The sequence below is a fragment of the Paraflavitalea speifideaquila genome (assembly GCF_032395985.1).
Taxonomy (GTDB): Bacteria; Bacteroidota; Bacteroidia; order Chitinophagales; family Chitinophagaceae; genus Paraflavitalea; species Paraflavitalea speifideaquila.
This window is the reverse complement of sequence record NZ_CP135920.1, coordinates 169,965-225,737: the sequence shown is the minus strand read 5'-3', so window position 1 is coordinate 225,737 and position 55,773 is coordinate 169,965. Positions and strand designations below refer to the sequence as shown.

General features: G+C 45.2%; 72 protein-coding genes, 2 tRNA genes and 6 pseudogenes (1 of these 80 cut by a window edge). 37 read left to right on the top strand and 43 right to left on the bottom strand.

What is annotated here, in order from left to right:
• Window positions 1-28: 28 nt before the first annotated feature.
• The 11 genes and pseudogenes from RS881_RS58895 (at window position 29) to RS881_RS01550 (ending at window position 5,815) form a co-directional block, all read left to right on the top strand.
• Window positions 29-282: pseudogene (locus tag RS881_RS58895) on the top strand (FecR family protein).
• A 29-nt stretch (window positions 283-311) separates the two neighbouring features.
• Window positions 312-737 (top strand): FecR domain-containing protein, encoded by a 426-nt coding sequence (locus RS881_RS01590; RefSeq protein WP_315819476.1) that lies wholly within the window; start codon window positions 312-314, stop codon window positions 735-737.
• Between the two features lie 304 nt (window positions 738-1,041).
• On the top strand, window positions 1,042-1,887 hold the full coding sequence (locus tag RS881_RS01585; protein WP_315819475.1) for an STN domain-containing protein: 846 nt from the start codon (window positions 1,042-1,044) through the stop codon (window positions 1,885-1,887).
• On the top strand, window positions 1,884-1,982 hold the full coding sequence (locus RS881_RS58890; protein ID WP_350340077.1) for a hypothetical protein: 99 nt from the start codon (window positions 1,884-1,886) through the stop codon (window positions 1,980-1,982). The genes RS881_RS01585 and RS881_RS58890 overlap by 4 nt, the downstream gene beginning before the upstream one ends.
• A 61-nt stretch (window positions 1,983-2,043) precedes the next feature.
• The gene (locus tag RS881_RS01580; protein ID WP_315819474.1) at window positions 2,044-2,250 is read left to right on the top strand and encodes a hypothetical protein; all 207 of its coding nucleotides are present in this window, start codon (window positions 2,044-2,046) and stop codon (window positions 2,248-2,250) included.
• Window positions 2,247-3,095, top strand: a complete 849-nt coding sequence (locus tag RS881_RS01575) for a SusC/RagA family TonB-linked outer membrane protein (RefSeq protein WP_315819473.1) — start codon at window positions 2,247-2,249, stop codon at window positions 3,093-3,095. Before RS881_RS01580 ends, RS881_RS01575 begins: the two co-directional genes overlap by 4 nt.
• Window positions 3,092-3,850 (top strand): SusC/RagA family TonB-linked outer membrane protein, encoded by a 759-nt coding sequence (locus tag RS881_RS01570; RefSeq protein ID WP_315819472.1) that lies wholly within the window; start codon window positions 3,092-3,094, stop codon window positions 3,848-3,850. The genes RS881_RS01575 and RS881_RS01570 overlap by 4 nt, the downstream gene beginning before the upstream one ends.
• Before the next feature lie 11 nt (window positions 3,851-3,861).
• Window positions 3,862-4,278 carry a hypothetical protein gene (locus RS881_RS01565; RefSeq protein WP_315819471.1) on the top strand — a complete coding sequence of 139 codons (417 nt, stop codon included), beginning with the start codon at window positions 3,862-3,864 and terminating at the stop codon, window positions 4,276-4,278.
• Between the two features lie 47 nt (window positions 4,279-4,325).
• Entirely contained in the window at window positions 4,326-4,604 is a 279-nt protein-coding gene (locus RS881_RS01560) for a hypothetical protein (RefSeq protein ID WP_315819470.1), read from the top strand.
• Window positions 4,556-5,410 (top strand): RagB/SusD family nutrient uptake outer membrane protein, encoded by an 855-nt coding sequence (locus tag RS881_RS01555; RefSeq protein ID WP_315819469.1) that lies wholly within the window; start codon window positions 4,556-4,558, stop codon window positions 5,408-5,410. Before RS881_RS01560 ends, RS881_RS01555 begins: the two co-directional genes overlap by 49 nt.
• Window positions 5,411-5,521: 111 nt before the next feature.
• The gene (locus RS881_RS01550) at window positions 5,522-5,815 is read left to right on the top strand and encodes a RagB/SusD family nutrient uptake outer membrane protein (RefSeq protein ID WP_315819468.1); all 294 of its coding nucleotides are present in this window, start codon (window positions 5,522-5,524) and stop codon (window positions 5,813-5,815) included.
• 3 nt (window positions 5,816-5,818) lie between these two features.
• Here RS881_RS01550 and RS881_RS01545 read toward each other — a convergent pair whose 3' ends face one another.
• Window positions 5,819-6,001: a hypothetical protein gene (locus tag RS881_RS01545; RefSeq protein ID WP_315819467.1), complete on the bottom strand. Its 183-nt coding sequence runs from the start codon at window positions 5,999-6,001 to the stop codon at window positions 5,819-5,821.
• A gap of 137 nt (window positions 6,002-6,138) precedes the next feature.
• Here RS881_RS01545 and RS881_RS01540 point away from each other — a divergent pair, with 137 nt between their 5' ends.
• Both RS881_RS01540 and RS881_RS01535 read left to right on the top strand, forming a co-directional pair.
• Complete coding sequence (locus RS881_RS01540; protein WP_315819466.1) at window positions 6,139-7,179, top strand: glycoside hydrolase family 30 protein; 1,041 nt, start codon at window positions 6,139-6,141, stop codon at window positions 7,177-7,179.
• 42 nt (window positions 7,180-7,221) lie between these two features.
• Entirely contained in the window at window positions 7,222-7,518 is a 297-nt protein-coding gene (locus tag RS881_RS01535; protein ID WP_315819465.1) for a hypothetical protein, read from the top strand.
• Here the strand turns inward: RS881_RS01535 and RS881_RS01530 are convergent, their stop codons facing one another.
• From RS881_RS01530 to RS881_RS01375, 33 genes and pseudogenes are all read right to left on the bottom strand, one after another.
• Window positions 7,519-7,734 (bottom strand): DUF3185 family protein, encoded by a 216-nt coding sequence (locus RS881_RS01530; RefSeq protein ID WP_315819464.1) that lies wholly within the window; start codon window positions 7,732-7,734, stop codon window positions 7,519-7,521.
• A 212-nt stretch (window positions 7,735-7,946) separates the two neighbouring features.
• A complete protein-coding gene (locus RS881_RS01525; RefSeq protein ID WP_315819463.1) occupies window positions 7,947-9,362 on the bottom strand; it encodes a sulfatase family protein in 1,416 nt (471 codons plus the stop codon).
• A gap of 261 nt (window positions 9,363-9,623) precedes the next feature.
• Window positions 9,624-9,773: pseudogene (locus tag RS881_RS01520) on the bottom strand (fibronectin type III-like domain-contianing protein); the annotation flags it as partial.
• Window positions 9,763-9,840: a hypothetical protein gene (locus tag RS881_RS01515; RefSeq protein WP_315824989.1), complete on the bottom strand. Its 78-nt coding sequence runs from the start codon at window positions 9,838-9,840 to the stop codon at window positions 9,763-9,765. The pseudogene RS881_RS01520 and the gene RS881_RS01515, both read right to left, overlap by 11 nt.
• A 264-nt stretch (window positions 9,841-10,104) precedes the next feature.
• Window positions 10,105-10,605: a glycoside hydrolase family 3 C-terminal domain-containing protein gene (locus tag RS881_RS01510; RefSeq protein WP_315819462.1), complete on the bottom strand. Its 501-nt coding sequence runs from the start codon at window positions 10,603-10,605 to the stop codon at window positions 10,105-10,107.
• Between the two features lie 56 nt (window positions 10,606-10,661).
• Window positions 10,662-10,724: pseudogene (locus tag RS881_RS01505) on the bottom strand (hypothetical protein); the annotation flags it as partial.
• Window positions 10,715-11,527, bottom strand: a complete 813-nt coding sequence (locus RS881_RS01500; protein ID WP_315824988.1) for a glycoside hydrolase family 3 N-terminal domain-containing protein — start codon at window positions 11,525-11,527, stop codon at window positions 10,715-10,717. The gene RS881_RS01500 and the pseudogene RS881_RS01505, both read right to left, overlap by 10 nt.
• Before the next feature lie 151 nt (window positions 11,528-11,678).
• The gene (locus RS881_RS01495) at window positions 11,679-11,885 is read right to left on the bottom strand and encodes a hypothetical protein (protein WP_315819461.1); all 207 of its coding nucleotides are present in this window, start codon (window positions 11,883-11,885) and stop codon (window positions 11,679-11,681) included.
• Window positions 11,886-11,928: 43 nt separating this feature from the next.
• Window positions 11,929-12,555: a GDSL-type esterase/lipase family protein gene (locus RS881_RS01490; RefSeq protein WP_315819460.1), complete on the bottom strand. Its 627-nt coding sequence runs from the start codon at window positions 12,553-12,555 to the stop codon at window positions 11,929-11,931.
• 78 nt (window positions 12,556-12,633) lie between these two features.
• Entirely contained in the window at window positions 12,634-12,963 is a 330-nt protein-coding gene (locus tag RS881_RS01485; protein WP_315819459.1) for a hypothetical protein, read from the bottom strand.
• Window positions 12,964-13,013: 50 nt separating this feature from the next.
• The gene (locus RS881_RS01480; protein ID WP_315819458.1) at window positions 13,014-13,832 is read right to left on the bottom strand and encodes a discoidin domain-containing protein; all 819 of its coding nucleotides are present in this window, start codon (window positions 13,830-13,832) and stop codon (window positions 13,014-13,016) included.
• On the bottom strand, window positions 13,829-14,476 hold the full coding sequence (locus RS881_RS01475) for a family 43 glycosylhydrolase (protein ID WP_315819457.1): 648 nt from the start codon (window positions 14,474-14,476) through the stop codon (window positions 13,829-13,831). Before RS881_RS01475 ends, RS881_RS01480 begins: the two co-directional genes overlap by 4 nt.
• A 22-nt stretch (window positions 14,477-14,498) precedes the next feature.
• Entirely contained in the window at window positions 14,499-14,669 is a 171-nt protein-coding gene (locus RS881_RS01470) for a hypothetical protein (RefSeq protein ID WP_315819456.1), read from the bottom strand.
• A complete protein-coding gene (locus RS881_RS01465; protein WP_315819455.1) occupies window positions 14,666-15,019 on the bottom strand; it encodes a phytanoyl-CoA dioxygenase family protein in 354 nt (117 codons plus the stop codon). The genes RS881_RS01470 and RS881_RS01465 overlap by 4 nt, the downstream gene beginning before the upstream one ends.
• A gap of 325 nt (window positions 15,020-15,344) precedes the next feature.
• Entirely contained in the window at window positions 15,345-15,767 is a 423-nt protein-coding gene (locus tag RS881_RS01460) for a hypothetical protein (protein ID WP_315819454.1), read from the bottom strand.
• Between the two features lie 5 nt (window positions 15,768-15,772).
• Window positions 15,773-16,510 (bottom strand): Gfo/Idh/MocA family protein, encoded by a 738-nt coding sequence (locus RS881_RS01455; RefSeq protein ID WP_315819453.1) that lies wholly within the window; start codon window positions 16,508-16,510, stop codon window positions 15,773-15,775.
• A gap of 35 nt (window positions 16,511-16,545) precedes the next feature.
• Window positions 16,546-16,719, bottom strand: coding sequence for a glucoamylase family protein (locus RS881_RS58880; RefSeq protein ID WP_350340076.1), 174 nt, complete (start codon window positions 16,717-16,719; stop codon window positions 16,546-16,548).
• Window positions 16,688-17,281 carry a glucoamylase family protein gene (locus RS881_RS01450; RefSeq protein ID WP_315819452.1) on the bottom strand — a complete coding sequence of 198 codons (594 nt, stop codon included), beginning with the start codon at window positions 17,279-17,281 and terminating at the stop codon, window positions 16,688-16,690. The genes RS881_RS58880 and RS881_RS01450 overlap by 32 nt, the downstream gene beginning before the upstream one ends.
• Window positions 17,282-17,463: 182 nt before the next feature.
• Window positions 17,464-17,799, bottom strand: a complete 336-nt coding sequence (locus RS881_RS01445; protein WP_315819451.1) for a hypothetical protein — start codon at window positions 17,797-17,799, stop codon at window positions 17,464-17,466.
• Entirely contained in the window at window positions 17,799-18,584 is a 786-nt protein-coding gene (locus tag RS881_RS01440) for a hypothetical protein (protein WP_315819450.1), read from the bottom strand. Before RS881_RS01440 ends, RS881_RS01445 begins: the two co-directional genes overlap by 1 nt.
• A gap of 100 nt (window positions 18,585-18,684) precedes the next feature.
• Window positions 18,685-19,165 (bottom strand): annotated as a pseudogene (locus RS881_RS01435) (glucoamylase family protein).
• Window positions 19,162-20,037, bottom strand: coding sequence for a glucoamylase family protein (locus tag RS881_RS01430; protein ID WP_315819449.1), 876 nt, complete (start codon window positions 20,035-20,037; stop codon window positions 19,162-19,164). The pseudogene RS881_RS01435 and the gene RS881_RS01430 overlap by 4 nt, the downstream one beginning before the upstream one ends.
• Before the next feature lie 146 nt (window positions 20,038-20,183).
• On the bottom strand, window positions 20,184-20,426 hold the full coding sequence (locus RS881_RS01425; RefSeq protein ID WP_315819448.1) for a hypothetical protein: 243 nt from the start codon (window positions 20,424-20,426) through the stop codon (window positions 20,184-20,186).
• Window positions 20,427-20,635: 209 nt separating this feature from the next.
• Window positions 20,636-21,336, bottom strand: a pseudogene (locus tag RS881_RS01420) (glucoamylase family protein).
• A gap of 1,082 nt (window positions 21,337-22,418) precedes the next feature.
• Window positions 22,419-23,276, bottom strand: coding sequence for a LamG domain-containing protein (locus RS881_RS01415; protein WP_315819447.1), 858 nt, complete (start codon window positions 23,274-23,276; stop codon window positions 22,419-22,421).
• 64 nt (window positions 23,277-23,340) lie between these two features.
• Window positions 23,341-24,228, bottom strand: coding sequence for a RagB/SusD family nutrient uptake outer membrane protein (locus tag RS881_RS01410; protein ID WP_315819446.1), 888 nt, complete (start codon window positions 24,226-24,228; stop codon window positions 23,341-23,343).
• Window positions 24,198-24,830 (bottom strand): RagB/SusD family nutrient uptake outer membrane protein, encoded by a 633-nt coding sequence (locus RS881_RS01405; protein ID WP_315819445.1) that lies wholly within the window; start codon window positions 24,828-24,830, stop codon window positions 24,198-24,200. The genes RS881_RS01410 and RS881_RS01405 overlap by 31 nt, the downstream gene beginning before the upstream one ends.
• Window positions 24,831-24,841: 11 nt before the next feature.
• Complete coding sequence (locus tag RS881_RS01400) at window positions 24,842-26,506, bottom strand: SusC/RagA family TonB-linked outer membrane protein (RefSeq protein WP_315819444.1); 1,665 nt, start codon at window positions 26,504-26,506, stop codon at window positions 24,842-24,844.
• Window positions 26,422-27,579, bottom strand: a complete 1,158-nt coding sequence (locus RS881_RS01395) for a TonB-dependent receptor plug domain-containing protein (protein ID WP_315819443.1) — start codon at window positions 27,577-27,579, stop codon at window positions 26,422-26,424. Before RS881_RS01395 ends, RS881_RS01400 begins: the two co-directional genes overlap by 85 nt.
• The gene (locus RS881_RS01390) at window positions 27,579-27,926 is read right to left on the bottom strand and encodes a carboxypeptidase-like regulatory domain-containing protein (RefSeq protein WP_315819442.1); all 348 of its coding nucleotides are present in this window, start codon (window positions 27,924-27,926) and stop codon (window positions 27,579-27,581) included. Before RS881_RS01390 ends, RS881_RS01395 begins: the two co-directional genes overlap by 1 nt.
• A 454-nt stretch (window positions 27,927-28,380) precedes the next feature.
• The gene (locus tag RS881_RS01385; RefSeq protein ID WP_315819441.1) at window positions 28,381-28,644 is read right to left on the bottom strand and encodes a FecR domain-containing protein; all 264 of its coding nucleotides are present in this window, start codon (window positions 28,642-28,644) and stop codon (window positions 28,381-28,383) included.
• Window positions 28,645-28,879: 235 nt separating this feature from the next.
• Entirely contained in the window at window positions 28,880-29,500 is a 621-nt protein-coding gene (locus RS881_RS61460; protein ID WP_315819440.1) for a FecR domain-containing protein, read from the bottom strand.
• A 199-nt stretch (window positions 29,501-29,699) separates the two neighbouring features.
• Entirely contained in the window at window positions 29,700-30,260 is a 561-nt protein-coding gene (locus tag RS881_RS01375; RefSeq protein ID WP_315819439.1) for an RNA polymerase sigma factor, read from the bottom strand.
• A gap of 859 nt (window positions 30,261-31,119) precedes the next feature.
• On the opposite strand from RS881_RS01375, the gene RS881_RS01370 reads away from it, so the two are divergent.
• The 6 genes and pseudogenes from RS881_RS01370 to RS881_RS01340 all read left to right on the top strand — a co-directional run bounded on the left by RS881_RS01370 (window position 31,120) and on the right by RS881_RS01340 (window position 34,141).
• A tRNA-Ile gene (locus tag RS881_RS01370) sits at window positions 31,120-31,193 on the top strand.
• Window positions 31,194-31,203: 10 nt separating this feature from the next.
• Window positions 31,204-31,476 (top strand): GIY-YIG nuclease family protein, encoded by a 273-nt coding sequence (locus tag RS881_RS01365; protein WP_315819438.1) that lies wholly within the window; start codon window positions 31,204-31,206, stop codon window positions 31,474-31,476.
• Window positions 31,477-31,565: 89 nt separating this feature from the next.
• Window positions 31,566-32,054 carry a hypothetical protein gene (locus RS881_RS01360; RefSeq protein WP_315819437.1) on the top strand — a complete coding sequence of 163 codons (489 nt, stop codon included), beginning with the start codon at window positions 31,566-31,568 and terminating at the stop codon, window positions 32,052-32,054.
• Window positions 32,055-32,077: 23 nt separating this feature from the next.
• A complete protein-coding gene (locus tag RS881_RS01355; protein ID WP_315819436.1) occupies window positions 32,078-32,320 on the top strand; it encodes a hypothetical protein in 243 nt (80 codons plus the stop codon).
• 269 nt (window positions 32,321-32,589) lie between these two features.
• Window positions 32,590-33,776: pseudogene (gene hflX, locus RS881_RS58870) on the top strand (GTPase HflX).
• A gap of 8 nt (window positions 33,777-33,784) precedes the next feature.
• Window positions 33,785-34,141, top strand: a complete 357-nt coding sequence (locus RS881_RS01340) for a Rieske (2Fe-2S) protein (protein ID WP_315819433.1) — start codon at window positions 33,785-33,787, stop codon at window positions 34,139-34,141.
• A 61-nt stretch (window positions 34,142-34,202) separates the two neighbouring features.
• Here the strand turns inward: RS881_RS01340 and RS881_RS01335 are convergent, their stop codons facing one another.
• Genes RS881_RS01335 through RS881_RS01320 form a run of 4 tightly spaced genes read right to left on the bottom strand, consistent with a single transcriptional unit; the run spans window position 34,203 to window position 37,171 of the window.
• Window positions 34,203-34,523, bottom strand: coding sequence for an Hpt domain-containing protein (locus RS881_RS01335; RefSeq protein WP_315819432.1), 321 nt, complete (start codon window positions 34,521-34,523; stop codon window positions 34,203-34,205).
• Window positions 34,496-35,830 carry an ATP-binding protein gene (locus RS881_RS01330; RefSeq protein ID WP_315819431.1) on the bottom strand — a complete coding sequence of 445 codons (1,335 nt, stop codon included), beginning with the start codon at window positions 35,828-35,830 and terminating at the stop codon, window positions 34,496-34,498. The genes RS881_RS01335 and RS881_RS01330 overlap by 28 nt, the downstream gene beginning before the upstream one ends.
• Window positions 35,802-36,080, bottom strand: coding sequence for a PAS domain-containing protein (locus RS881_RS01325; RefSeq protein WP_315819430.1), 279 nt, complete (start codon window positions 36,078-36,080; stop codon window positions 35,802-35,804). Before RS881_RS01325 ends, RS881_RS01330 begins: the two co-directional genes overlap by 29 nt.
• The gene (locus RS881_RS01320) at window positions 36,077-37,171 is read right to left on the bottom strand and encodes a CHASE3 domain-containing protein (RefSeq protein WP_315819429.1); all 1,095 of its coding nucleotides are present in this window, start codon (window positions 37,169-37,171) and stop codon (window positions 36,077-36,079) included. The genes RS881_RS01325 and RS881_RS01320 overlap by 4 nt, the downstream gene beginning before the upstream one ends.
• A gap of 270 nt (window positions 37,172-37,441) precedes the next feature.
• Between RS881_RS01320 and RS881_RS01315 the strand changes: the two genes are divergently transcribed.
• Window positions 37,442-37,515 (top strand) — tRNA-Asn (locus RS881_RS01315).
• Between the two features lie 491 nt (window positions 37,516-38,006).
• Here the strand turns inward: RS881_RS01315 and RS881_RS01310 are convergent.
• The 4 genes from RS881_RS01310 to RS881_RS58865 all read right to left on the bottom strand — a co-directional run bounded on the left by RS881_RS01310 (window position 38,007) and on the right by RS881_RS58865 (window position 40,759).
• Window positions 38,007-38,225 carry an ATP-binding protein gene (locus RS881_RS01310; RefSeq protein WP_315819428.1) on the bottom strand — a complete coding sequence of 73 codons (219 nt, stop codon included), beginning with the start codon at window positions 38,223-38,225 and terminating at the stop codon, window positions 38,007-38,009.
• Window positions 38,226-38,230: 5 nt separating this feature from the next.
• Window positions 38,231-38,743 carry an ATP-binding protein gene (locus RS881_RS01305; protein ID WP_315819427.1) on the bottom strand — a complete coding sequence of 171 codons (513 nt, stop codon included), beginning with the start codon at window positions 38,741-38,743 and terminating at the stop codon, window positions 38,231-38,233.
• 30 nt (window positions 38,744-38,773) lie between these two features.
• On the bottom strand, window positions 38,774-40,318 hold the full coding sequence (gene istA, locus RS881_RS01300) for an IS21 family transposase (protein ID WP_315819426.1): 1,545 nt from the start codon (window positions 40,316-40,318) through the stop codon (window positions 38,774-38,776).
• A 276-nt stretch (window positions 40,319-40,594) separates the two neighbouring features.
• Window positions 40,595-40,759 (bottom strand): DUF4372 domain-containing protein, encoded by a 165-nt coding sequence (locus RS881_RS58865; RefSeq protein WP_350340366.1) that lies wholly within the window; start codon window positions 40,757-40,759, stop codon window positions 40,595-40,597.
• A gap of 329 nt (window positions 40,760-41,088) precedes the next feature.
• Between RS881_RS58865 and RS881_RS58860 the strand changes: the two genes are divergently transcribed.
• The 17 genes from RS881_RS58860 to RS881_RS01220 all read left to right on the top strand — a co-directional run bounded on the left by RS881_RS58860 (window position 41,089) and on the right by RS881_RS01220 (window position 55,540).
• On the top strand, window positions 41,089-41,403 hold the full coding sequence (locus RS881_RS58860) for an RNA polymerase sigma factor (protein ID WP_350340075.1): 315 nt from the start codon (window positions 41,089-41,091) through the stop codon (window positions 41,401-41,403).
• Window positions 41,391-42,059, top strand: coding sequence for a sigma factor-like helix-turn-helix DNA-binding protein (locus tag RS881_RS01295; RefSeq protein ID WP_315819425.1), 669 nt, complete (start codon window positions 41,391-41,393; stop codon window positions 42,057-42,059). Before RS881_RS58860 ends, RS881_RS01295 begins: the two co-directional genes overlap by 13 nt.
• A 169-nt stretch (window positions 42,060-42,228) precedes the next feature.
• The gene (locus RS881_RS01290; RefSeq protein ID WP_315819424.1) at window positions 42,229-42,930 is read left to right on the top strand and encodes a FecR family protein; all 702 of its coding nucleotides are present in this window, start codon (window positions 42,229-42,231) and stop codon (window positions 42,928-42,930) included.
• 204 nt (window positions 42,931-43,134) lie between these two features.
• Window positions 43,135-43,401 (top strand): hypothetical protein, encoded by a 267-nt coding sequence (locus RS881_RS01285; RefSeq protein ID WP_315819423.1) that lies wholly within the window; start codon window positions 43,135-43,137, stop codon window positions 43,399-43,401.
• Window positions 43,398-44,252: a SusC/RagA family TonB-linked outer membrane protein gene (locus RS881_RS01280; RefSeq protein WP_315819422.1), complete on the top strand. Its 855-nt coding sequence runs from the start codon at window positions 43,398-43,400 to the stop codon at window positions 44,250-44,252. The genes RS881_RS01285 and RS881_RS01280 overlap by 4 nt, the downstream gene beginning before the upstream one ends.
• Window positions 44,180-45,424, top strand: a complete 1,245-nt coding sequence (locus RS881_RS01275) for a SusC/RagA family TonB-linked outer membrane protein (protein ID WP_315819421.1) — start codon at window positions 44,180-44,182, stop codon at window positions 45,422-45,424. The genes RS881_RS01280 and RS881_RS01275 overlap by 73 nt, the downstream gene beginning before the upstream one ends.
• A complete protein-coding gene (locus tag RS881_RS01270) occupies window positions 45,364-46,623 on the top strand; it encodes a TonB-dependent receptor domain-containing protein (RefSeq protein ID WP_315819420.1) in 1,260 nt (419 codons plus the stop codon). The genes RS881_RS01275 and RS881_RS01270 overlap by 61 nt, the downstream gene beginning before the upstream one ends.
• Before the next feature lie 346 nt (window positions 46,624-46,969).
• Window positions 46,970-48,424 (top strand): RagB/SusD family nutrient uptake outer membrane protein, encoded by a 1,455-nt coding sequence (locus tag RS881_RS01265; RefSeq protein WP_315819419.1) that lies wholly within the window; start codon window positions 46,970-46,972, stop codon window positions 48,422-48,424.
• 210 nt (window positions 48,425-48,634) lie between these two features.
• Complete coding sequence (locus RS881_RS01260; protein ID WP_315819418.1) at window positions 48,635-49,030, top strand: alpha-L-fucosidase; 396 nt, start codon at window positions 48,635-48,637, stop codon at window positions 49,028-49,030.
• Window positions 48,984-49,955: an alpha-L-fucosidase gene (locus RS881_RS01255; protein WP_315819417.1), complete on the top strand. Its 972-nt coding sequence runs from the start codon at window positions 48,984-48,986 to the stop codon at window positions 49,953-49,955. Before RS881_RS01260 ends, RS881_RS01255 begins: the two co-directional genes overlap by 47 nt.
• Before the next feature lie 81 nt (window positions 49,956-50,036).
• Window positions 50,037-51,503 carry an alpha-L-fucosidase gene (locus RS881_RS01250; RefSeq protein WP_315819416.1) on the top strand — a complete coding sequence of 489 codons (1,467 nt, stop codon included), beginning with the start codon at window positions 50,037-50,039 and terminating at the stop codon, window positions 51,501-51,503.
• Between the two features lie 410 nt (window positions 51,504-51,913).
• On the top strand, window positions 51,914-52,120 hold the full coding sequence (locus RS881_RS01245) for a hypothetical protein (protein ID WP_315819415.1): 207 nt from the start codon (window positions 51,914-51,916) through the stop codon (window positions 52,118-52,120).
• Between the two features lie 17 nt (window positions 52,121-52,137).
• On the top strand, window positions 52,138-52,341 hold the full coding sequence (locus tag RS881_RS01240) for a hypothetical protein (RefSeq protein ID WP_315819414.1): 204 nt from the start codon (window positions 52,138-52,140) through the stop codon (window positions 52,339-52,341).
• A gap of 103 nt (window positions 52,342-52,444) precedes the next feature.
• Window positions 52,445-53,035, top strand: a complete 591-nt coding sequence (locus tag RS881_RS01235) for a hypothetical protein (RefSeq protein ID WP_315819413.1) — start codon at window positions 52,445-52,447, stop codon at window positions 53,033-53,035.
• Window positions 53,036-53,138: 103 nt separating this feature from the next.
• On the top strand, window positions 53,139-53,339 hold the full coding sequence (locus tag RS881_RS01230; protein WP_315819412.1) for a TOPRIM nucleotidyl transferase/hydrolase domain-containing protein: 201 nt from the start codon (window positions 53,139-53,141) through the stop codon (window positions 53,337-53,339).
• 66 nt (window positions 53,340-53,405) lie between these two features.
• Window positions 53,406-53,783: a hypothetical protein gene (locus RS881_RS01225; RefSeq protein WP_315819411.1), complete on the top strand. Its 378-nt coding sequence runs from the start codon at window positions 53,406-53,408 to the stop codon at window positions 53,781-53,783.
• Between the two features lie 2 nt (window positions 53,784-53,785).
• Complete coding sequence (locus RS881_RS01220; protein ID WP_315819410.1) at window positions 53,786-55,540, top strand: UvrD-helicase domain-containing protein; 1,755 nt, start codon at window positions 53,786-53,788, stop codon at window positions 55,538-55,540.
• A 181-nt stretch (window positions 55,541-55,721) separates the two neighbouring features.
• Here the strand turns inward: RS881_RS01220 and RS881_RS01215 are convergent, their stop codons facing one another.
• A protein-coding gene (locus tag RS881_RS01215) for a hypothetical protein (RefSeq protein ID WP_315819409.1) crosses the window boundary here: on the bottom strand, window positions 55,722-55,773 show its final stretch. The gene runs 563 nt beyond the window's last position; the window shows 52 of its 615 coding nt (coding positions 564-615); the start codon falls outside the window, past its right edge; its stop codon occupies window positions 55,722-55,724.

The window sequence follows — 55,773 nt, the reverse complement described above, 5'->3', positions numbered from 1 at the left end:
ATTGGCAGCCAATAAGCCTATCAGTGAAGTGGTGGCCAAATCGGGCAGCCGGTCGAAACTGGTATTGCCAGATGGTACGCAAGTATGGTTAAACGGGGAGAGCCGATTGAGCTATCAGCCTAGTTTCAATACGGATAAACGGGAAGTGAACCTGGAAGGGGAAGCCTTTTTGATGTAACGCATGACAAGCAACGGCCATTTATTGTACATACCTCGGGTATTGATATCAAGGTATTGGGTACGGCTTTTAATGTAAAAGCTACGCATCGGACGAAACAATAGAAACTACTTTATTACGAGGATCGATTGAGGTGGTAAGAAAGAATGATCCGGCTGCACCGAAAGTGATCCTTCGACAGCACGAAAAGCTGGTGTATAATAAGAAAGACCTGGTAGACATTGACACAACGGGCAGCAAACGGATCCAGCCGCTCTCGACAGGGCTGCAAACGGGTATTTCAATAACGATGCTTCCCAAAAACAAACCAGACAGTATTATCAAGGAAACCTCCTGGCTATACAACAAGTTGAATTTTGACGGGGATAGTTTTGAGGAGCTGGCGATCAAAATGGAACGGTGGTTTGATGTTAAGATCACGATCAACAGCAGCCGGTTGAAACATACGCGGCTGAAGGGAAGTTTTGAAAATGAAACGATCCGACAGGCGTTGGATGCATTGCAGATCATTACACCTTTTGAATACAAGATAGAAGGGAAGGAGATTGTGGTGGAGTAGTGGGAAGACAGCTTCGAGCTGTGAGCAAATACAGTATAGATAGGTGAGTGGGGCTTTTTACAACGCAGTTAAAAACCTGAATGCCCTGTTGGAGCGGGGTAATTTGGGCATGGTTATATAAGATATAAATGGGATCCCGTTGGAGCGGAATCCCGTTAAGGCAGTAACAGAATCCCGGAAATAGATCTGGTAAATCGGTCCGGTGTTCTGATTTGATCACCTTAAAGCGTAAATATATGAAAAAAGTACGCCTCCCAGGCGGAGGTATGGACTGTCCCCATCGCTCTTTAAACTGTTCGTGATTATGAAGATTACACTCTTCCTTGTTGTACTAAGTGTTTGTCATGTACATGCGAATGTGTATGGGCAGGGCAACATAACGCTCAATTTGCAGCAGACTTCGATCGACAAAGTATTGACCAGGATTGAAAAAACTGAAGGCTTCAGGTTTCTCTACAATTATGACCTGAAAGCATTGAAGCGCAAGGTGAATGTAGCTGTTAAGAATAGCAGTATCCGGGAAACGCTGGATAAGATCCTTAGTAATACGGACCTCACGTACAAGCTGCTGGACAATAACCTGGTAGCAATCATTTTACAAACTCAGGAAAAACAAGAGATCCGTGTCGCGGGTAAGGTAACGGGGAGTAATAATGAACCGTTGGGTGGGGTATCGGTACAGGTGAAGGGTACAATGACTGGTACTTCGACGAATAATAGTGGTGAATATTCGATTACGGCTGATGAAAAAGCTACGCTTCAATTTTCGTATATCGGTTTCGAGCAAAAGGAAGTGGGGGTTAATGGTCAAAATGTAATCAATGTTCAATTGGAAAATTCCAAGGCGCAGTTGGACCAGGTAGTAGTGGTGGGTTATGGCTCGCAACGGCGAAAAGATGTAACCGGGGCGGTGTCGATCGTAACGGCTGCGGATATTGCCAATCGTCCTATTGTGAATGCGGGGGAGGTATTGCAGGGTAAAGCCTCGGGTGTACAGGTGGTTTCTAATTCGGGTAAGCCTGGCGCGGGCCTGGCTATCAGGATCAGGGGTTCATCTTCGATCAGTGCGGGCAATGAGCCTTTGTATGTAGTGGATGGTATTCCTACAACGGATATCGCGATGCTTAATCCGGGGATATTGAGTCGATGACGGTATTGAAGGATGCGGCATCAGCTTCTATATATGGTACGCGGGCTGCCAATGGCGTGGTAGTGATCACTACTAAAAAAAGGGGTAGCGGGTAAATCGAGGATTGACTTTGGCTACTATTATGGCACGACCTCGACGACTAAGAAGCTGGATGTATTGAATGCTTCGCAGTATCAGCAGTACATGAATGAAAGTTATGGTGCGAATACGATCACGGATAGTATGGTAAGGGCCAATAATATCAACTGGCCTGATGAGGTGTTCCGGCATGGCAGTCAGGCCAACTATCAAGTGGCGATTGCCGGGGAAGTGAGAAGTTGCAGCATTATATTTCGCTCAATTATAATGACCAGGAGGGTATGATCAGGCCTGCAACTTTCAACCGGTTAACGGCGCGGGTGAACCTCAATTCAAAAGTGAACAATTGGCTTACGCTAACCAGCTCCACGTTGTTATCGCGTGCCAATACGTATGGGGTAACGGATAATGCGGGTGTTGCCAAAGGAGGTGTTGTATTGTCGGCCCTGGCTACACCGCCTACGGTAGGCAAATACCGGCCGGATGGCTCTGTAGCTCAAAACCCGCTTACGGGATGGGAAAACCCATTAGGCGCTATTGAGGGCACGAGAAATAAAAACACTTCGGACAGGATACTGTCGAACCTGGGAATGGATATCAGGTTGTGGAAAGGGTTGGTGTATCAATCGCGCCTGGGTATCGACTACCAGACGAACTTATACAATTCATTCCTGGACCCTTTTATGACGCAGGATGGCCGTAATAATAAAGGGCGGATCACTGAAACCCGGAATACTCAATTGATCTGGCTGAGTGAGCAGTTGCTGAACTACAGTGTTAACTGGCATAAAAACCGGTTAACTGCACTGGCGGGCTGGACGGCGCAGGATTCGCATTTTGATGAAACATCTGTTTCGGGTACGGTAATTAATGCTTCTTACCGGCATGAATCTTATAGTAAGATATTGATGTTGGCGCAGACGAAAAATGCGCCTACCAAAACGGTAGATGATTGGGCCCTGATGTCGTACCTGGGCAGGGTTACCTACGATTATGCTGGCAAATACCTGTTGCAGGGGAATGTGCGGATGGACCGTTCTTCCAAGTTTGCACCCGGCAATCGCAATGCTACATTTCCTTCCTTTTCAGGTGGGTGGAGAATTTCACAGGAAGACTTTTTAGGGATGTGAAAGTGGTGGATGAATTAAAGGTACGTGTAGGCTGGGGGCAAAATGGTAACCAGGAAGGGTTAGGCAGTTATCAATATCTTTCGTTATCGAACATCAATCCACAGGATGGCTCAACAAATCCAGTAGCAGTAGCTTCTAAAGATATCAGGTGGGAAACGAGTACGCAAACGAATATTGGTATTGACGCGAGTATACTGAACAGGCGGATCACGTTTTCAGCAGATTTTTATATCAAGAAAACGAATGATGTACTGGTGAGTGTACCGTTGCCTGATCAGGCAGGTTTTCCCAATGCGCTGATCAATATGGGTACGGTGCGGAATATCGGACAGGAATTTGTGATCTCCAGCAGGAACCTGGTGAGTGGGGCTGTAAAATGGACTACGGACCTGAATATTTCCTTCAACAGGAATAAGGTGCTGAATATTGGTAATGGCATTGGGTATATGCGTTCGTTTGGAAATATTTATGAGCGTGGCAATGCGTCGGCGCTGGAAGCGGGTCAGCCATTGGGTACTTTTTATGGTTATGTGGCTGCGGGTGTGGACCCTGCTACGGGTAAGCAGTTGTATAGAACTAAGGATGGCAAAAGTGTTCCTTACCCGGAAACAACACCTTCGGACAGGCAGATCATTGGTAATGCTCAGCCTGATTTTGTATATGGCATGACGAATAATGTTTCGTACAAGAATTTTGATCTGACGGTTTTCATCCAGGGTTCTCAGGGAATCAAATATTTAATGGGGTACGGGTAGAAACAGAGGGCATGAAAGATTCGAGGAATCAGAGTACGGCTGTATTGGGCCGGTGGCAAAAACCCGGGGATATCACGAATATACCAGGGGTTAGTCCAGGGAGCAATGATAATACGGTGATATCGACGCGGTTCCTGGAAAATGGTTCTTACCTGCGGTTTAAAACGATCACGTTGTCGTACCGGTTTAAAGAAGACTTGTTGCGGCCTATCGGGTTAGGTACTGCGATGGTATATATTTCCGGGCAAAACCTCATTACGATCACGAAATACAAAGGATTTGATCCGGAAGTAAGTACTTATGGAAATGCAGTAAACGTAAACAGAAGGCCTGATACGGATAACCGGAATATTGCTTTGGGTGTTGACTATGGCGCTTATCCGCAGGCAAAAGTGTTTTTACTGGGTGTGCATGTAAGCCTGAAATAAGGGCGTTGTACACGTTGAAGTTATTGACCTCTATTAAATTATTTCAGATGAAAACAAAGAAAATTGCAATCAATATATTGTTTACAGTGGCACTGGCAATAATGTTATCGGCCTGTAATAAGTTGCTGGACAAAGAACCGGTTACGCAAATTGTTACTCCGGAAGATTCAACTACTATTTCGGCTACGGATGCGGAAAACTCAATTGCAGGGCTTTACCGTTTTTTAAAGAGTGACGGTGTTGAGTTCAATATTTTTGACCGGCTTACCACGGGGATGTGGTTTCGGACAATGGGTATGCGGGAGGCGACAATTCAAATAATATAACTCAGGACCTTTTCACGTTCAATTCTTTGAATGAAAATATCAATCGTGACTGGGGTGGGTTTTACAGGTTAATTGCACGTACGAACATTACGATCAACCAGGTAACTAAAAGTGTTGATCCAGCTTTATCGGCTGCACGTAAAAATCAGATACTGGGTGAAGCCCGTTTTTTAAGGGCCATTGGTTATTTTGACCTGGTGCGTATGTTTGGCCGGGTGCCCATTATGTTAACGCCTCCTATTACGAAGACGGCAGAAGAATTGTTGAAATCGGTACTGGTACCGCAATCGTCTGCTGATTCGGTATACGATGTGATCCTGCAAGATCTCTGGTTTGCAAAAAGCAGTGTGCGGGATATTGGGGCCTCTACATCGCGGTACCTGATATCAAAGGGTGCGGTGAATGGGATGCTGGCCAAAGTATATGCTGCCAAACCTACCCCCAATTGGGATTCGGTACGGTATTACTGTGATCAGGTGATTCCAAACTATGCGCTGGTGCCCAATTATAATTTCCTTTGGGACAATCAGCATGATAATAACAGTGAGGCGATTTGGGTAATCAATTATGACGGCTGGAGTGCCGGGGACCAGGTAGGCAATTGGGCGCCCTCGATATTTGTGGGGGGAGTATTGGTCATTATGAAGGCGGGGGCTGGAAGAAGTTCACGACGCCTACGAATGATCTTGTCAATGTGTACCAGGCGGAAGGGGATAATATCCGGCAAAATGCTACGCTTACTTTTCTGGATATTACGGGGCAGTGGACGGATGCTCATTGGCCGGTTACGCATTATCCTTTTTTGACGAAGTATAATGATCCATCGGGGGTATCAATGATTTTTATATGATCAGGCTGGCTGATATTCTGTTGTTAAGGGCAGAGGCGGCAGTTGAAAAAGTGATATTCCGGGAGCTATGAACCTGGTAGCACAGGTAAGGGCCCGGGTAAACCTTGGGCCCAAAACAGCGGTTGATGCCGCCACGGCCAGGCAGGTGATTGCTACGGAAAGAAGGCTGGAACTGGCGTTTGAAGGGCATAGATGGTATGATCTTTTAAGAACAGGCAAGGCACTGGAGGTCATGAATGCGCAAAAAGATGGTAACGGGCAAAACCTGAATTATAATGTACAGCCCTACCGGCTATTGTATCCCATACCGCAGGCGCAACTAGACCTGAATCCGTATTTACGGCAAAACCCGAATTATTAAACGTTACTGTACATGCAATATCGCGTCCTTTTTTTTAATACTGGTTACCTGGTTATCGAGTTGTAGCTGCTCGGGCAAGAAGGGTGATGATGGTGGTGGCGGGGGTAATCCGCCTCCCAATCCACCGGTTGGCAACGCCGATGTAGCGGCCTGGGTAACCACGGGGATCAATTGTCGCTGCTGCAAAAGCAACCGGTGGTGCTTTCTTTTGGCACCAACGCTAATGCTTTTCTTTTATTGATGTAGACAGTACTCAGCAGCTCCAAAGCATTGATGGGTTTGGCTATACGCTTACAGGAGGCAGCGCCGCGCTTATCAATGGAATGAATGGCACGGAGAAAACCAACCTGTTGAAGGAGTTGTTCAGTACGGAAGAAAATGGAATCGGCATTAGTTACCTGCGGCTGAGTATCGGAGCTTCTGACCTAAGTGCTTCAGTATTCAGTTATGATGATATGCCAGCAGGACAAACGGATGTGAACCTGGCTCAATTCAGTCTTAGCCCGGATAAAACAGACCTGATTCCCTTGCTCAAGGCAATCATTGCGATCAACCCTTCGATCAAGTTGCTGGCCACTCCCTGGAGCCCGCCGGTATGGATGAAGGACAATGGGAGTTCTATCGGGGGCAGTCTTCAACCTGGTTATTATGGTGTGTATGCGCAATACCTGGTGAAGTATATACAGGAGATGAAAGGGGAAGGGATTAGGATAGATGGGATCACGCCGCAAAATGAGCCATTGCATCCGGGCAATAATCCCAGTTTGTATATGACAGCCGGGCAACAGGCGGAATTTATCAAGAATCACCTCGGGCCGGCTTTCCAGGCAGCCGGGTTAACTACCAAGATCATTGTGTATGATCATAATTGTGACCGGCCAGATTATCCGCTGGCGATCTTAAATGATGCATCGGCTAAAGCTTTCATTAACGGCAGTGCTTTTCATTTGTATGCGGGTGATATCAATGTTTTGTCGCAGGTGCACCTTGCACATCCTGACAAGGATGTATATTTTACGGAACAATACACGGCTTCTACAGGTAGTTTTGACGGGGACCTGAAATGGCACCTGAAGAATGTGATCATTGGGGCCACGCGCAACTGGAGTAAAACGGCATTGGAATGGAACCTGGCGAATGATGCGGGTTTCGGGCCGCACACGCCTGGTGGCTGTACTACGTGTAAGGGGGCATTGACGATTGGGAGTACGGTGACGCGTAATGTGGCTTATTACATTGTAGGGCATGCTTCTAAATTTGTACCGGCTGGTTCGGTACGGATCGGCAGTAATATCAGTGGTAGTTTACAGAATGTGGCTTTCCTAACGCCTACCGGGAAAAAAAGTATTGATCGTATTGAATGATGGTAATGGAGGGGAAACTTTTAATATCCGTTTCAAAGGAAAATGGACGGCGCATTCGCTGGCGGCGGGGTCGGTGGGTACGTATGTGTGGTAAGGAGTAGGGGCGCCTATGGCGCCGCATTGGGTAGCCTAACATGTTGCTACAAAGCGGGCGCCACCCCATTGATCTGGAGTACGGGGCTAATGAGCCCGGAAGCTTATACGCTCGAAGCAGGTATTGCAGGATGGCTTAACCGGGAAACGCCGACACAAATAGGTCAACGTGCGGCCATAGCTTATGACCGCTATCAGCATTGTGGCGTAAAAGCGGCAGCCAAGTTACTTGTCACGGGCTGGTGATCAACTGCTTTTTCTTGAAAGCATAATGGCGCCTGCCAGCAGGGCAACCACAGCTCCTCCCATCATGATATAGGCCATGGTGGTATTGCCTTTGTCTTTAGCGGTAAGCTCCAGATCACCAATCTTGATATTGGCTTTGTTGTCATTGTATTTCTGGTAGCCAAAATAACCCAGGAGGATACCTCCTATCAGGAGAATGATACTGATAGCACGCATAAGCAAATGTTTATGCAGGCTATGCAAAATGCATACCCCGGGCAAATTGTGCCAGGGACAAATACTTTTAGACAACAACAAAGCCAGCCGCTTTGAAATAGGCGTCACCAGCCAGAGGCTGGCGACTGAAGGAGGCTGGCGACTGAAGAAAAAAGCATACCCCGGGCGTCATTACCCGGGGTATGTTTTATAAAGCGCTCACTATGTATGGCTTAATAGGTATTCCGGAACTGGTGGTCAATCCTGCCCGGGGGTTGTTTGAGGGGTATTTGCAAACCCTTGGTTTCTTCGAGCCATTGGAATAATTCCTTTTTGAGGGCAATGCCTGTTTTGCGCAGGCTGGTATCACGGATCAGGTTATTCATTTCATAGGGGTCCTTTTGAAGATCGTACAGCTCATTAATGTCCCACACGCCATGGTTATAGATGTACTTGTACTGATTGGTGCGGATAGCAAAAATGGTGGGTGTTTGGGGAAAGGAAGCCTCCCAATAGTATTCATAAAATACCTTATCGCGCCAGGGAATGGTTTTACCGCGTAATAGCTCGCCAAATGAATTGCCCTGCATATTGGCAGGTTTGGGTATACCTGCCATTTCGAGGAAGGTGGGGGCAATGTCTATATTCATGATGATCTGTGGTATGGTGGTGCCGGGTTTTGCCAGTCCGGGCGCCCAACAAAGGAGTGGTACACGCATGGACTCTTCATAAGCATGACGCTTATCGATCAACCCATGTTCACCAAAAGAAAAACCATTATCACCCATGTATACGACCATGGTATTTTGTTCCAATCCCTGTTCTTTTACCCAATCCACCACGCGCTGAATGCTTTCATCTACGGCCAATAATGTTTCCAGGTAATTGCGGTAGAAATCGTTGAATTTAATATCACCATGGTACATGTAGTCCACGCCATGCCAGCTATAGCGCTGCCTGCGTACCCATTGGGGAATGTCTTTATAGTTAACAGTAGTGGTGGGGGCGGTTACTTCACCATACAGTTTGCTGCTGTCGGTAGCAGTCAGGTACATGGACGGTGGGCATACAATGGGCAGGTTGGCATAGCGGCCTTCATGTCTTTTGGCAGGCTTGAATCCGGCATGTACGCCTTTGTGAGAGAGGTATACAAAAAAAGGCTTTTGTTTGTTGCGCTGGTTGAGCCATTCGATGGCATTATCGGTAAGGAGGTCGGTGGTATAGCCACCTTCGGGTTGTTTTATTCTTTTGCCATTGATGTTGAAAGTGGGGTTGTAATAAACGCCCTGGCCCTGGAAGCTTACCCAATGGTCGAAGCCGGGCTGGGGTTTATCGTCGGTATTACCCATATGCCATTTGCCGAGGAAAGCTGTTTGGTATCCGCTTTTCTGGAGGTATTGGGGGAAAAAGGTAAGGTTGGCCGGCAGGGGTGCCTCATTGTCTACTACGGTGTGGGTATGGGCATATTGGCCGGTCAATATAGAGGCGCGGCTGGGAGAGCATAGTGCGGTAGATACAAATGCATTGGCCAGGTGGGCGCCTTCTTTGGCCATGCGGTCCATACCAGGTGTTTGCAGGCCCTTCATTTTATTCATAAAGCCCATGGCATCATAGCGATGGTCATCGGCCAGTATGAAAATGATGTTCATGGGTTTTGTGCGGGTGGCTGACTGGCCCAATGCCGATGTCAGCCAAAGCATACAGCCGATGCTAAGGAATAGCCATTTTTTTGATTCGTCATGATGGGGGATTGGGTTACGTGATAAAGTTAAGTTTAAAGAGGTGACACCTTTCGTCTGCGTCGCCAGGGAAAGGTATCACCTCTTCAAATTTAAGGTAAGCCACGCTACCGCGCTGCTATGCCGGGTAGCAGGGTGACCCACCTTAACCTATTCGATCATCTATTGCTATTACTTCAAACTGAATGCCGCCTGTTTTACCTCTTGTGAATTGGTACCAACAAATAGGTGGAAGTCGCCGGGTTCAGCTGTCCATTTGAGGTCTTTGTTGTAAAACTTCAGGTCTTCGATGGTCAGGGTGAAGCTCACTTCACGGCTTTCGCCTTTTTTTAAGGGTTACTTTTTCAAAGCGGCGTAATTCTTTTACGGGACGTGTAATGGTACCCACCAGATCGCGGATGTACAGTTGCACGGTTTCTTCTCCATCATAATTGCCGGTATTGGTAACCTGTATGGTGACTTGTAATTTATCGGAGGGATGATGGTTGTTTTATTCAGTTTAATATCTCCATAACTGAAGGTGGTATAGCTAAGGCCATACCCAAAAGGGTACAGGGGGTATTGGGCACGTCCAGGTATTTGGAGGTGTATTTCTGGTTTTCATCGAAAGGGCGGCCTGTATTTTTAGCATTGTAATAGATGGGTACCTGACCTAGGTTACGGGGAAGGTCATGGAGAGTTTGGCAGAAGGATTGGCTTCGCCAAACAATACTTCGGCAATGGCATTACCTGCCTGGGTACCACCAAACCAGGTTTCGAGGATGGCATGGATATTTTGATCTTCCCATGAGAGGGTGAGAGGCCGGCCATTCATCAGCACCAATATTATGGGTTTACCTGTTTGCTTCAAGGCTTTCAGGAGTTCTACCTGGTTGTCGAGCAGCCCGATCATACTGCGGCTAGCGGCTTCGCCGCTCATGCCGAATGCTTCGCCCAATACTGCTACGACTATATCGGCCTGTTGGGCAGTTTGTACTGCTTCGGCAATTAGCTGTGGAGGTGTTAATATATCGGGTAGTATCTGACCATCGTGGTCATTGAGCCGTTTGCGGAGGGCGGGGTCGTCGACCAGGTTGCAGCCCTTGGCATAAAGGAATTTATCTTTCCCGAATTTTTCTTCCAGTGCGGACCAGATGCTAACTGCTTTTTCCAATCGCCGGCGCCACTCCAGTTACCAATCAGGTTGCGCTGGTCTTTAACGAGGGGTCCAATGAAAGCTATTTTTTTAGCAGGGTTGAGGGGCAGGACCTGGTTGTCATTTTTCAGTAGCACGATGCTTTTGATAGCTGCTTCTTTGGCAAGGAGTATTTTTCGGGATTCATGATGGCTGTTTTGTTACGTGCTTCATTCACGTAACGGTAGGGATCATGGAATAGGCCCAGTTTGTATTTGGCTTCGAGTACCCGACGGCAAGCGGCATCAATAACGGCCTGGGAAACCCTACCAGATTTTACGAGGTCTACGCCATGCTGGATAAATATTTCGCCCACCATATCCATTTCATTGCCTGCATTGAGGGTTAGTTCGCCTACTTTCTTTGCATTGCCCATACCATGGGCGATCATTTCATTGATGGCGGTATAGTCGGTTACGATCAAGCCCTTAAAGCCCCACTGTTTGCGTAACAGATCCTGGAGGAGCCATTTATTGGCGGTGGCGGGAATACCATCAATTTCATTGAAAGAGGTCATTACGGAAGCTACGCCTGCATCAATGGCGGCCTTATAAGGAGGCAGGTACTCGTTGAACATTTTCAGGCGGCTCATGTCTACGGTATTGTAATCTCTGCCTGCTTCGGCAGCGCCGTACAAAGCGAAGTGTTTTACGCAGGCGAGCAGGGTATTTTCGTTGACAAAATTGGTACCCTGATAGCCTTTTACCATGGCTCTGGCCATTGCAGCGCCCAACCAAGGATCTTCTCCGGCGCCTTCGCTTACGCGGCCCCAGCGGGGATCGCGGGCAATATCGACCATGGGAGAGAATGCCCAGTTCAATCCATCGGCGGTAGCTTCATCGGCCGCTGCGCTGGCGGTGCGTTGTACGAGGGCAGGATCCCAGGTGGCAGATAAACCCAGGGGAATGGGGAATATGGTACGGTGGCCGTGGATGACATCGTATCCGAAAAGGAGGGGATCCTGAGGCGGGTTTCATTGACTGCAATCTCCTGGAGCTTGCGGACTGCCACAGGGGTATAGGTATTGAATACACCACCCACTAATCCTTTCTTTATTTTTCTTCCACGCCCTGGCTTAAGATGGGGCCGGTAACATCAAAACCTACAGAAGGGAGGTTGAGCTGGCCAATCTTTTCTTCGAGGGTCATCTTCTGCATCAGGGTGGTAATGAACTGGTTCATTTTGACCTCCTTTGCTAACTGGGCATTGGCTTGCATGGCCACGATGAGCAAGGCAAGTGTTATTAGTTTTCTGAACATATTCGTTTTTTTATGGACTTCCGGGTTTTAAGTACGGGTATATTTATTTTATTAAGTAAGGTAGTATGGCTTTTTGCCAGATGGCGTACCCTTTGGCGTTCATGTGGAGCCTGTCGTTTACATACAAGGTTTCATTGGGCTTTCCATTTTCGATCATCAGTTTATATACATCGACGTAAGCTGTTTTGGCTTGCCTGGACAGGTAGTTCTTAATGAGTAAGTTGGCCTGTAAAAGCTTCTGATGGAATTTTTCGCGGCTGGGGCTGGGTTTCATGGCTACAAATACCACGGGTACTTTGGGCATTTTTTTACGGATGAGGGTAAAGAGTTTTTCAAAACGGGTGAAGACTGTTTTGGCGGTGATGGTATCGGAAGAGGAAACATCATTCTCGCCACAATAGATCACAATTTCTTTGGGGTTGTAGGGAAAAATGACATCATCGGCATACTGTAATACATCGGGTAAGGTAGAGCCTCCAAAGCCACGGTTGATGATGGTAAAGGCCGGGAAAGCGGACTGAACATCATGCCACAAACGGAAAGACGAGCTGCCGACAAACAAGATAGCATTTTTTGGTGGAGGCTGCAGGCTATCCTGCTTTTTAAAGGCCTTTATTTCGCCCCAAAGGCCTTCCTGGGCCTGTAGCTGTAGGGTGGTTACCAGCAGCAAGAGGCTTATGAAAAACGGTTCAGGGATGGTTGTAGGTGTTGCATAATTGGTTGGTTGAAAAAATAGTACGGCAAATTACTACTCTACTTTAATGATATGGGCTTTTTCGGAAACGCCATTTTCATTGATGGACTCAATACAAAAATAATAAGGCAAGGTTCTGTCCATGGCTTTAAAGTAGTATTCATTGGCATTGTGGACCATAATGCTATTGTACCATTTACCGGGTTGGGTGCCGAAATAAATATTGTAGGCATAGGCATTGTCGACCGGCGACCATTTGATCCAGGCGCTGCGTTTGTCTTTTTCGGTACGTAGAACTGTAAAGATTTTTGGGGTATCGGGCCGGGGGCCATTGCCGTTACCAAAGATGCGTAAACCGCTCAAAGCAAATTTACCGGTGGGCATATGGAGGTTTTCCAGTTTAATATACCTGGTTTGAACAGGTGCAGGGAGTTCTATGTAATCATGGGGTACATCGGTGGTATTGTTGCTTTTATCGACCAGCAGTTGCCATTTTTGCCATCGGGGGAATGATAGAGTTTGTATTGGTGGCAGAGGCCCAGTGTTTTGCCCAAGAATATGGTATCCATTTCTTTGGGAAAGGAAACATCCTGATCAGCATAATTGATCTGTATGGCATTGACGGTGCTCAGGTTGCCGAGGTCGGTTTGTATCCACTCGCCTTTATTGGCAGTAGCGGCACTCCAGTAGGTTTTGATGTTTTCGTCAACGGCATAGTTGGGATAATAGCTCCCCAGGGTAGAGGATACGGTGACGGGCTTATTGTAGTTGAGGAGCATCCACCCCCTGAACAATCCCGGCTGGCGGTTGGAAGGATAAGGCAAGGCAAAAAAGCGGCTATCGGGCAGGTAATGGGGATAGTCGCCAAAGGCGGTATTGCACCACATGATGCCATCGGCATCAAAACCTGCCGGCCAAATACCCATGCGGCGTTCAAAATTGTTTTTTACTGAAATAGCAATGGTGGAGGTATGCCACCAGTTGTTGTAATTATCCTGGAAAGTGCTGCCATGACCCGCACCACGGGCAAAGCCACCTGGTTTATAGCTAAGTGGATCGGGCTGTGGGGTAAAGGGGCCGAGGGGATGATCGCCTACGACCACACCATCGGCATAACCGCTGAACTCGGTACCGGGCGCTCCATATTGGAGGTAATATTTACCCTTGTATTTGGTCATCCAAGCTCCTTCAATAAATGGATCGAGAAAGGTATTGTCGTTGTATTCACCAAAGCGCTGCCAGCCATACCTCAATCTTCGAGCAGGTAGAGTTCCTTGCGGGCGCCAATGGGTTGCAGGGTTTTCCGGTTCATTTGCACGCCATACAAGGGATACCTGTTGCTGCTGCCATTGTACATGTACAGTTTGCCATCATCATCCAGGAAAATATCAGGATCCCAACCACCGATATCAAATGAATCTACAGCCTCTTTCCATTGGTTGGCTTTGGGATCGGTACTCATCCAGATGGGAAAATTGCTGGAATAGGTGGAACCGAATACGAGCATGGTATCGCCCATTACGCATACGGCAGGAGCGCAAAGGTCGTCATATACTTTGTGCCAGGGCTTCAGGAATTTACGGGAAATAAAATGCCAGTTGCTGAGGTCGCTGCTCCACCAGTAACCCCATTGGTTGGTGGAGAATAAATAGAAGTCGCCTTTGTAATTTACGATCACAGGATCGGCGGTAGCGCGGTGCCTACCCCATTCGCTAAAGTTGGGAATGGGGGTGTAACCATAATCGATATTGACGGGGTTGCAATAGGTAGAAGGGGCGGTTTGAGAATAAACAGCAACAAATGATGTAGAGAGCACTGTCAATACACACAAGAGCCATTTGGGTAAGGTCTTTGCTGTCACTAAATGCTGTACAGGAAACGAATATGAATGATTCATCGGGATACGATTGGCGTACTGTTTATTTCAATGCTTCGTCTTTTTCTTTTTCCAAGAAGTCGGAGGACTCCTCCAAACCAGTGGCTGTAGCTTCCAGTAATGCCTCATCGGGCACGATGGTTAAAGGAATGGTACTGGATTGTGAAGGTTCGTTGTAAGGAATATTGGAACATCTGTTGTAACAGGAGATCAAGGACCACCTTGCTTTATCAGACAGGTTGGCTTCGGAACGATGCAATAGGTTACTATGAAAAACAGGGCATCGCCGGGCATGATCTCTACATATACCAGCTCCATGGTTTTCAAGGCCAGGTCTACATAATGTTGGGAAGCACCGACCTGCTCACCGGCAAATCCATGTTCAATGCGCCCCATTTTATGGGATCCTTTTATTACCTGCAGGCAGCCATTTTGCTTGTTGGCTTCGGTAATGGCGATCATGACGGATATCATTTGATCGGGGTACAAGAATTCATTCTTATACCAATAGCCGTAGTCCTGGTGCCATTCCCACGCACCGCCCACTTTGGGTTCTTTTTGCATGAGCTTTGAATGGAAGTGGCAAACGGGGCCTCGCCGTCCAGCAATTTATCAACGGAATCTACCATTCTCCTGCTTTTGGTAAGCAAGCCATAAGCATCATTGCCAGGGGTATACCATAGGGTAAGTTTTGTTTTTTGCCGGTTTGGTCATTGAGATCAAAGGCATGCTTTTTTACAGCATCATCTTCGGTTGCAATGCTATATAGTTTGTTCACTTCGGCTGCGCCTAAAAATCTTTGACAATGATATAGCCATCTCTTTTAAAGGCGGTGACCTGTTCGGGTGTTAACTGAAAGTGTGCCATAAAAAGGAAGTGTTTATTGTTTTTATACCATGGGCCATTGGAAAGTGGACTGTAAAGTTATTCTCTTTCCGGTGGCGGAAGAGGTGCGGGCTGCTTCAATTATTTCCAGTACATGCAATGCATGTAAAGCGGCAATTCGGGGTTCTATCCCGGTTGACAGGGATTCGGCAATTACAGAGGCGCCCTGCTGCCATACATAGGTACCGGGATCGGGCAGGTAGCGCTTAGGAGGTTCGGTAAAAGATTCGGCGAGGTCAACACCAAAGGGAGCCCAGTCGTACCCTACCAATCCCATATTGCCCCTGGTACCCCAGATGGTGATGGTAGGTTTTTCCTGCCCTTTTCCTTCATGGCCGTAAGGATCAAAATAGTTAAACCCACACTGTACATGGGATAAAGTACCGTTTCCATGTTCCATGATGACCATGGCATTGTCTTCGGCCACTACTTTTATAGTGCCTTTATTGTCGACGGTACGTTGGGGGTAAGGATGCTGGTAACGGCTACGACGGACCTGGCAGGCCCCAGCAGGCCAGTAAGGGTGGCCAGGTTATAAACGCCCAGATCGGGCAAGCTGCCTCCTCCTTTTTCATAGAAGAAAGCAGACCAGGTAGGGCCAAGGTGGCCGTAATGGGCATGTGCAGCGGCTATTTTTCCAAGCCTTCCATCCTGAATAGCTTTTGACATAAAGGCAAACTGAGGGCTATTCACTACGGCAGGGGCGCCCCATATACGTATTTTTTTAAGCTGGGCCAGATCGAATAAGGCTTTGCCTTCCTTATAGGTATTGGCCATCGGTTTTTCGCTCCATACATGCTTACCTGCTTCCAGTGCCTGTTTGTTTAGACGGCCATGTTCCTGCATATCGGTGAGGTTGACCAACAGGTCGAAAGGTGCGCCAGCCAAAAGCTTATCAATATGAGGATAATGGTGCGGTATTTTAAACTCAGCAGCCCGTTCAACAGCTCTTTGCGGTATAATATCGCAAGTGCTTATGAGTTCTACATAAGGTGATTTAGACAGGTGAGGCAGGTATTGGCCGGATACGCTGCCACAGCCAATGACAGCCACTCTTATTTTCTTTTGTTCGTGTTCCAAGGCAAACCCTTCTACGGATGCAAGCAGCAGTCCCACTCCGGCCATAGCTGTTTGCTGCAAAAACTGTAGCCGGGAAAGATTGTGTGCCATATCAATGTATTTAATTTTTATAAGGGGTTTTATGCTTAGTTTTTCAATCCATTTTGTACTTCAGGGTTTTTCATGAATAGCTTCCAGAGTAACCCTGTTCGATAATTTTCTATCATCACTACAATGGGGGCCTGGTTCAATCCCATATAAATTTCGGAGCACCAGTTTTGATGGAGGTTAAAGGCATCCCGGAACCCATAAGCCCCCACAAAAACTTCCCATGGTGGCGGTAATATTTTTCAGGGCTTTCATGCCGGCATCCGGGAGATAAGGAAATGAGGCCAATGCTCCTGTTGGAGTCAGTTTGCCCTCATCTGCTCTTGTAACCGGTTCATTGGCCGAATAATCCCAGGGGCCATCACTGGCGGTAATGCCCCAGCAATCGGCTCCATACTCTTTGTATTGTCCCGGATTTTCTATGCAGTATCGCTGATTAATCAGTGCTATATTCCGGTTATTGGTGAAATAGTTTGTATAGGCATCGTTAACCTGATTTGGATCGAGGCCCAGAAAGGAGTAGTGCACAAAAAACAAGGGGCCTCCGTTTGAGACGCCTACTTTAAGTGGTATTCCATAATAAACGTTTCCATTGGTATAGGAGGCTCCCTGCCCAGTTTTTCCCCAGGCTTTCCGGTATTGCTGTGCTTCTTCGCTCTGGCTTGCCCAGCCTGTATAATACAAACTGGTGGGGACAGCATGTGTGGGAGATGCTATTGCCAGTATGTAGGCTATCATGGTCTCATTCCAACCAATCAGCTTATGGTTCAGCATCCACTGTTTATCGGGCGACCAATGCCAATATAAAAAATTTCCGTTTGGTTCTTTGCGGTACCAATCCCACTCTACCTCTTTCCAAATTTTTGTAATGCGGTCGCGTATGTTTTTTTCAAGCAGGTTGTTGGCATCGAAATATTCTCTTGCTGTTAATAATCCCTGTAATAAAAAGGCTGTTTCTACGAGGTCTCCCCATTATCGTTGGGTCCGAAGAAAGGCTCTACTTTTCCAGTGGGGCCATCTATAAAATGTGGAAAGACGCCATGAAATTTATCTGCTTTTGTAAGAAAGGTTGTTATTCGATCAAACCTGTCGGCCGCTTCCTGCCTGGTAATAAATTTTCTTTCTGCACCAACGAGCAAGGCCATGATGCCGAATCCTGAGGCTCCTGATGCAATCATGTTGGTGCGACCTGGTATGGATTCGGGGGCAAGGCCACTGTGTGCTTCTGCTCCTTCCCAATAGTAACGGAAGTTGGCTTCCTGCACCATATCCAATAACTGCTCATCGTTCATCAGGTGTGTTGTTGCACTGACTGCTTTGGACAAGGGGATTCCTGATAATGGTAGCTAAGAAAACTGATCTTATAATGGTATGTATGGTCTACTGTATCCACATAGTCGGCATACCGTTGTATGGCCGGGGTCTCTATTGCCACGGGGTAAAACTGTTGCCCGTCTGATGACTGGTAGATCTTGATGTATTTAATGGCTGTGTCGGTGATCTTTCCCCAGAAAAGGTCTATGTGCTTTTCATAAGCTCTGGCTGTCAGGTTTTGGGGGATTGCATTTAACGAATGGGGCTCTGTGGTAGATAATTCGATCTGGTCGATATAGAGGTGATGCTCTTTGCCTTCTGTCGATTGTTGTTGAAAAGAAACTGTACTGATCTCGTTTATAGCGGTAATTCGCGCTGCTATCAACTTTTGTAACGGCACTTCTACTGTTAACCATTCGTTGATTCGATATGCTTTTATATAGTCCTGTATGGGTAAAAAAGGGGACTGTTTTTTGTTTGAAGTAGCGACAGCTATGGCTGGCAGTTCTGCAGGTGAGGTTGCTGTTTGAACATATAAGCGAAAGGTCAATTGTGTAGCCGGTTTAAAATAATCAATTCCTCTGCCTGGCCGATACTGAATACTTGCTTTCCATTTCCCACTTTTTGCTGAGATATAATGCAATTCAAGTGCATTGCCAGGGGTAAAAACCACCTCTTCGCTTACAGGAAGTTTATGGTTTGTATTTTTAATCCAGCTAGGGTTGGTATAGGTGGCTTCGCTAAAAAAATAATAGTTGGGCATCCGGCTGTTTGCAAAAACACTTTATCATGCCGGGGTTCCTGGGCATTTATAGTATGCCCGAGAAAAAAGCAACCTGCCAATAATATATTTCGCATGCCTTTTATTTTATCATGGGGCTTTTAAAGCCCAGCTTCTTCAAACCAGCCTTTATTTCGGGGCAGCTCATAAACAGGTACCACAGCAATCCTGTACGATGATTTTCCATCATTACAACTATAGGTCCCTGGTCGATGGCCAGGTAATGGGGAGGATACCAGTTAGCGGTTTCGCTAAAAGCATCATAGAATCCATAAGGGCCCCAAAGTTTATCTTTCATGTTATGGTACCAATGTTTCATGGCGGCCATGGATTGTTCGGGGGTATAGGGAAAGAGGACAAGGCAGCAGTGGGGGATATTACGCCCAGGTCGTTTTTGTCATCGGGCGCATGGGCTGCATAACCGGTCACGGAATAACTGGCGGTAAGGCCCCAGTTATCCGATCCGTATCCCTTGTATTTTTAGGATTGGTTACGCACCATTGGTAGTTGATGAGGGCCTGGTTTTTGGTTTCCTCACCATAATCGGCATAACGATCTTTCAGCCCCCTGGGATCGAGGCCCAGGTAAGAATAATGGGCCCAGAACAGTGGTCCACCATTGGGGGATTGCCCTGGTAGCGAAGTTGTAACTGGTATGGGAAGGTAGTAGTTGCGGCTCCTGTTTTACTGGGTGGATTGGCCATGATCTTTCCATTTTCGGCCCAGCCCTCGTGGTATACTTCGGCCGGTACGCCATGGGTAGGAGAAGATGCGGCGAGGACGTACATGATGAGGCATTCATTGTATCCTCGCACAGGAAAGTTCATTTGCCAGGCATAATCAGGACTCCAATGCCAGTACAATACATTTTTCCCGTTTCGGTACCAGTTGAAGTCAACTTCCTTCCAAAGCTTATCGGCCCTTGCTGCCAATTGCTTTTCGGCTTCGCTGCCATTAGCAAAATATTGGCGTACGCATAGTAGTCCCTGAAGCATATAGGAGGATTCGACAAGGTCGCCTCCATTGTCTTTTTGACCAAAGGGTTTTACTTTACCTGTTTCGCCATTGATCCAGTGGGACCAGGCGCCATGGAAACGATCGGCCTTTTCGAGGAACTGAACGATCTTTAGCAATCTTATTCTTCCTTCTTCGCGGGTAATAAACCCTCTTTCGATGCCCACGAGGATGGCCATTACGCCAAAGCCGCTTCCGCCGCTGGTCACAATGTGCTTATCGTTCTCAGGATAGATATTATCTGCATGGAATCTTTCTCTTCCCATACCGCTTACAGGTTCGGCACCATCCCAGAAATACTGAAAGGTTTGTTGTTGTACCAAGCGGAACAAGGCGCTATCGGATAAAACAGCCTGTTCTTTTTGGGTAGTATCGGTTTGGGTATTGGCAGGCTGTTTGGTGGGAGAGGCACATGCGACCAAAAAAACAAAGGACCATGGCATTAACGTCATCCTGTTCTTCATTCGTTTGATTTTAGTGTCTGTAAGCTGGTATATACCTGTTCTTTGTTCCATGTCAGTATTTGTGTTTAGAAAATAGAATGTCTGACGCTTATTAGCAATAAGGTTTAATTATAGATTCTTAGTGATGGGCAGGAGGAACAAGTTGGGCACATATCGCCTGCCGGACTGGTAGCCGTAACAACATTACTGGCATAAAACCAGTAAAACTGCATGGTATGTGGCCCGCCGGAGGAGGTAAGGGTAACGGTGTAACCACATTCTGCTTCGATCTGCCCCATTATATAACCCGCAGCTGCATGTGGGGGTACAGAAAAATTATAATTATGTCCTGCATTCCAGAGGTGCACATAAATATAATCGTTTGTCGGATTGCTGGTGGCGCAGTATACATCAATTAAGCTTTTGCGCTAGCGCCGGATGAAACTTTATTGAAACTAAAACTAACTGTAATCAGAAATAAAAATGCAAGGATGAAGGTTATCTTTTTCATACGAATACAATTTTGATTAAAAAAACTGTTACCTATTGCAATAAGTGTCAGACATTTCAAATTTGATCAGAGGTTGGGGCCCTGGAAACCCAGGGATTTCATACCTGTTTTTATTTCGGGGCAGCTCATAAACAAGTTCCACAACAAGGCGCTGCGATAGTTTTCGATCATCACAATAATCGGCCCCTGGTCAATGGCCAAAGATGAATTGGCAAACCATAATTCTCTTAAGGAAAAGGCATCTGCAAAGCCGTACTCTTTCCATATTTTATCGCCCAAGGTGTAATAAAAGAACTTCAGGGCCCTCATGGATTCTGTTGGCGTATAAGGAAAGGAAGAAAGGGCGGCAGTTGGCGCGATGACCCCTATATCGTTGGCAGGCGAGCTGGCAGCATATCCATTGGGGATATCGCTGGCAGTAAGGCCCCAGCATTGTTCGCTATAGCCAAAATTGGCGAGGGGGTTGGTTTTACAATAATTGTAATTAATGAGGGTATGGTTTTTATTCTGGTCCCAATAACTGGCCCATGCATCGGTTAAGCCTGTGGGGTTGATACCCAGAAAGGAATAATGAGCAAAAATAAAGGGCCGCCATAGGGAGGGCCAAGTGGTAACTGGATGCCGTAATGGGATCTGTTGGTTTTGAAGGCGCCATTATTGGTCCAGCCATTATCATATACTTCTTTATTTATGCCATAGGTGGTAGAAGAGGCTGCCAGTACATAGGTAATCAGGCATTCATTCCAACCCCGTATGGGCAGGTTCATATCCCAGGCATAATTGGGACTCCAATGCCAGTACAATACTTTTTCATTGTTTTTACGGAACCAGCTCCATTCAACCCGGTCGCTGATGGCATTAATATCGTTGCGCAAGGTTGTTTCGGCAGCATCGGCGCTGTTAAAAAATTGTCTGGCAGTAAGCAGTCCTTGTATGAGGTAGGAAGTTTCAACGAGATCGGCCCCATTGTCTTTGGTGCTGAACGGGGTGGCAGCGCCGGTAGCGCCATTGAGCCAATGGGAATAGGCGCCATGAAAAGTAGCGGCATTGTTTTGAAGGAATCCCACCATTTTTGCAGACGGGACAATCCTTCGGCCCTGGTAATGAAATTGCGGTGAATACCGGTTAAGATAGCCATGATACCAAAACCAGAACCGCCTGAGGTTACTACATCGCCCGAAGTATTGCGCTCTCTGGCAAGGCCGCTGACGGGATGACCAAAATCCCAGAAATATTTAAAGGTTTGTTGCTGCACCCTGGTGAGCAGCTCATCATCGCTGATGCGGGGAAATTTATCTGCCGGGTCTATCGCAGTAACCAGGTTAAGGGCTATAGGGGTGGTGAGATTGCCACCAGTTGTAGACTTTAATAGCGTTGAGACGGCTATTGAATATTTTTAAGGTTGCCCAAAGGCTGGGCAGGTTGCAATACAATGATGCTATCGGCCTTTTCGTAGGTCGCATTGTAATTAACTACGGTGCCATTGGTTTCAGTAATGGAGATACTTCCTGCTACGCTTTGACGATTGATGGCGGCAGGAAAACAATTTTTATGGCAGGATTAATCGTCACATCATAATAATTGGTAATGGCAGGTACATCGTTTACGGTCCATGCCGTAATGTTGAAATTGGCAGGTGCGGGAGGTGGAGGTGTTGGGGTATCGGATGAGCTTTTTCCGCAATGAAGAAATGCAGTGGCTAAGATCAGGCAAGTGATTATGGTACGTACGGTGGTCATTGGGATGTAAAAAGAAAAGTTAAGTGAATATTGTAGGGTGGACGGTACAAGCAGGTATACAGGAGCTGATTAACATTCAGCTCCTGTATTTGCCTGTTTCTAATTATAAATTATTGCTTGTTCTTAAAAAGGTTGTTCACATCACTAGCAGAGAGGGCGGTATTGTAAAACCTGAATTGATCCAGTCCGCCTTTCCAGGTAGAAGACAACCAATCATCGGTATCAAAATTGGAAGATGGGCCACATCCAATTCTGAATTCACTGATCTTGGAATCATCAATATTGATATCGCCATGGGTTCCCCATTTAGGTACGATGCTATTGGCCACACCATCTACATACAAAGTCACTCCGCTGGTCGCTGCATCATATACAAGGGCTATATGGTGCCAGGCATTGTCCAATAAGCCGGCAATCATGTTGCCGCCTTCCCAGGTAAACCAGTTGTCGGCCATCTTGGCATCAACGGCCACAAACTTAAGGGCACAGGCAGCATTATTACCTTCAAACAAGAGGAAAAAATTACCGCCTGACCAGTGACCATTGCTGGATTTAAAGCTAAAGGGATATTCGGGGCCATTGGTGCCGGTATTATTTTTGGTTTGTCCATTCTTTTTCTCCCAGAATGAAATGGTGAAGCTTTTTGAAAGAGGCGCCCAGTCATTGGGTTTCGGATACTTTACATACTTCTTATTTTCTCCGCTCAGTGCTTTGCCACTGATGCCATCGGTACTAGCCAAGGGGTTATCGGAGGGGAAGGTAGCTTTAACGCTGTCGACTGCATTCATCAATTTGTCGGCAGTAGTGCCATCAAATGCCGCATAGAATTTTAATGGTCCTCCGGGCGGGTTTTTATCTTCCGGATAATTCCCCAAAGATGGCCTGTCCATTTTTTGGCAGGAAGTCATTGCTATAATGAATACAAGAGAAAGTATAGCGTATGCTACCTTATTGTTTTCTCTTTTCATTGTATTAAGTTTAAATGTTAGTGTTAAATGTGATTTGCCAAACGGTACAAACCTGGGATAAGGTTTATGGATAATCAGGGTTTTGCACCAGCACACCGCCACTCCTATCTATATCAGCCTGCAGGAAGGGCAGGTACCTGTTTTTAGGCAAGTATCCCAGTGGCCCCAGTACTGTTTCAGCTTCGCCCCAGCGAACGAGATCATAGAATCGCTCGTGCTCCATGGCCATTTCTATCCTTCTTTCATGGCGAATGGCAGTACGCAGAGCCGCTTTATCGGTAGTAACAACTGGGGGCAAAACAGCATTGTTGCCGGCTCTTGCCCGGGCTCTTATCTGTTCCAGGTAGCCCAGGGCTTTGGTAGTATTGGCAACGCCTCCCACTTCGTTGGCGGCTTCGGCGGCCATGAGCAATACGTCGGCATAACGCAGCATACGCACGTTCAACCAAAAGCCAAAGCGGTCGCCGGTAGCCAGGCGTCGTGCGGGATCGGTATACACTTTTTTGTTCCAATTGGGTTGGATGGCACCCAGTGAAGCGGGCACTCCTTCGGGACCGCCGGAAGTAAGGACGGTAGCAGCTTTACGTGGATCGCCGGCTTCAAAAGCATTGATGAGATCGGCAGTAGGTACGTTGAAACCCCATCCAAGATCCCAATCGCCGCTGCCCCGTACGCCCTGCACCTGGTTATAGCTATTACCATATTTCACTGAACCATTGGTATTTTCATACATCTGCACTTCGAAGATGGATTCGCTGGTATTCTCTCCTTCTTCTGTGAAGTATTTGGCAAAGGAGCTTTGGAGTGTATACTGGGTGGAACTGATCACTTCTTCACATTTTGCCAGTGCTGCACCCCAATCATTGCGGTACAATTTTGTTTTCGCGATCAGTGTGTTGGCGGTTCCCTTTGTAACACGGCCTACGAATTTGGCATCCCATGACAGGGGCAAATTAGCAGATGCAAATAGCAGGTCGGCATCAATGAGCTGGTATATCTCTGCAACAGATTTTTAGGAACGTTGGACTGTGAGTTTTCATACACTTTAAAATCTATCAAAGGAACAGCACCATAGTCGCGCACGAGGTCGAAATAAGCCCAGGCCCTGAAAAATTTCGCCTCGCCCAAATTGGTAAGGCTTGCCGCATCTGTCAGTTTCAGGGAGTCAATTTTATGAATAACATTGTTGCAAAGAGCAATAAAACTATAGTGGTCATTCCAGTTTTCAACGGCAACATTTTGGTCGCTTACTTTATCATATTTAAACTGGTCGTACCGTGAGCCATTGAGTTTTTGATCGTCGGGGGTACTTCCTTTCATGGCATCGTCTGACCGGATGCTCTTAAACCAGATCATGGGCCAGCCGGACATGCCTTCCTTGGTGCGGAATGCACCATACAAGCCGAATACATCGCCTTCAACACCACCCTGTACGATATCGTCTTCTGTACCGGTACCAAGGGGTTTTCGATCCAGGAACTTACTGCACCCGTTGATGGCCACCAATACCGGCACCAGTGCAAAAAGAAATAGGATGATCCTATATTGTTTCATATCTAAATGTTTTAGTTGTTATCAGAATGTAACATTAAAGCCTGCAGAGTAAATGGCGGGTACAGGATAAGAACCATCATCCACACCAAACCGTATAGCCGAGCCCCCAAATTCGGGAGTGAACCCTGAATTCTTTTAAACGTCTTTAGGTTTTGCGCATTCACAAAAACACGCAGTGCTTTAATTTTAACGCCCGCCAAAGAAGATGGCTTGAAGTTGTAGCCAAGCTGTACATTCCTGATCCTTAAATAGCTGCCATCTTCAATCATGTAGTTTGAATTCTGCAGGTTAATGCTATGCCCTGTAGGCGCAGGCTCCCAATTGGAGGTACCTGGCGCAGTCCAGCGGCCAAGGCGGTCGGCACGGTAGTTGAATGGTGCAAAGGTGCTTCCATTGCCCCATGCCCTGTAAATCTCATTGCCATACACACCCTGGAAGTCGATGCCCAGGTCGAAGCCATTGTAATCGGCACCCAACGAAAAGCCATAAATAAAATCAGGTGTAGGGTTACCGATCTTTACCCTGTCTTTATCGTCAATTACACCATCACCATTCTGGTCTTTGAACTTCAGGTCGCCAGGACCATAATCGCCCAGGGAAGAAGCGACAGGGGATTTTAATTTATCGGCATAGGACTGGTAAATACCTTCTACTTCATATCCATAGAAATAGCCGATAGGGTATCCCTCTGCTGTTCTGGAAGCACCGTCAATAATTTCAAATCCTGGTTTATACAGGGATTTCACTTTGTTGTTGAGGGTAGTAATATTACCGCTGATGGTATAGCCGATCTTATTAGTCAGCTTATCGCTCCAGGTAGCAGATACTTCCAAACCATTGTTCTGTACTTCTCCTGCATTGGTAATACCCGGTTTGTTTCCTTGAATACCCGGGAATATGGTCAACAGGTTTTTGGTGAGCTTATTAAAATAATTGGCTTCCACGCGCAGCCTGTTTCTCAAGGTAGAGAACTCAACGCCGGCTTCCATGGAAGTAATGGTTTCCCATTTCAGGTTAGGGTCGGCCAGGTAGGCAGGTGTATAAGCGGGGATCAGGTTGTTGCCAAAAACAGCAGTTGCACCGCTCACCAATTGTGGATAGAATGGATAATGTACATCTACGTATTGATTACCCAAAATACCCCAGGAGGCTTTCACTTTCAGGAAGTCAAATATGGTCAGGTCTTTCATAAAATCCTCTTCTGTCATTTGCCAGGCAGCGCCTACGGCAATAAAGTTCTGGTAGCGGTTGGCAGGTGAAATTTCTGAGGAACCATCTCTGCGGAAAGAGGCATTCAGCATATACTTTCCTTTGTAGTTATACAGTGCCCTGAACAGCATGGAAACAGTAGCCTGCTCCCATTGCAAGGGCTTGGGATTGCCAAATATGTCATCGCCGGGAGAGATACCTGAAACCCTGGAAGCAGGGTCGCCAAAGAAGTTATCGAGATACCAGAAACGCTTGTCATAAGGAATTGGCGTACCTGTGGCTGGTTGCCTTACCCGTCCATTTGTTTCTGAATAGTCGTTAAAGTAGGTAATAAAACCACCCATGGCGGTCAAAGAATGTTCCCCGAACTTCTTTCTGTAGGTCAACAGGTATTCCTGTTGGTATTTGGAAAATTTGTTCTCTTTCTGGTATACTTCGGTTTGTGTAAATCCGGCATAATTGGCCACGGAGTTATCCTCTGCACCGTATACTTTGATGAGGGGGTATATTTCCTTTGGTTGTTAAAGCCAAGGTCGCCATAATAGGTAGCCCGGAAAGTAAAATCTTGCAGGAAATTGATCTCGGCAAAAACGCTTCCAACCACCCTGTATTCCCTGGAAATATCGGTGTACTTATAAGCGTCAATCAACATGGGGTTCCCAATCTGGGGGCCACCAATTTCGTTGGGCAATTTATTATAGACTCCCTTTTCTTTATTAAAGGCCTCTACAATGGGGGTAGCGTTAATAGCGGCTGTGTAATCATGCAACTGAGGCAGGCTAGCTCTATAGCCATTGATATTAAATCCTACTTTAATAGACCTCGATACCTTCAATTCATCACTTATATTCAGGAGTATTTTATCCAGTTTTTCAAATTTGATCAGCCCTTCCTCCTTGATATAACCAATACCCATGTAAAATTTATTCTTCTCGGTACCACTGCTAATACTGATGTTATTGGAAGTGATGATGGGATTATCTTTTGAGATCAGGTCTACCCAATTGGAATTGCCGGTGAATTTATCATAATAGGCAAAAGGAGCTGTGCCCTGTAAAGCTCTTTGCTCATTAAACAAGGTTTTAAAGCCATTGGCATCGGTGAGTTCCACCTTATCTACTACTTTTTTGAACCCTATGGATGAGCTGAGGGTAATATTTGTAATTCCGCTTTTTGCTTTTTTGGTTGTAACGATGATCACCCCATTGGCGCCACGCACCCCAAAGATGGCCAGGGAGGAAGGATCTTTTAGGATCTCTATGGATTCTATATCCGAAGGGTTGATAAAGTTGATATTATCATTCAACAATCCGTCTACAACATACAGTGGTTTAGTTTGGAAACGACTGATGGTACCCCTTATTCTGATATCCGGTTCCTGGCCGGGCCGGCCATTATTTACTACTGAAAGTCCTGAAACCTTACCCTGTAAAGAAGCTACGGGATTGGTATTGGGCTTATCGGCCACTTCCTTCCCTGCTACTTTAACAATGGACCCTGCGAGGTCTCTTTTACTGGCGGTACCATAACCGATTACCACTACCTGTTCCAATTGAAGATTGAGGGTCGCAATACTACATTAATCACTGTTTGCCCCGCAACAGGGATCTCCTGTGAGATAAATCCCACGGAAGAGAAAACAAGGGTAGCATTGTCGGGCACAGTGATGGAGAAAGCGCCATTGGCATCGGTGGAGATACCTGCATTACTGCCTTTTACGCGTACAGAGGCCCCGACTATGGGATTGCCGGTAGAGTCGGTGACACGGCCGCTTACCTGGGCAGGTAATATGACGGTATTGGCCTGTTTGAGCACTACGAGGTTACTATTGAGTACCTCATAGGTAAGTGAAGTGTTTAGCAATACCCGGGTTACAACAGATAACACTTCTTCATTGACGGCCGTAATGTTTACTTTAAGGTCGGCATTGAGCAGGCTCTGGTTGTATAAGAAACGATAATTGGTCTTTTTTTCGATGGCCGACAGTACTTTTTTTTATGTCGGCCGATTGCATGTTGAGGGTTACCCGGGATTGGGAGTAGACTCCGGCTGACACATGCAGGCAACTGACCAGGAGGATGGCAACCGTTAATTTCATGATAAATGCAAGCTTTAAAAGGTTAGGCCTCCCGAACAAATCGGGTAAAGTCCTTATTTTTTCATACTTTAAGCATTGAAAAGGGTTATTAATTGGTACCTGCAACTTTCCGAGGGTTGTTAGCATACCGAAATACTTTTTCATTTACAAACGGGATTCCGCGCCAACGGAGTCCTGTTTTTTGTATGTGTTCATGTGCTATTTGATTGAAGCATTGGCAGTCATAATTTTGGTTAGTAATCGTTATCTGGAAATTGTAATCGTTTTTCCCTGGACCTTGTAAGTAAATGATGCTGTGATGGTAAGAGCCCGCATGGCATCGTTGATGGTTTCATCTTCAAATACGCCGGTGAAGCGCAGGGCCGCAATATTTTCATCGGTAAATTGGATGGATACGCCATACCAACGTTCCATTTTTAGTGCCAGCTCCTTAAATGATTCGTCTTCAAATGCCAGTTTATTCTCAACCCAGGAGGTTTCAGCAATTGAGTTGTTACTTTTTGCCATGTTAAATGGGTGATGGTCACCAGGGGTTCTGACTTTGCTGGCGGGGGTTGGAAGTATTCTCGGCATTGGGTACTGTATCCCTGTTTGCTACTACAATTTTTTTCATTGGGCTTGAGGATGATCTTTTGGGAGGGCCGGTCTTTGAGTGATACTTCAATGCTGCCATGGATAAGGGCCGCTTCGGTGGTTTTGTCGTTGGGATATGACTTTACATTGAATTGGGTACCCAGCACCTTTACATCCATTTTGGTGGTGTGAATGACAAAAGGTTTTTTTCATTCCTTACTACATCAAAATAGCCTTCCCCTATAAGGGTCACTTCACGTACTGTACTGCCAAACTCCTTGTTATAGGTAAGTTTACTACCTGCATTGAGCCATACGCGGGTGCCATCGGGTAGTTGGACCCGGGTTTTAGAGCCATTACGGGTAGTTATTTCACTGGGTGGATTATTTTCGACCTGGGATATTGTTTTGGCTGCAGAGGAGAAGTACAGATTATAAATAAACGATGCCGCAGCCAGTATGCATACGGCAGCTGCTGCCCAAAGCAGGGGGCGGCGGCGGGAAGGTTGTCGTGACCCTTCCAGCAATAATGCCTTGTCGTCTGGCGCCTGGCCAATAGGGATACCCATTTGCTGCATACGGGCGATATGCTGCTCGTATCTACTGGTTACTGACATATCCTGCTGCCCTTCTGGCTGTGACGCATTTTGCCATAGGTCGGTAATGGCCTGGATGGGAAAATGGAGGTCGGGGTGGGTACGTAATAACTGCTCCAGCTCCTTCAGCTCTTCTTCAGAAGCTTCACCGGCGAGTTTTCGCGCCATCAGTTCCCAAATGCGTTCAGTAGCCATACGGTTGCTTGCCTGGTTGTTATTGGTTGATAACCATTAAGGAGCCTAGAATGGGAACAATCCCCTAAAAGGACAGGAAAAAAATTTAGCGCGATAAGTTGGCAGGGCAAAGCAAGGGCTCCTACGAGCTGGCCGGATAACGGGAGGATGAAAATCCGGTAGAAATGGGATGGCAGGAGGCAGGGAAGTTAGAAGCGAACTATCTTTTGAGGTTTACATTAAGGGCTTTGCCGATCTTGGCGAGGGCGATGGCCAATTGATTGTCAATGGTTTTTACGGAGATACCCAATATTTCGGCGACCTCTTTATAGCGGAGACCATCTTCTTTGATGAGTTTGAATACCAGTTTGCACCGGGGCGGCAAGTGGGTAATAGCTTGTTCCACCCGGGCCAGCATTTCGGCGGTCATCATCAGTTGCTCGGGGTTATTGTATTGGCTCTCGAGTTCCACATTAAGGTCGTCAATGGTAATGGACACCTGTTTTTGCTGCCTAAGGAGGTATTTCAGGGCGGTATTCTTGGTACTTATATATAGGTAAACTTTCAGGTTATTGATCTCTTCGAGGTGGCTGCGGCGTTGCCAGATATTGATAAAAACATCAGAAACGATCTCTTCGGTCATTTCATGGACATGGCAAAAGGTGTAGGCGAAGCGCAAGAGGGGTTTATAAAAAGTGCAGAACAGCTCCTTATAAGCGGCTTCATCGTCATAGAGGGCTATACGACGCTGTATTTCCTTGATATTAGCAAGCTTAGACATAGCAACCGACTATTTAAAGACCATCCATTCTGCAGCATTGCTGCCTACACAAGGTAAATCAAAAAATAAAGCAGATTTCTTCCCCATAGTAACTGAATTTCTCTAATTTTGCCACTCGCCGGAAATACCGGTGTATTGTAGACAGTTCTTTCTTTTAAATTATTTACTCCTCCGGGAGAGGGGCCCTTTGCGCAGTCGATTAGAGCATCCCGACTAAAGTCGGGAGGGTCGTAAGTTCGATAGTTCTTTATTTTAAATATTTACTCCCTAGGGAGAAGGGCCCTTTGCGCAGTCGGTTAGAGCATCCCGACTAAAGTCGGGAGGGTCGTAAGTTCGATAGTTCTTTATTTTAAATATTTACTCCTTAGGGAGAAGGGCCCTTTGCGCAGTCGGTTAGAGCATCCCGACTAAAGTCGGGAGGGTCGTAAGTTCGATAGTTCTTTATTTTAAATATTTACTCCTTAGGGAGAAGGGCCCTTTGCGCAGTCGGTTAGAGCATCCCGACTAAAGTCGGGAGGGTCGTAAGTTCGATAGTTCTTTATTTTAATTATTTACTCCCTAGGGAGAAGGGCCCTTTGCGCAGTCGGTTAGAGCATCCCGACTAAAGTCGGGAGGGTCGTAAGTTCGATAGTTCTTTATTTTAAATATTTACTCCTTAGGGAGAAGGGCCCTTTGCGCAGTCGGTTAGAGCATCCCGACTAAAGTCGGGAGGGTCGTAAGTTCGATAGTTCTTTATTTTAAATATTTACTCCTTAGGGAGAAGGGCCCTTAGCTCAGTCGGTTAGAGTATCCCGACTAAAGTCGGGAGGGTCGTTGGTTCGATAGTTCTTTATTTTAATTATTTACTCCCTAGGGAGAAGGGCCCTTAGCTCAGTCGGTTAGAGCACCTGACTCATAATCAGGGGGTCGTTGGTTCGATACCAACAGGGCCCACATCTTAAAGTTGCCGGATGGCTTTTTCGTGTATATTCTATATTCTGAAGAGCTGGATAGGTATTATATCGGTGTAACAGCAGATGTGGAAGAAAGATTGCGAAAACACTTAGCCAATCACAAAGGATTTACGGGAAAGGCAGCTGATTGGTCTGTTCGTTTAACTGAATACTACCCTGATAAAGCGACTGCCCTTAAAAGAGAAAAGCAGTTGAAGGGATGGAAGAACAGGTTACGAATTGAAGAACTCATCCATAAAAGTTCACAACAGGCTTCGTCTTAAATAAGTGCTCACAGCCAAATGCTGTGAGTTTTTTCTTTAACCTTTCGTTAACCGTTCGTAGGATACATTTGATCAATTATTTATCTGGTATGAAAAAAATCCTGACGCTTTTCGTTGCCCTGGCCTCTATGACTGCTGTTATGGCCCAGGACTCTACGACCAACATTACCGTAACCCCCAAAAAGAAGAAAAGGGACTGGAGTAAGGTGAAATTGAGCAACCGCCCCAATGATCACCTGATGTTTCAATTAGGGTATAATGGTTGGTCACAAATGCCAGATACGATCAACACCAAAGGGCTGTCTCGCAGTTTCAATGCTTATTTCATGTTTGACCTCCCTTTTAAAAGTGATCCCCGTTTCAGTGTTGGTATTGGAGTGGGTGTAGGTACAGACAATATGTTCTTCGATAAAATGGAAATTGATATTACCGGTCGCCGGGCTAACAAACTTGGTTTCCGCAATATGGCTGATACCAACCATTTTAAGAAGTACAAACTAGCCACCACCTTCCTGGAAGCACCAGTGGAACTGCGTTTCGTTTCAATCCGGAGAATACCAACAAAAGTTGGAAGATAGCCATTGGAGGTAAGATCGGCACCATGATGAGCGCCAGTGTAAAAGGAAAAACCTTACAGAACAAGGCGGGTAATACCATCAACGCTTATACACTGAAGGAAAAATCCAAACGCTACTTCAACAGTACCCGCCTTAGCGTTACTGGTCGCATAGGTTATGGAGCATTGAGCTTGTACGGCAGTTACCAGGTAAATGCCTTTATCAAAGAAGGTTTTGGTCCGGATGTACGGCCTTTCCAGATCGGTTTGACGCTGAGTGGTTTGTAATCGCTGATTGAGTGGATTTCGCTGATAAGTAAAAATAGGATTGCAGATTTAAAAACTGGGCGGATTTCGCTGATATAAAATAGTAAGGGAGCAGCAAAAGCTGTTTCCTTTTTGTTTTTACAGGCTTCCGGCTATTGAGGTAGCCAATTGATGCCCAGGCAGGAGGGTAAGGGCAAACCTGTAAAGGCGGCAGTTTATGGGTTGTAAAGCCGTTGAAGTAGCTGCCTTTGGAATTATTATGGTTATTTTTGCACACAAAATTTTAATCGTTGTTAGAGAACAAGAACATTATTCAAAAAGAGGAGAAGGCAGTACTGGCAGGGCTGGTATACAAAAACCAAACGGAAGAGCAGGTAAAGGAATACCTGGAAGAACTGGCCTTTCTGGCCGAAACAGCCGGGGCCACGGCTGTAAAGCGTTACATTCAGAAATTGCCGCACCCTGATAGTAAAACCTTTCTGGGGAAAGGTAAACTGGAAGAAATCAAGAACTTTGTTACGGGAAAAGATATTAACCTGATCATATTCGATGATGAGCTAACAGGTTCGCAAATCACAAATATTGAAAAAGTACTGGAGATAAAAGTGATTGACCGCTCGGATCTGATCCTGGATATTTTTGCTCGCCGGGCTAAAACCGCACAGGCGAAAACACAGGTAGAACTGGCGCAATATCAGTACCTGCTACCGCGCCTGAAAGGGATGTGGAAGCACCTGGAACGGTTGGGCGGTGGTATCGGAACAAGAGGACCTGGTGAAACGGAAATTGAAACTGACCGTCGAATTGTAAAAGATAAGATCACTTTGTTGCGCAGGCGGTTGGGAGAGATCGACAAGCAGGCTTTTGTACAGCGCAAAGACCGGGGAGAGTTTATCAGGGTATCGCTGGTGGGATATACGAATGTGGGTAAATCGACGATCATGAACCTGCTAAGCAAAAGTGATGTATTTGCGGAGAACAAACTTTTGCAACACTCGAAACCACCACGCGCAAGGTGGTTTTTGAAACCACGCCCTTCCTGCTAAGTGATACGGTTGGTTTTATACGGAAGTTGCCGCACCATTTGGTGGAGAGCTTTAAAAGTACGCTGGATGAAGTGCGTGAAGCAGATATCCTGTTGCATGTAGTAGATACCTCGCATCCGCAATATGAAGACCAGATCGGTATTGTAAACCATACGTTACAGGAGTTAGGGGCTTATGACAAACCAGTGATCACGATCTTCAATAAGATGGACTTGTATGAGAAAAACACTTTTGACCCCTGGCTGGAAGACGAGGTAAAGCAGGAGATTGGAAAAGAGTTGAAAGAGCGCTGGGAGAACACGCTGCAAGGTAACTGTGTATTTATTTCGGCACTAGAGCGTAGAAACCTGGAAGAGCTTAGGAATACGATCCTGACGAAGGTGAAGGAGTTATACCAGATCCGCTATCCTTACAAGACCAGTTATTTGTAATCGTATCCATGAGCGAAAAGAAATATACCTGGCATAAGGTGGCGGAAAGTCTGGCCGAAGTGGCCATGGGTGATGGACATATTGCTGTAGTAGAAGTAAATGGCAAAAAGATATGTGTGGGGCAATATCAGCAGGAACTGTTTGGCTTTGCTTATAAGTGTCCTCATGCAGGGGGCATTATGGCTGAGGGATATATTGATGCGCTGGGCAATGTAGTATGTCCGTTGCACCGCTACAAATTCAGTGTTAAGAATGGGCGCAATACCAGTGGCGAGGGGTATTATCTCAAAACCTACCCGGTAGAGCAGCGGGAGGAGGGTTTGTTTATTGGCCTGCCGGATAGTGGTTTATTTGGCCTTTGGTGAAGGTTTTATCCCGCCCTATTCAATTTTCATTTCATTTGGAGAGCCTCTCTCCTTCTTCGTATCAGACGACTTCTTTTTCGATCTCCATTTTGATCATTGGCGCCACATGGTAATAAGCGGCTATTGATTCATTGATCATGGGCAGTATCCCGGACAATTGTTGATGGGAGCGGGCATTGGCTTCAATGGAGGTCATTTTGGAAAACAGGTCTTTCACCTGGATGATGCCCAGGCTGCTTTTAAGTTTATGGGCCAATTCAAATACTGTTTTCCAATCTTCTTTGATGGCGGACTGTTTCATTTCTTCCAATCCAGCAGGTACCATGGTTTCAAATACTTTGTGTATTTCCCTGATCACCTTATAATCGTTGAGCTGCAGCAATACAGAAATATCGAATACGGGATATCCTGCTTTGTAAGCCATGAGGGAGTACCCTCAGCCGCTTCTTCCTTGCGCTGAAGCAGGAATTTTTCCAGGCAACGACGCAATTCTTCCGGGGCAAATGGTTTGGCCACATAATCGTTGGCGCCAATCTGGAGGCAGCGTTGTTTTTCATTTCTCAATACGCTGGCGGTTAAAACAACGATGGGCACATCCAGTTTCAGCTGCCGGCGAATATAATCGGTAGCCTGAAAGCCATCCATTAAGGGCATGTGGAGGTCCATCATGATCAGGTCGGTGGTGTTCCTTTCGAGCCAGCGAACGGCTTCTTTCCCGTTTTCGGCCACTGTAACGGTCAGGTGGTATTGTTCCAGGCTGTACTTCAATACGCGCTGGTTCACATCATTGTCTTCTACAATTAGTACATGCCTGCCATTGTAATCTTCCAGCTCATTGGGCTGCATTATGGGTTTTGTGTTGCCCCGTATCACTTCCTGTTCGGTACTGGTACCAAAAGGAAGGAATACGGAAAAGGTGGTGCCTGCGCCGGGTTTGCTGGTTACATGTACTTTACCCTGCTGCAGTTCGGCCAGCCGCTTGGTAATGGCCAGGCCAAGGCCCGTACCGCCAAAGCGGCGGGTAGTATCGGAGGAGGCCTGCGAGAAGCTTTCAAAGATGAGGCTTAGCTGTTTGGCATCGATACCTATACCCGAGTCGCTCACCTGCAAGCAAAGGATCACTTGCTTACGATCCTGTTCCTGTACGTTTATTTCGAGGGTTACATAGCCTTGCTCGGTAAACTTAATGGCGTTGCTGAGCAGGTTGGTCAATACCTGGCTAAGCCGGTGAGGGTCACCTACGAGGTAAAGGGGTACGGCAGGATGCAGGAGGGTTGAAAAGTTGAGCGCTTTTTCTTCAGCTTTGATCTTGAAAGTAGCATTGATGGTTTTGACTATATCGCCCAGGCTAAAGGGTATTTTTTCAATGCTGATCTTACCGGCTTTGATCTTGGAGAGATCGAGGATATCGTTGATCAGTACCAGGAGGTTATCGGATGATTGTTTGATCATTTGCACGTATTCCTGCTGGTGTGGCTGGAGTGGGGTTTGCATTAAGAGGCTGGTCATGCCGATGATGCCATTCATGGGGGTGCGTATTTCATGGCTCATATTGGCCAGGAATTGCTCCTGTAAGGTTTCGGCGGTCTCGGCTTTTGGCGGGCCAGGATCATTTCCTGTCTTGATTTGACCATTTCGGTAATGTCTTTCATGAAACCGCTTACCCGAGTAGATGGTTGTCTTTATCAAACAGCGGGAATTTGATGGTGAGCAGGTGGTGTTCGCCATCGGGCAGTTGTAGTACATCCTCCAGTTCTACGGATTTAAGTGTTTCGATCACTTCTTTATCTGCGGCTGCATATTTATCGGCAGAGTTCTTATTGTCCTGTACTTCAAACACTGTCTTTCCGATGATATCATCTTCGGTAAGGCCAAATACTTCCCGGCATTGTTTGTTGGTGAGGAGGTAGCGCCCTTCGAGGTCTTTTACATAGATCATGAGGGGGCATTGTCGAGGATGGCTTGTACGCGGTATTGGTATTCCTTTTGTTCTTCTTCGCTTTTTTCCAATCGTTGACGCATCAGTTCCTGGTCGGTCACATCTTTTACGACGCATTGAAAGCCCTGTACTTTGCCATCTTTTTCGAGCAGGATGGCATCCTGTTCTACCCAGCGGGTACCATTGTTTTTATAGTTGATGGGGAAAATGAAGTTCGATTCGCGGGTGCGGTTCGTGAACTGCTCCATGTATTTTTCAGCTACACGGGGAATCCAATCTTCCCGGATGAGGGTAGAAAAATGCTTGCCCATCATTTCTTCGGGGGTATAGCCGGTGAGGTCTTCTACTTGTTTGCTGATGAAGGTAAACATGCCGTTGATATCGGCCGTATAGGTAATAACACCTGCATTTTCTACAAACTCGCGGTAGCGGGTTTCACTTTTCACCAATTCATTATCTGCTTTGCGTATAAGCTGAATATCCCGGTAAAGAAAGAAAACCAGGATGGCGATGATCAGCAGTACTGCCAGTGATGCGATGATGGCGGTTTGCAGTGATTTACGGCCTGCTTCCTGATTGTTGAGGGTGGTGGCCAGGAGGAGTTCATTTTCATCGGCTTTCATATTGGCCAGGGCTGCTTTGATGGTCTCCATCAGCGTTTTGTCGCGGGGACTGGTGATGAGCTGTACTGCTTGTTGGGGGTTGGTATTGAATGCCTGGATCACCTGCTGGTGGTAATTCAGTTTTTGATGGATCAATTGTTCCAGTTGTTGTATGCGGGTTTGCAGCGGAGGGCTATCGGCTACCAGATGGGCTACCAGTTGTACGCTGGCCAGGATGGTATTGTTTTGTGTGGGCAGGGTGGTAATAAAGGTAGTATCGCCTGTGGCGGCATAGGCGGTTACGGTGGCACTTGATTCGGTGAGGAGGCTTTGTACCTGGTCGAGCCCTTTAATAACATTATTGGTATGGGTGAGTGATTCCTGGGCGCTTTGTGCGCGGGTGCTATCTTTCCAGGATGACCAGATAAAGAAAGCCACCCCTGCCAATACGATCAACAGCACGAAGAAGATGGGCATATATGTCTTCATGGATATTCTGTATCAAAGGTTAATGTGAAGCCATGGGGAGCTTATCAAATAGTAAGTTACTATAATTTGTTTGGGGAGGCGAGGAAAATGGCGGGCTGCTAGCGAAAATATTTCTGTCAGAAAAATTTCCCGATCGGGAGCGATGAAATCCAAAAATCCCTATTTTTGCAACCCCTTTGGGGACATGATGTGGAAAGGCCGGCTAAAAGCCTGACACTCATCCTTCAAAAGGGCATTACCAGGGCTGTAAAAGGCAGTTGGGACATACATTCCTCCTTAGCTCAGTTGGTTAGAGCATCTGACTGTTAATCAGAGGGTCGCTGGTTCAAGTCCAGCAGGGGGAGCACTGATAATCAACTACTTAAAAGCCACCACTCGGTGGCTTTTAAAATTTTCAAACAAATTTTCAAACACTTCGAGACAGGGTGTTTTGAAAGAGCTTTATAGGTGCAAAAATACGTAAAGTAAATAAAGACATGCACCGTTGAAACTTCACTTCTCTTAGCTACCGATCATAACCCACAAGTAATCCTTGCAATTTTTATTTACATTGTTTAGTTCTGCTGCCAGCGCGAACTACTTAGCTACCGGTATCGCTTCTGTCTTGCAAATAAATGCTCAAAGTATAACTAGGTGTACTTGTTGATTTCAATAGCAAGCTTCCCAACAAACTTCTATTGTTTACAGGCCACTCGGGATGTAAAAATTAATACCGCTATTTCGTTAATGTGTCTATTACGGCGATGATGGGCCAGTCAAAACGGAGCATATTGGGCCAGTGATTACGGAGTCAATGGGCCACTTTCCGATGCAATGTTAGGGTAATGATTTAAGATTATGCACTTAGTTTCTTTTTCTTTCTGAGCGATTCACCTTGTAATGTAATTCTGTGCGAAGCATAGACCAATCTGTCCAGGATGGCGTCAGCCATCGTACTTTCTCCAATAAGGCCATGCCACTGGTCAACCGGTATCTGCGTGGCAATAATTGTGGAAGCCCTATCGTAGCGTTCCTCGATCATATCCAGCAATGTGGTGCGTGCCGCCTGGTCCACCGGAGTTAGTAAAAATCATCCAGGATCAATAAGGGCACTTTGCCAACTGCTTTAATCATCTTGTGGTAAGTCCCATCCAGCCTGGCAAGTTTAGCTTTGTCCAGTAGCCGGCTTGTGGCGTAATAATGCGTCCTGAACAGGAACTGGCAGGCTTTGACGCCTAAACACTGCGCCAGATAGCTTTTGCCCGATCCGGTAGGACCAGTAATAATGATATTCTCCGCCTTATCCAGGAACTGCAGGGATAGCAGGCGGTCAACCACATTCTTGTCGAGGTTCCGGGAGGCCTGGTAGTCGATGTTCTGTGGTGAAGCGCTTTGTTTGAAGGCTGCCAGCTTGATCAGGCTGTTGATGCGTGTTTTCTGCCGGTGTTCCCATTCTGCATCCACCAACAGGGCCAGGAGTTCGTCGGTGGTGCAATGCCTGTAATGTTGATCCGTAAGGCTCTGGTGATACAGGCCTGCCATGGTCTTCAGATGCAATCTGCGCATCTTTTCTACTGTACTGTTCTCGTTCATACTAATTGATTGTGGTGTTGTGATGACCTGTTATTGATAATATCCGGCTCCGCGGATATTGTCGTGTAGTGGGATACGTTGTTGTTCTGCAGCGTCTTCTTCGGATCGGTCCAGGCCTGCCTTTAAGATCCGTTCAATAGTGTGGTAGCCCGACCGGTGGTAGTCGAGCGCGCGCCGGCAGGCTTGCTCCAGCCTTTGGGGTGTATAAGTGCCTGCGAGCGATAAAATGCCCTGGCACTGCTTATAGGCGATCTCCGGGTAGGTGTATTGGGTGAACAATCTTTGTATATAGGCCAGCGTATGAGCACCTACCTGCCCGGCTTTTTGTTCGAAGAAGGGCGGGCTCCACTCGTTGTGCGCCTGATGGCTGGAGGGCATATGATCTCCCTCGGTCGTATAGTCACCGGCCTTATAGGATCGTCTGTGACTGGCGATGCGTGTATGATTGTAGAATATCTCTACTTTGTCCTGGTTGTATTGCACTTCCACATGCTGCCCCTGGTACCGGTAAGGAACGCTGTAATAGTTTTTGTCTTCGCTCAGGTAGATATGGCTTGTCTTTTGAACTTTTGCCCGTTTGTACTGCCGCAGGTGATAGCGGCCTGGTGGCAATGGCTGCAGCAGGGCTTCTTCCGTATCCACAAACTGCTGGCGACGCGTAGTGCCGCCATGAGCGAAGAGGTAGTCGTTATAGGCGGGTAGCAGTAGCGACAACTCTTTGTTGAGGTCGTCCAGACTGAAGAAGGTGTGTCGTGAGAGCGGATAATAGATCCGTTGATAAACAATCTGCACTGATCGTTCGACCAGGGCCTTATCCTGTGGATGATAGGGACGGGCCGGATCGACGGCACAGCCATAGTGAAGGGCAAAATCGGCGAGGGTCTTATTGATCAGCGGGGCATACTTATGACCCTTGCTGACGGCCGATTTTAAGTTATCTGATACAATGGCCTGGGGTACGCCACCCATCCAGTGAAGGCAATCACTCAAACATTTGATCAGGTCTTCCCGCTTTTGGGAAGACACCGCTTTTACGAAGGTGTATTGGCTACAGGGAAGGACCGCAATAAAAACTTCCACTTCAACAACTTCGCCACTGGCCTTGTCAATGTAGGAGAGCTTTTTACCGCAAAAGTCTATAAACAGCTTTTCTGCTGCCTTGTGAGTGAGTTTGCCGCTGGGATCTATGCGTTTTTTCCATTGCCGTATATGCCAGCAAAACTGTGTATACCGGTATCCGTCCGGATGTTTGAGTAAATATTCTTCGTGTAGGGTGGCCAGCGTCGCGCCAGGCTTCTTTAACTCCTGTTCGATATAGCTGAAGTTACCGGCCAGGGTCTCATAGCGCTCTTTCTCGGTCTGACTATCTTCTGTGAAAAGGTCAACCAGTTCAACATCTTCCAATTCCAGCAGCGTCTCACAAGGCAGTTCCAGGGCCTTAAAGCGGGCCATATAGCTGTCGATCGTCTTACGGATCAACTTAACAAAACCGGCGATTTTACGGTTACTCCAGCCCTTCTGCTTTAAAGAGATGATTGTTCGTATTTCCATGATATTGATTCTTTGACCCGCCATGTACCTGTTTTTTTGTACAAGGCTATTGCAATCATGGAAAGTGGCCCAATGACCTCCGTATTATAAAGCTGACGGCTCCAATTTGGCCCATTGACCTCCGTTTTAGGATCCGGAACATTACAAAATGGCCCAATGACTTCCGTTAAACAACCTGCGCGGAAATCAGATTGACCCATTGGCCTCCGTCATTAAATGCTCTCTGTGAATTTTGGCCCAGCATGCTCCGTTTTGACTGGCCCCCTATGCTCCGTTTTACCTGGCCCAGTGACTTCCGTATTAGACACGTAAACAGACTATAGTATCTGAAAGACTTTCCCGGTGCGTTAATTGACCAAAAGCCATGCAAAGAAATTGCTTCCAACATGAAAACTGTTTGGATTTAAAATCGCCTTTGTATCGTTCAACACAACCATAAAATGCTTTGTGCGAAACAAGTTCCATTAATTGTGAGAATACATATTTGCCCTGATTCATAAGTATTGAATGTCAATACTTTAAAACAAGTCAATATATTGCAGATTTCAAATCGTTTCCATTCAATAATCCGCTAAAACCCAATACAGACAACAATTTCAAAGAACTTATTTATTCAACATCGAAACAGTACTGATAGCGAGTATTATTTCTTTAAGCATTACAACAAATATTGATAAATTATTAACCAAAGTCCGCCGGGTTTAACAATAAAGAATGCCTTTTTGTTTCGCAGACTTTTATTCGATAGTTTTAGTGTATAAACTTTCAAGCAAAATTATCTGCCTGCGAACACAGTGAACATCGAAAAACAACTGCTTATTAGAGTATCAAAGGGTGATGAAAGGGCCTTTGAGCAACTGTTTAACCTATATTATAACCAAATAGGCGATTTCATCATGCGCATCGTTGAATCAAAGCCGTTGACGCAGGAAATCGTGCAGGATGTTTTTCTGAAAATCTGGATCAGTAAGGATACTCTCGCTGAAGTGGAATCTTTCAGGGCTTATCTTTTTATAGTAGCCAGAAATCATACATTCAATTGTCTGAAGCAAATAGCCAGAGAACGGAACCGTAAAAAGAATGGATCAAAAGTGTTTTGCAGGACGTAGAATATATCAACGATACTCCTGAAATTGATCTAGGGACGCTCGTTGACGCCGCGGTGGAGCAGCTGCCCCCTCAACAAAAGAAAGTATACTTGCTCAGCCGCCTGGAAAGACTTAAACAGGAAGAGATAGCCCACGAACTGGGTATATCGCTTGAAACGGTGAAAAACACATGGTACTGGCCTTGCGCTCCATTAAAATTACTTGCAGACGCACCTCGGAGTCCTCCTCCTTATCACAGGTTTCCTGAAGCGATAAAAAATTCTTGTTCTCATTACCTCTTTTCTTCTTCCCATTGTCTTACTTACGGAACGGCTGTAGAAATTTTTCCGTTTTACTATAAAAATTCACACATGAGTGATTCAAGATTGGCGTATTTGTTCAAGGCTTATTTTAATAAAACGGCCAGTTTCGACGAGTGGAATGAGCTAATGACATTGCTGGAAAAGGAGGAGTATGATGAACAAGTGAAAACTTTATTGACCGAGGCATGGGAGCAAACTGATTTTCGTAATGAGGTGTTTGACAGTAAAGAGCGAGAGAAAATGCTGGCTAAAATAATATCCTTGCAGAAGTTGGAAGAGTCAGTTCCAGTAATGCCGCTTCAACAAAAAAGCTTCAGCTGGAAAAAGTTGCAGCTGCCGCGGCGGTTCTTATAGGCGTATCCGCAGGTATTTATTTTTTATTTAATAAGGAGACAAAACAGGATATAGCGCATTCAGATGCCCCTGTTGATAAAAACGAAGTCATTGTTCCAGGTGGTGATAAAGCTACCCTAACGCTGGGGATGGATCTACTATTGTGCTTGACACTTTGCATAGTGGATCATTGCCAGAACAGGGAAATGCACGTATCACTAAATTAAATATAGGGACATTGGTTTATAACAAAGTTGCAGGTGATCAGCAGGGAGTTGTTTATAACACGCTTTCTGCTCCCACCGGCGGCCAGTTTCAGCTAGTATTACCGGATGGCAGCAAAGTTTGGCTAAACTCTTCTTCTTCTATCCGGTTCCCGACTGAATTCAGCGGGGAAGAGCGTAAAGTAGAATTGACCGGTGAAGCCTATTTTGAAGTGGCAAAAAATCCAACCCTTCCCTTCAGGGTTTCCGTATCTGGCATGTATGTAGAAGTATTAGGTACTCATTTTAATATAATGGCGTATGGCGATGAAAGCTCGATCAAAACAACACTGCTTGAAGGATCTGTACGTGTAACAAAAGGTTCGTCCGCAAAAGTATTGACGCCCGGTCAGCAATCAAAAATGAATCTGAAGGGCGATATAAATGTAGTAGACGCGGATCTTGAACAAGTTATTGCCTGGAAAAATGGCTACTTCCAATTTAGCAGTGATGACATTGAAACGATCATGCGGCAGGTAGCAAGATGGTACGATATAAAGGTTGTTTACAAAGACAAAATTCCGGGCGGAGGTTTTTCCGGTATTGTAAGCCGGAAAAATAATATCTCACGTGTATTGAAAATTCTACAGGATGGTGGTGTGCAGCTCAGGTGGAAGGGAAAAAAATAACTGTACTATAAAATCATTAAGCATTTTTTATAACCAAAAATATAAAGGAGGAACTCAAAGAACTAAACTGCTATAACGATTTATTTTTCCTGGCCTGTTAAAAGAAAACCAGGAGCGTTCGCACCGCCCCTGGCCGGTATTTGGGCCTTTAAAATTGCAAACGGTATTGATTGCTTAATTGTTTAACCCAAACTGAACAAATATATGAAAAAACGATCTGCTTTGCCATTGCCTGCACAATGGGTGGCAATAGCCAACAAAACTTTGCTTGTTATGAAACTTACCGCTGTATTATTAATTGCAGCCTGCTTACAGGTAAGTGCCGAGGGGACGGCGCAGAAGGTATCGATATCTCAAAAGAATACGACACTTGAAAAAGTATTTAGAGAACTACATCGTAAGACAGGCTATGAATTTTTTACAAGGATGAAATATTGCAAAAAGCAAGACGATTTGATATTAACGTCGTGAACGCGACTATCGAAGAGGTACTGGAACAGTGTTTCAAAAATCAACCCCTGCATTATACCATTTCAGATAATGTGATCAGCATTAAAGAAAAACAACCGGAACAATCACCGGCTTCGGGGCCTCCACCTATTGATATAAGAGGAACAGTGTACGACGATAAAGGAAAGCCATTGGCTGGTGTATCCGTTTTGGTGATCGGTGAGAAACAAGGTGTAAGTACAGATGACCGAGGCACTTTTTCCATCACTGTTTCCGAGAATGCAGTATTGAGCTTTAGTTATATCGGTTATAAAACAACTACAGTAGCCGTAAAAGGAAAGAGGACTATCGATATTACACTCTCTCCCGATATAGCATCCATGAGCGATGTGGTAGTAGTCGGATATGGTACACAACGGAAAGAAAATCTTACGGGAGCTGTAGCAACAGTATCTTCCAAAGAGTTAGACAGCCGTCCGTTGACCACTCTCGGCCAGGGTTTGCAAGGATTGGTTCCTAACCTGAATATTGATTTTACTAACGGCAAACCGGGCACCGGGGCCAATTTTAATATCAGGGGCACTACTTCTATTAATGCAGGCAGCACCAAAAATGGTGAAGGCTTAGGAGGGCCATTGATTATAGTAGATGGTACGCAAATGGATCCCAATCTTATCAACCCGGCGGATATAGAAAGTGTAACAGTATTAAAAGACGCGGCTTCAGCGGCTATCTATGGAAGCCGTGGCGCTTTTGGTGTAATACTCATCACTACCAAAAGTGGCAAAAAAACAGCGGCTTGCGTGTTAACTATTCCGGTTCTTATACGATCACGCATCCTACACGCTTACCTAAATATCTCAATTCTGTAGATTATATCGGTATGCATCGTGAAGCAGACCGCAACGGGCAACTTAGCGGTGGCTGGACGGCTTCTTTCCCATTCACTGAAACGGATTCAATCATGGCGGGCAAATATTTTACAGACCCCGCTAATAATCCAGGTGGCTATCCTGATCCCAGTAATTCTTCTAAATACCGGTATGTTGGCAATACAGATTGGGTAGATGTGCTGTATCCTGATTGGAGACCACAACAACAACATAATATCTCCATTTCAGGTGGCTCAGAAAAAACTTCATTCATTGGTTCTCTGGGTTATTTTGACCAGGAAGGCATTTTGAAATATTCAAATGAAAGGTACCAGCGTTTGAATCCCAGTTTGAAGATCAGCACGGAAGCAACATCATGGTTGACACTTAATCTTAAGGCTACGTTGAATCACATCAGGAGTAACGCACCCACCAGGCCAACTAATGGTAATTCCGACAGTTATATACAAGGTGATTCAAGACCTAATATGCCGGTGTATAACCCGAATGGTGTTGATTTTGCCGGACAGGGAAGCTGGACCAATCCCGTTGCGGTAATGATGCAAAATGGTCGTGACATACTTACCGCCAATGATCTTTGGTTTACCGGCGGAGCGGTCCTTACTCCCTTAAAGAATGTAAGGATCAACGCGGATTATACATTCAATAACTATTCAGGTTTTCGTCAGCAGGTGCAAAAACAATTCCCGGAATACGGCGTAGATCATACATTCCTGAACTATTATCCCTGGACGTATCCTGATGCAACAAATGAGGCCAGCACCAACAATAATTACAATGCGCTTAACCTGTATGCCAATTATGAAAATACATTCAATAGTTTGCATTACTTCAAAGCTACCGTTGGTTATAACCAGGAGTACAGGTATTATAAAACAATTAATACAAGTGCTAAAAACCTGATTGATCCTGGCACTCCTTTTATTGGCTTGAATTCGGATGATAAACCGTTTGTAAGAGGAAATGAATATGAATGGGCTTTGAACGGTCTTCTATACAGGCTTAATTATATTTTCAATAATAAATACCTTCTTGAAATTGATGGACGATATGACGGAACATCATCTTTCCCAAAAGGCAAGCGATTTGTTTGGTCACCTTCTGCATCAGCCGGCTGGCGCATTTCGGAAGAGAAATTTTTGAACCGCTGAAAGGGACGATTAATGATCTGAAGATACGGGTATCGTATGGCAAATTACCTAACCAATTGTTTAACCCTGCCAATCCATCCAACAGCAGCATTTATCCATATATAGCCTTGTTGCCTACAGGAATGTCGGGCCATATCTTCGGTTCGCAGCAAAATATCTATGCAGGTGCTCCTGGCCTGGTTAGTCCTGACTTCACCTGGGAAGATGTAATAACAAAAGACATTGGTTTAGATTTTTCTTTATTTAAAAGCCGTTTGACAGGTAGCTTCGACTGGTATATAAGAGAAACGAAGAATATGCTGGTTGGCGGTCAGCCATTGCCGGGCGTATTAGGTACTTCAGCTCCATTGAGAAATGCAGCGAACCTGAAAACCAAAGGATGGGAGCTGAGCCTCAACTGGCGTGACAAGATCGGTCAGGACTTTGATTATTCTGTTCGTTTAGGTTTGTCTGATTATGTATCTACCATTACTAAATATGATTTGAACCCGACGAAATCGTTAGGAAGTTATTACGTAGGACAAAAATTTGGTGAGATATGGGGATTTGTTACCGAGGGATATTTTGCCACGGACGCTGAAGGCGCCAACTATGACCAGTCTCAATTGAGCAATAATACACAAATGGCCGGGGATATTAAATACGCAGACCTCAACAAAGATGGTAAGATCACTTATGGAGATAATACAGTATCCAATCCAGGTGATCGTAAGGTTATTGGCAATAGTACGCCACGCTACCAATATGGCATCAATCTTACTGCACGATACAAGAGTTTTGATCTCGCTGTTTTTTTCCAGGGCGTTGGTAAAAGAGATTTTCTGCCCGGTGACAATGCCTTCTTTGGTTTTTATTCAGAATGGAGCGTTCCGTTTGCTTATATGAAAGATCATTGGACGCCACAAAATCCAAATGCTTATTTCCCCCGTTTACGATTTGGTGGTGGAAGCAATTTCGAAACGCAAACCAAATATTTGCAAAGCGCAGCCTATTGCAGACTTAAAAATCTTTCAATAGGATATACGCTCCCAACGGATATCATCAATTGTATAAGAGTAAAAAGCCTGCGGGTTTATGCAACGGGCCAAAACCTGTTTGAAATTACTAAACTCTTTGATGCATATGATCCGGAGATCATCGGATTTGGTACGTACCCGCTAAGCCGCGCTATTTCATTTGGGGTGCAATTGGGTTTATAATAAACATTCATGAAGGATTAAATTTTAAAACACATGAAATGAGCCATAAAATTTTCGAACAAATTCATACGAATCGTGAAGAAAATTTTTATGGCGAATTCCATCTGGCAAAAAGCAATAAAAAATATACAGATGAAATCGAAAATTATATATATAGTGATTATTTCAGCGCTATTGTTTTCGGCCTGCAATAAGCAACTCGATCTTTATCCAAAAGATTCATTGAGCGAACCCACTTTCATTAAAAATGCCAACGACCTTGCATTGTTTTGTAACCAGTTTTATTCAAGCCTGCCGCTTCAAAACAGTACATGGACAGAAACAAACTCTGACAACGAAGTACCACTTGACCGCGACGATTTTCTTTCGGGCAATTATACAGTTCCTGTTACCGGCGGTGGTTGGGATTGGGGCCAGATCAGGTCATGCAACTATTTTTGCAGCGGTATCAAAAGCCGATGCGGATGCTGCCACCAAAAGCAAATACGCTGCCGAGGTTCGTTTTTTCCGGGCATTATTTTACTGGCAAAAAGTAATACGTTTTGGTGATGTACCCTGGATTAACAGGGATCTTACGGATACATCAGCATCATTACTGTATGCGCCTAAAACTCCACATAAACAGGTGATGGATTCTGTATTGGCAGATTTAAATTTTGCCGTAAGCAATCTTCCTGTCCTGAGTGAGGTTGATCCCGGCCGGCTTCATAAGTATGCAGCACTGGCATTACTATCGAGGATAGGCTTGTGGGAAGGCACATACAGAAAATATCATGGATTGAGTGATGAAACCGTTTATTTAAATGCAGCCGTTACGGCTTCCGAAGCGATCATCAACTCTGGCAACTATGAGATATGGTCAACTGGTAAGCCGAATACAGATTATTATAATCTTTTTATCCAGGAAGATCTTTCCGGTAATAAAGAAGCTATTCTGCCCAAGATATATATTCAAAACGCTTTGACGCACAATTTGACCAGGGAATTGGGAGAAAGTGGTACAGGGTTGAGCAAGAATTTCGCCCGTTCTTTTCTTTGCAAAGATGGCTTGCCTACTGCATTGAGTCCTTTGTACAAAGGTGATGACTCTCTCGATGCGGAAGCTACCAACCGCGATCCAAGATTTTCGCAACTGATCGCTACAAAAGGATTTGTATTAAGAAAGAATTCTGATGGATCGCAGGATGTTTTTACACTACCGCAAATAGGTACTTCCACAGCTCCGACTGGATATATGATCATTAAAGGTCTTTCTCCTGATCCGGCACAATGGAATGCTGCACAATCTACGCTGGATCTGTTCATATTTCGCTATGCTGAAATATTATTAAATGAAGCGGAAGCAAAAGCAGAGTTAGGGCAATGTACGCAGGAAGTGTTGGATAAAACTATCAATAAGATACGTGACAGGGTGGGCATGCCACATATGATATTAGGTGCGTTGGTAAAAGACCCAAAATCAGATTTCCCTGCATTACCTGCTTTATTGGATGAGATACGCCGTGAAAGAAGAGTGGAACTGGCATTGGATGGTTTTCGTTTGAATGACCTGTTGCGCTGGAAAGCCGGCAACCTTATTGAAAATCCTGAAACTATTTTAGGAATGAAACTGGTGCCTGCTATACGTGCTCAATATCCTCCCGGCCAGGTAAACAGCGTGCAGGTAGATGCCAATAATTATATACGGCTGTATACAAACATTAATTCCCGGGTGTGGAATAATAAAATGTACCTGTACCCGATACCCATCCAGGAATTAACCTTAAATCCAAATTTAAAACCGCAGAATACTGGTTGGTAGCAACATATTTAATTGAGGCAAGTATTAGTGGGAAAATAAGAATATAAAGATAGCATTGAACGGTGTGGTCACCATTGCCCGATTTCAGCAAGTAGCAAGTGGCAGTTTTAGTTAGACAAAGCAGCCGTTCGAAAGGGCGGTTGCTTTTTAATAAACCATTGCGTGTAGCTGAAGGGAAGTATTTAAATTTTATAGCGAATCTAATAACACATGAATAAGTTTTTGTTGCTTGCTATTTGCCTGCTTACAGAAAAACAGGTTTTCTCACAAACTTATATTGAGCCTGCTGCTATCGAAAAAAAGATGCAATGGTTTCAGGATGCCAGGCTGGGTATCTTCATTCATTGGGGTATCTATGCTGTGAATGGTGTATTGGAAAGCCATAGTTTTTATCACAGGACAATGAGCTACCAGGATTATATGTTACAGTTGAATGGATTCACTGCATCCCGTTACGATCCACAGGCATGGGCCGATCTTATTAAAGAGTCCGGCGCCCGCTATGCAGTCATTACCGCCAAGCATCACGATGGTGTAGCATTATGGGATACCCGTTTGAGTGATCTCAGCATTGCGAAAAAAACACAGGCAAAAGAGATGTATTGACGCCGTTTTACCAGGCGTTACGAAAAATAATATTAAATGCGGCGCTTATTTTTCACTGCCTGACTGGTCGAATAAAGATTATCCAGGAGTTCTTCGCGATAGTACACGATACAAAATAGAAGATGATTATCCCCGCTGGAATAAGTACAGAAATTATTTCCAGGGACAGATCATCGAGCTTATGGATCAGTTCAAACCTGACTTACTATGGTTTGATGCCGATTGGGAAAAAACGGCTGAACAATGGGAATCGCAAAAAGTACGGCAGATCGTTCTTTCGCGTAATCCAAATACTATTATCAACGGAAGATTACAAGGGTGGGGTGATTACACAACTCCCGAACAAAACATACCGGTGATCCGTCCTCAATTTCCGTGGTGGGAACTTTGTTATACGATCAACAATAGTTGGGGGTATCGGCATAAGGATATGAACTGGAAAACACCCGGCGAGATCATCAGTGTGTTTGCCGATGTTATTTATAATGGCGGTAATCTATTGTTGGATATAGGGCCAAAGGAAGATGGTACCATACCCGATGAGCAGGTATATGTTTTGAAAGAATTGGGTAAATGGACAAAGAAACACGAACGGGCCATCTTTAGTACAATTGCCGGAATTCCGCAGGGACATTTTTTTGGGCCTTCAACGCTTTCGAAAGATTCCACTACACTTTATCTTTTTCTTCCCGCGAAAACGTATGGACAGGTTTTGGTAAAAGGGCTGGACAATACAGTCTGTGAAATATCTGTTGTGGGAAATAACACAAAACTGTCGCATAAAATAGTGGGTAAAGTGTCGTCCATTCCCGGTTTGTTATTTATTGATGTACCGCAAAAAGAAACCGATGAGCACATGACCGTACTTGAATTGAAATTAAATGGTCCTTTAAAATTGTATCGGGGACAAGGTGGTTTTGAATGAAGAAAAGTGGATTAGTGTGCCGACAAAAATTCTGTTTTCTAATTTTAAATTTCTAACAGTTTATATACAAATAAAATTATCATGAATCATAGCTATCTTTTATTGCAAATAAGAAAATGTATTGTTGTCATTGTTATAACAGGTATTCTCGTACCATCGGCAGTTCATGGACAAACAGCTCCGCTGCCAATAGGGCCGGTGCCAAATGCGCGGCAAATTGAATGGTATCACCGTGAGATAATAGCATTTTTTCATTTTGGCATGAATACTTTTACTAATGACAATGAAGGTGATGGAACAGCGAGTCCAAAACTCTTCAACCCGTCCGCGTTGGATTGCAACCAATGGATAAACGTACTGAAGAATGCTGGCATCACCAGTGCCATCCTGGTTGCCAAACATGCCGATGGTTTTTGCAACTGGCCAAGCGCCCACACCAATTATTCAGTAAAGAATAGTCCCTGGAAAAATGGGAAAGGCGATGTTGTAAAAGAATTCACAGATGCATGTAAAGCTGCAGGTATCAAAGCAGCTATTTACCTGGGGCCTCATGACCGACATGATTCAAGGTATGGAACAGATGACTATGCTGACTATTACGCCGATCAGTTATCGGAGTTGTTGAGAAATTATGGTTCTATTTGGGAAATATGGTGGGATGGTGCTGGTGCTGATAAGTTGACCACAGCTTACTATACACGCTGGGCAGATACAGTTCGCAAATTGCAACCCAATTGTGTTGTCTTTGGAACAAAGAATTCTCATGCTTTTGCCGACTGCCGCTGGGTGGGTAATGAATCTGGCATAGCGGGTGATCCGTGCTGGTCAACGATCAATCCTTCATCCATAAGAGATGAAGCACAGCACATCAAAGAATTGAATGAAGGTGAAATCAATGGTACGGCTTACATACCTGCCGAATCTGATGTTTCCATCCGCCCAAGCTGGTTTTACCATCCCGAAGAAGATATTAGAGTAAAGACAGTTGAGGAACTTTGGGATATTTATTTAAAATCAGTTGGTCGTAATAGTGTGTTGTTATTGAACTATCCGCCGAATAAAGAAGGATTGATTTCTTCTATTGATGCGCAACGCACAGATAGTCTCCGCTATCTGATTTATGGTACTTTTAATACCAATCTGGCCAGCGCTGCTAAAATAAAAACATTACATCCGCGAGGAGCGAATTATACTCCACTCAATATGGTGGATAATAATGAGAAGAGTTATTATGCCACGTCTGACGCTTTTGCCACTGATACTATAATTTTTAATTTAGGCTCCAAAAAGACATTTGATATATTAATGTTGCAGGAAGTAATTGAGTTAGGACATCGCACTAGTGGTTGGTCGGTTGACTATTCAATAAATGGCAAGAGCTGGACACCGATACCGGAAGCAACCGGGAAGCAATCCATCGGGTATAAATGGATTATCAAATTCAAACCGGTAACAGCGTCAAAAGTCCGGCTTAGAATTACATCAGGTAAAGCTTGTACGGCGATTCATACATTTGGGATTTATAAGCAACAATCGGCAAAGCCATAAACCATGGAATAAAGTTGCAACGAGTGAGGTAGGAGCAGAGCAAATTAAAACATCTGTGAAACTTAAGCCTGGAGTTTTAACGCTATGCTGACAATGGTAAAAGAACTTCAGTTGATTGATACCGACCCACTTTTGCCTGACTTAAAGATTAAGTAGAATTCCACGGATTTACTCAGCTATACTAATTTTTATAAATTCACCTGTTTGATTTTCTTAACTTTGATCTCATGGATAAGAAAAAAGTGCGTTCGGTTTCGCAGTTCAATAGTGATCTAAAGCTTAAGGGATTTAATGTGTTCTAGATAGAAAGTGATGGGAATGCCACACGTATTTACAGTAGAAAGGATTTTTATAAAATTTGCCTTACGACAGGTAAAAGCATCATTCACTATGCCGACAATAGCTTTGAGATGGACGGCACCATTTTGTTTTTTGGCAATCCACATATTCCTTATTCCTGGGAAACCATCTCTACTAGCTATGTAGGTTATACCTGCCTGTTTTCCGAAGATTTTTTAAAAATTTCAGACCGTTCTGAAAGTCTTCAGCAATCACCTTTGTTTAAGATTGGAGGTACACCCATTTTAAAGATATCAAAGCAACAACGGAATTTTTAAATACCATTTTCCGGAAAATGATTGATGAACAAAAGACAGATTATGCCTATAAAGATGAGTTGATCCGTAATTACATTAACCTGATTATTCACGAAGCATTAAAATTGCAGCCTTCGGAAAACTATGACCAACATAAGAATGCTGCTTCCCGGATTACTTCTGTTTTCCTGGAACTTTTAGAAAGACAGTTTCCTATTGAAAATGTCCCTAGCACATTCTAATTTTTTTTATAAACCTCCAGGCATTGTCAATAACGATCCTACACAATTTAGTTTAAAATTAAACTCCATTACTGAATATGGAAATAACACCGTCTCTCCCAAGTTGTATTCTTTTGACTATAATGCTACCCCATTGGTGCCACGTGGTATTTACGGGCAAGACAAATGGGGCTTCAATAATGGGCAGTATGGGAACTATACGCTGATTCCGGCGCAAACAGTTTATTGGCAGACAGCTCCCTATTCCATTGGTCATGCTAACCGGTCCGTCGATGTTAATGCAATGCAGGGGTGGATGTTAAAAACAATTGCATGGCCGACAGGTGGAAAGACTGAATTTGTTTATGAGCCCCACCAGTATTATGCCGGCCAGGTAATAGTTCCGGTAAGCAAAACTGCAGCAGCAGTATCTGATATCCAACTGACCGATGTGAATACATTTACCTTCCCTTCGTCCAGCGCCTCAGACACCAGGATAAATATTTTTATTTCAAGATATAATTTTACGGGCGTAACAGCCCCGACCGAGGTGACAGTAAAAGACATTACCACAAGTACCCAAATATACTTTGCTACCAATACTACAGCAGAGCAGGACATATCGATAGATAACCAGATTACACTCATACCCGGCCACAATTATGAGTTGAAGGTTCAACTCTTCACTACCGTTCCTTTCCACCACTTTTGGTGATAAAACGGACACCACAAAATTTGCCATCCGCTATCTGCGTACCACACACTGTGACCTGTTCTTTGCCGACGCAGTCATCCTGATAGAAGGCCCGGCGGAACGCATGCTGGTACCTTATTTCATCAAACATCACTACCCCGATCTCGCAAAATGCTATATCGCCCTGCTGGAAATCGGAGGCAGCCACTCTCATACCCTCAAACCATTACTGCAGGATCTGGGCATCATTACCCTCATCATCACAGATATTGACACCATCGATCCGGCAAAAGACCGCACCTCAGTATTGCCAGAGAGAAACTAAGGGTACCTCACCAACAATACCACGCTAAAACACTGGAAACCCGCCAAAGAATCAATTGACGACCTAGTGGATGTCAAAGACGATCCTGCAGATACTTCCGCAATAAAGGTTTTATATCAGAAGCCGCTTTATAGCAAGCTTAGCAATGACAAAGAACAGGTAGAGGTTATTCCATACACGTTTGAAATTGCGCTCGCCTTTGAAAACATTACACTATTTAGCAACCTTGCCGGTAATGGGCTTATAAAAATTCAATGCTGCGTTACAGCTCACCACAGTCGCCGAGGCCAATCAAAACCTTTTGAAGCGCTGGAAAAAGGTAAAAAGGCTGAATTCGCTCTGGAGCTACTGTACTTGGAAGATCCAGCAAGCCTGAAAACACCGGCCTACATATCCGGCGGACTGGAGTGGTTGAAAAATAAGTTAACTAAAACAGCCAAGTAATTATGCCTGATATAGCCGTAACAGCTAGTGACCAATCGCTTGATGACCAGATATACGCTGGACTCGATTTCAATGATCCCAAAAGCTTTTTCTTGTTCGCAGGAGCAGGCTCAGGAAAAACTCGCTCGCTAGTAAATGTGCTGGTGAGAATACGAGATCAATCCGATCTGACCCTCAGGTTAAACAGAAAGCAGGTGGCGGTGATTACTTACACCAATGCAGCCAGTGACGAGATCAAACATCGCCTTGATTATAATCCTCTTTTTCTGGTTTCCACCATCCACAGCTTCGTTTGGGAGCTTATTAAAACCTATCAGACTGATATACGTGACTGGCTCAGCAAGTCAATCCAGGAGGACATCAAAAAGCTAGGGGCGGAAAATGCGAAAGGAAGAACCGGCACAAAAGCTGCCGCGGAGAGAGATGCAAGTATTCAGCAAAAGCAAACAAGGCTGGCAAGCCTTAACAATATCAGACAATTCACCTATAGCCCTACCGGGCAGAATAACAGCAGAGATTCCCTTAATCATTCAGAAGTTATCAAGATGACGGCAGATCTCCTCAGAACAAAACCTCTGATGCAGGAAATTCTGGTAAGTCAGTTCCCCATTTTATTTATAGATGAAAGTCAGGATACCAACCGCGCACTCATTGACGCGCTTTTCGCTGTGCAACAGGCACACAGCAAAAGATTCAGCCTGGGCCTCTTTGGAGATATGATGCAAAGAATCTATGCAGATGGGAAGATAGATTTGGGACAGAACCTTCCCGGAGACTGGTTAAAGCCTGTTAAAACCATCAACTATCGCTGTCCGGTCCGCGTTGTGACCCTGATCAACAAAATCAGAAGCCAGGTCGACAACCAAATGCAGAAGCCCCGAGAAAATCAGATTGAGGGGCACGCCAGACTCTTTATTGCTACCCGAAATGGCGGCGATAGGGATTCGATAGAAAACAACATCGCCGCACAGATGTCACAAGTTACACAAGATGAGTTATGGAGTGGCGCCGGAGCAGACATAAAAATCCTGACCCTTGAACATCACATGGCAGCCAGCAGAATGGGCTTTTCAACCCTTTTCGAAGCCTTGTCAAAAGACGAGAAGCTGCGAACCGGATTATTAGATGGTTCGCTGGCTGGCATCCGTTTCTTTACACAATTGATCCTTCCTATTGCAAAAGCCGGTGCTAATGGAGATTCCTTCGCTATCGCAAGAATCACCAAGGAAGCCTCTCCTCTGCTCGCGAAGCAACTCATAAAGGAAGCGGAAAATCCCCGGGATATCTATCAGCAAGTAGATCGAGCAGTCCAGTCCCTTCTGTTGCTTTGGAATGATAATAATGTACCCCGCCTGATTGACATAATAAATGAGGTCGCCGATACAGGCTTGTTTACTTTGCCGGAATTGTTTTCCATAATTATCAAAGTCCAAGACGAAGAACTGAATGAAGCCGAGAATGACACTGATGGGGAAGAGGACGAGAGTGATACATCAATAGCAGCCTGGGAAGAAGCGCTCAACTGTTCATGGAAAGAACTGGAGCATTATAATTATTATATAACAGGTCAGTCCCGCTTTGATACTCATCAAGGTGTAAAGGGTTTACAATTTCCCCGAGTTATGGTGATTATTGACGATGAAGAAGCTAGAGGATTTATGTTTAATTATAGCAAGCTATTCGGTGTACAGCCTTTATCGGATAGTGACAAAAAAATTTACGAGATGGCAAGGAGACGAGCGTCGACAGAACAATGAGACTTTTTATGTAGCCTGTAGCCGCGCGGAAAAAAGCCTAGTAATAGTTGCCTATACGGACGATCCAGCAAGACTTCAGAATAATGTCATTCAGAAGGGCTGGTTTTCTGTTGACGAGGTCGTAATAGTTTAAGCCGAATAATACTCAAAAACCCACTTTTTAGTACGAGTATCATTGCTTTTAATTTGTTTGTTTAGGGTTGGCTCTCGATCCATCAGCAGAAGCGGAGGTT

Bases quoted from the DNA above. Each gene is read 5' to 3' on its own strand.
- RS881_RS01585 (WP_315819475.1), top strand. From the start codon at position 1,042: ATGAAGATTACACTCTTCCTTGTTGTACTAAGTGTTTGTCATGTACAT.
- RS881_RS58890 (WP_350340077.1), top strand. From the start codon at position 1,884: ATGACGGTATTGAAGGATGCGGCATCAGCTTCTATATATGGTACGCGG.
- RS881_RS01575 (WP_315819473.1), top strand. From the start codon at position 2,247: ATGATCAGGCCTGCAACTTTCAACCGGTTAACGGCGCGGGTGAACCTC.
- RS881_RS01565 (WP_315819471.1), top strand. From the start codon at position 3,862: ATGAAAGATTCGAGGAATCAGAGTACGGCTGTATTGGGCCGGTGGCAA.
- RS881_RS01560 (WP_315819470.1), top strand. From the start codon at position 4,326: ATGAAAACAAAGAAAATTGCAATCAATATATTGTTTACAGTGGCACTG.
- RS881_RS01550 (WP_315819468.1), top strand. From the start codon at position 5,522: ATGAACCTGGTAGCACAGGTAAGGGCCCGGGTAAACCTTGGGCCCAAA.
- RS881_RS01540 (WP_315819466.1), top strand. From the start codon at position 6,139: ATGAATGGCACGGAGAAAACCAACCTGTTGAAGGAGTTGTTCAGTACG.
- RS881_RS01535 (WP_315819465.1), top strand. From the start codon at position 7,222: ATGGACGGCGCATTCGCTGGCGGCGGGGTCGGTGGGTACGTATGTGTG.
- RS881_RS01530 (WP_315819464.1), bottom strand. From the start codon at position 7,734: ATGCGTGCTATCAGTATCATTCTCCTGATAGGAGGTATCCTCCTGGGT.
- RS881_RS01525 (WP_315819463.1), bottom strand. From the start codon at position 9,362: ATGAACATCATTTTCATACTGGCCGATGACCATCGCTATGATGCCATG.
- RS881_RS01495 (WP_315819461.1), bottom strand. From the start codon at position 11,885: ATGTTCAGAAAACTAATAACACTTGCCTTGCTCATCGTGGCCATGCAA.
- RS881_RS01485 (WP_315819459.1), bottom strand. From the start codon at position 12,963: ATGCCCACCGGTAAATTTGCTTTGAGCGGTTTACGCATCTTTGGTAAC.
- RS881_RS01475 (WP_315819457.1), bottom strand. From the start codon at position 14,476: ATGAATCATTCATATTCGTTTCCTGTACAGCATTTAGTGACAGCAAAG.
- RS881_RS01465 (WP_315819455.1), bottom strand. From the start codon at position 15,019: ATGCAAAAAGAACCCAAAGTGGGCGGTGCGTGGGAATGGCACCAGGAC.
- RS881_RS01455 (WP_315819453.1), bottom strand. From the start codon at position 16,510: ATGGCACACAATCTTTCCCGGCTACAGTTTTTGCAGCAAACAGCTATG.
- RS881_RS01450 (WP_315819452.1), bottom strand. From the start codon at position 17,281: ATGCTGAACCATAAGCTGATTGGTTGGAATGAGACCATGATAGCCTAC.
- RS881_RS01445 (WP_315819451.1), bottom strand. From the start codon at position 17,799: ATGAACGATGAGCAGTTATTGGATATGGTGCAGGAAGCCAACTTCCGT.
- RS881_RS01440 (WP_315819450.1), bottom strand. From the start codon at position 18,584: ATGCCCAACTATTATTTTTTTAGCGAAGCCACCTATACCAACCCTAGC.
- RS881_RS01415 (WP_315819447.1), bottom strand. From the start codon at position 23,276: ATGAAAAGAGAAAACAATAAGGTAGCATACGCTATACTTTCTCTTGTA.
- RS881_RS01405 (WP_315819445.1), bottom strand. From the start codon at position 24,830: ATGAAACAATATAGGATCATCCTATTTCTTTTTGCACTGGTGCCGGTA.
- RS881_RS01385 (WP_315819441.1), bottom strand. From the start codon at position 28,644: ATGGCAAAAAGTAACAACTCAATTGCTGAAACCTCCTGGGTTGAGAAT.
- RS881_RS61460 (WP_315819440.1), bottom strand. From the start codon at position 29,500: ATGGCTACTGAACGCATTTGGGAACTGATGGCGCGAAAACTCGCCGGT.
- RS881_RS01375 (WP_315819439.1), bottom strand. From the start codon at position 30,260: ATGTCTAAGCTTGCTAATATCAAGGAAATACAGCGTCGTATAGCCCTC.
- RS881_RS01360 (WP_315819437.1), top strand. From the start codon at position 31,566: ATGAAAAAAATCCTGACGCTTTTCGTTGCCCTGGCCTCTATGACTGCT.
- RS881_RS01355 (WP_315819436.1), top strand. From the start codon at position 32,078: ATGATGAGCGCCAGTGTAAAAGGAAAAACCTTACAGAACAAGGCGGGT.
- RS881_RS01340 (WP_315819433.1), top strand. From the start codon at position 33,785: ATGAGCGAAAAGAAATATACCTGGCATAAGGTGGCGGAAAGTCTGGCC.
- RS881_RS01325 (WP_315819430.1), bottom strand. From the start codon at position 36,080: ATGATCTATGTAAAAGACCTCGAAGGGCGCTACCTCCTCACCAACAAA.
- RS881_RS01320 (WP_315819429.1), bottom strand. From the start codon at position 37,171: ATGAAGACATATATGCCCATCTTCTTCGTGCTGTTGATCGTATTGGCA.
- RS881_RS01305 (WP_315819427.1), bottom strand. From the start codon at position 38,743: ATGAACGAGAACAGTACAGTAGAAAAGATGCGCAGATTGCATCTGAAG.
- istA (WP_315819426.1), bottom strand. From the start codon at position 40,318: ATGGCGGGTCAAAGAATCAATATCATGGAAATACGAACAATCATCTCT.
- RS881_RS58865 (WP_350340366.1), bottom strand. From the start codon at position 40,759: ATGGAACTTGTTTCGCACAAAGCATTTTATGGTTGTGTTGAACGATAC.
- RS881_RS01285 (WP_315819423.1), top strand. From the start codon at position 43,135: ATGAAAAAACGATCTGCTTTGCCATTGCCTGCACAATGGGTGGCAATA.
- RS881_RS01260 (WP_315819418.1), top strand. From the start codon at position 48,635: ATGAATAAGTTTTTGTTGCTTGCTATTTGCCTGCTTACAGAAAAACAG.
- RS881_RS01250 (WP_315819416.1), top strand. From the start codon at position 50,037: ATGAATCATAGCTATCTTTTATTGCAAATAAGAAAATGTATTGTTGTC.
- RS881_RS01245 (WP_315819415.1), top strand. From the start codon at position 51,914: ATGGACGGCACCATTTTGTTTTTTGGCAATCCACATATTCCTTATTCC.
- RS881_RS01240 (WP_315819414.1), top strand. From the start codon at position 52,138: ATGATTGATGAACAAAAGACAGATTATGCCTATAAAGATGAGTTGATC.
- RS881_RS01230 (WP_315819412.1), top strand. From the start codon at position 53,139: ATGCTGGTACCTTATTTCATCAAACATCACTACCCCGATCTCGCAAAA.
- RS881_RS01220 (WP_315819410.1), top strand. From the start codon at position 53,786: ATGCCTGATATAGCCGTAACAGCTAGTGACCAATCGCTTGATGACCAG.